31 protein-coding genes and 1 pseudogene (1 of these 32 only partly in view) are annotated in these 41,541 nt (G+C 48.7%); 26 read left to right on the top strand and 6 right to left on the bottom strand.

Annotation, left to right across the window (positions count from 1 at the left end):
- A pseudogene (locus tag ACJHWK_RS17560) lies at window positions 1–473 on the bottom strand (IS1 family transposase); the annotation flags it as partial.
- Between the two features lie 98 nt (window positions 474–571).
- On the opposite strand from ACJHWK_RS17560, the gene yghO reads away from it, so the two are divergent.
- Window positions 572–1,714: a protein YghO gene (gene yghO / locus ACJHWK_RS17555; RefSeq protein WP_000388786.1), complete on the top strand. Its 1,143-nt coding sequence runs from the start codon at window positions 572–574 to the stop codon at window positions 1,712–1,714.
- Between the two features lie 6 nt (window positions 1,715–1,720).
- On the opposite strand, the gene glcC is transcribed toward yghO, so the two are convergent.
- Entirely contained in the window at window positions 1,721–2,485 is a 765-nt protein-coding gene (gene glcC, locus ACJHWK_RS17550) for a transcriptional regulator GlcC (RefSeq protein WP_001297764.1), read from the bottom strand.
- Between the two features lie 250 nt (window positions 2,486–2,735).
- Between glcC and glcD the strand changes: the two genes are divergently transcribed.
- The 25 genes from glcD to ACJHWK_RS17425 all read left to right on the top strand — a co-directional run bounded on the left by glcD (window position 2,736) and on the right by ACJHWK_RS17425 (window position 36,313).
- Window positions 2,736–4,235 (top strand): glycolate oxidase subunit GlcD, encoded by a 1,500-nt coding sequence (gene glcD / locus ACJHWK_RS17545; protein WP_000026117.1) that lies wholly within the window; start codon window positions 2,736–2,738, stop codon window positions 4,233–4,235.
- Window positions 4,235–5,287 carry a glycolate oxidase subunit GlcE gene (gene glcE / locus ACJHWK_RS17540; RefSeq protein ID WP_000943100.1) on the top strand — a complete coding sequence of 351 codons (1,053 nt, stop codon included), beginning with the start codon at window positions 4,235–4,237 and terminating at the stop codon, window positions 5,285–5,287. Before glcD ends, glcE begins: the two co-directional genes overlap by 1 nt.
- Window positions 5,288–5,297: 10 nt before the next feature.
- On the top strand, window positions 5,298–6,521 hold the full coding sequence (glcF, locus tag ACJHWK_RS17535) for a glycolate oxidase subunit GlcF (protein WP_001194665.1): 1,224 nt from the start codon (window positions 5,298–5,300) through the stop codon (window positions 6,519–6,521).
- Window positions 6,522–6,525: 4 nt separating this feature from the next.
- Window positions 6,526–6,930, top strand: a complete 405-nt coding sequence (locus ACJHWK_RS17530) for a GlcG family protein (RefSeq protein WP_000853256.1) — start codon at window positions 6,526–6,528, stop codon at window positions 6,928–6,930.
- A gap of 21 nt (window positions 6,931–6,951) precedes the next feature.
- Window positions 6,952–9,123 carry a malate synthase G gene (glcB, locus tag ACJHWK_RS17525; RefSeq protein ID WP_000084110.1) on the top strand — a complete coding sequence of 724 codons (2,172 nt, stop codon included), beginning with the start codon at window positions 6,952–6,954 and terminating at the stop codon, window positions 9,121–9,123.
- Window positions 9,124–9,477: 354 nt separating this feature from the next.
- Window positions 9,478–11,160, top strand: coding sequence for a glycolate permease GlcA (gene glcA / locus ACJHWK_RS17520; protein ID WP_000259302.1), 1,683 nt, complete (start codon window positions 9,478–9,480; stop codon window positions 11,158–11,160).
- Between the two features lie 484 nt (window positions 11,161–11,644).
- Window positions 11,645–16,201, top strand: a complete 4,557-nt coding sequence (gene sslE, locus ACJHWK_RS17515) for a lipoprotein metalloprotease SslE (RefSeq protein ID WP_115738050.1) — start codon at window positions 11,645–11,647, stop codon at window positions 16,199–16,201.
- Window positions 16,202–16,398: 197 nt separating this feature from the next.
- Window positions 16,399–17,208, top strand: a complete 810-nt coding sequence (gene pppA / locus ACJHWK_RS17510) for a prepilin peptidase PppA (protein ID WP_001300405.1) — start codon at window positions 16,399–16,401, stop codon at window positions 17,206–17,208.
- A gap of 65 nt (window positions 17,209–17,273) precedes the next feature.
- Complete coding sequence (gene gspS2 / locus ACJHWK_RS17505) at window positions 17,274–17,684, top strand: type II secretion system pilot lipoprotein GspS-beta (protein ID WP_001300497.1); 411 nt, start codon at window positions 17,274–17,276, stop codon at window positions 17,682–17,684.
- A gap of 17 nt (window positions 17,685–17,701) precedes the next feature.
- The gene (gene gspC / locus ACJHWK_RS17500) at window positions 17,702–18,661 is read left to right on the top strand and encodes a type II secretion system protein GspC (protein WP_047663928.1); all 960 of its coding nucleotides are present in this window, start codon (window positions 17,702–17,704) and stop codon (window positions 18,659–18,661) included.
- 29 nt (window positions 18,662–18,690) lie between these two features.
- Complete coding sequence (gene gspD / locus ACJHWK_RS17495; protein ID WP_000498848.1) at window positions 18,691–20,751, top strand: type II secretion system secretin GspD; 2,061 nt, start codon at window positions 18,691–18,693, stop codon at window positions 20,749–20,751.
- On the top strand, window positions 20,751–22,244 hold the full coding sequence (gene gspE / locus ACJHWK_RS17490; protein ID WP_000249373.1) for a type II secretion system ATPase GspE: 1,494 nt from the start codon (window positions 20,751–20,753) through the stop codon (window positions 22,242–22,244). Before gspD ends, gspE begins: the two co-directional genes overlap by 1 nt.
- On the top strand, window positions 22,244–23,467 hold the full coding sequence (gene gspF / locus ACJHWK_RS17485; RefSeq protein WP_001173446.1) for a type II secretion system inner membrane protein GspF: 1,224 nt from the start codon (window positions 22,244–22,246) through the stop codon (window positions 23,465–23,467). The genes gspE and gspF overlap by 1 nt, the downstream gene beginning before the upstream one ends.
- Window positions 23,468–23,483: 16 nt before the next feature.
- On the top strand, window positions 23,484–23,939 hold the full coding sequence (gspG, locus tag ACJHWK_RS17480; RefSeq protein ID WP_001087296.1) for a type II secretion system major pseudopilin GspG: 456 nt from the start codon (window positions 23,484–23,486) through the stop codon (window positions 23,937–23,939).
- 3 nt (window positions 23,940–23,942) lie between these two features.
- Window positions 23,943–24,506, top strand: coding sequence for a type II secretion system minor pseudopilin GspH (gspH, locus tag ACJHWK_RS17475; RefSeq protein ID WP_001115117.1), 564 nt, complete (start codon window positions 23,943–23,945; stop codon window positions 24,504–24,506).
- Window positions 24,503–24,874, top strand: coding sequence for a type II secretion system minor pseudopilin GspI (gene gspI / locus ACJHWK_RS17470; RefSeq protein WP_000820090.1), 372 nt, complete (start codon window positions 24,503–24,505; stop codon window positions 24,872–24,874). Before gspH ends, gspI begins: the two co-directional genes overlap by 4 nt.
- The gene (gspJ, locus tag ACJHWK_RS17465; protein ID WP_410234879.1) at window positions 24,871–25,476 is read left to right on the top strand and encodes a type II secretion system minor pseudopilin GspJ; all 606 of its coding nucleotides are present in this window, start codon (window positions 24,871–24,873) and stop codon (window positions 25,474–25,476) included. The genes gspI and gspJ overlap by 4 nt, the downstream gene beginning before the upstream one ends.
- Window positions 25,473–26,450, top strand: a complete 978-nt coding sequence (gene gspK / locus ACJHWK_RS17460) for a type II secretion system minor pseudopilin GspK (protein WP_000633203.1) — start codon at window positions 25,473–25,475, stop codon at window positions 26,448–26,450. The genes gspJ and gspK overlap by 4 nt, the downstream gene beginning before the upstream one ends.
- Window positions 26,447–27,625 (top strand): type II secretion system protein GspL, encoded by a 1,179-nt coding sequence (gene gspL, locus ACJHWK_RS17455; RefSeq protein ID WP_000097215.1) that lies wholly within the window; start codon window positions 26,447–26,449, stop codon window positions 27,623–27,625. Before gspK ends, gspL begins: the two co-directional genes overlap by 4 nt.
- 1 nt (window position 27,626) lies before the next feature.
- The gene (yghD, locus tag ACJHWK_RS17450) at window positions 27,627–28,163 is read left to right on the top strand and encodes a GspM family type II secretion system protein YghD (RefSeq protein ID WP_000942817.1); all 537 of its coding nucleotides are present in this window, start codon (window positions 27,627–27,629) and stop codon (window positions 28,161–28,163) included.
- Window positions 28,164–29,219: 1,056 nt separating this feature from the next.
- Entirely contained in the window at window positions 29,220–29,996 is a 777-nt protein-coding gene (locus ACJHWK_RS17445; RefSeq protein ID WP_000124280.1) for an ABC transporter permease, read from the top strand.
- Window positions 29,993–30,649 carry an ABC transporter ATP-binding protein gene (locus ACJHWK_RS17440; RefSeq protein ID WP_000590228.1) on the top strand — a complete coding sequence of 219 codons (657 nt, stop codon included), beginning with the start codon at window positions 29,993–29,995 and terminating at the stop codon, window positions 30,647–30,649. Before ACJHWK_RS17445 ends, ACJHWK_RS17440 begins: the two co-directional genes overlap by 4 nt.
- Before the next feature lie 23 nt (window positions 30,650–30,672).
- Window positions 30,673–31,659, top strand: a complete 987-nt coding sequence (locus ACJHWK_RS17435) for a galactosyltransferase-related protein (RefSeq protein WP_410234878.1) — start codon at window positions 30,673–30,675, stop codon at window positions 31,657–31,659.
- A 21-nt stretch (window positions 31,660–31,680) separates the two neighbouring features.
- Window positions 31,681–35,430, top strand: coding sequence for a CDP-glycerol glycerophosphotransferase family protein (locus tag ACJHWK_RS17430; RefSeq protein ID WP_000694258.1), 3,750 nt, complete (start codon window positions 31,681–31,683; stop codon window positions 35,428–35,430).
- A 94-nt stretch (window positions 35,431–35,524) separates the two neighbouring features.
- On the top strand, window positions 35,525–36,313 hold the full coding sequence (locus tag ACJHWK_RS17425) for an acyltransferase (RefSeq protein WP_000150096.1): 789 nt from the start codon (window positions 35,525–35,527) through the stop codon (window positions 36,311–36,313).
- Window positions 36,314–36,358: 45 nt separating this feature from the next.
- Here ACJHWK_RS17425 and ACJHWK_RS17420 read toward each other — a convergent pair whose 3' ends face one another.
- The 4 genes in view from ACJHWK_RS17420 to ACJHWK_RS17405 are tightly spaced (at most 34 nt apart) and all read right to left on the bottom strand, a layout consistent with a single transcriptional unit that may run on beyond the window.
- Window positions 36,359–37,558 carry a capsule biosynthesis protein gene (locus tag ACJHWK_RS17420; protein WP_004018097.1) on the bottom strand — a complete coding sequence of 400 codons (1,200 nt, stop codon included), beginning with the start codon at window positions 37,556–37,558 and terminating at the stop codon, window positions 36,359–36,361.
- A 34-nt stretch (window positions 37,559–37,592) separates the two neighbouring features.
- Window positions 37,593–39,620, bottom strand: a complete 2,028-nt coding sequence (locus ACJHWK_RS17415) for a capsular polysaccharide biosynthesis protein (protein WP_004018096.1) — start codon at window positions 39,618–39,620, stop codon at window positions 37,593–37,595.
- Window positions 39,617–40,357, bottom strand: a complete 741-nt coding sequence (gene kdsB / locus ACJHWK_RS17410) for a 3-deoxy-manno-octulosonate cytidylyltransferase (RefSeq protein WP_000030755.1) — start codon at window positions 40,355–40,357, stop codon at window positions 39,617–39,619. The genes ACJHWK_RS17415 and kdsB overlap by 4 nt, the downstream gene beginning before the upstream one ends.
- A 9-nt stretch (window positions 40,358–40,366) precedes the next feature.
- Window positions 40,367–41,541, bottom strand: partial view of a polysaccharide biosynthesis/export family protein gene (locus ACJHWK_RS17405; protein WP_001332993.1) — the 3' portion only. Its footprint extends 502 nt past the window's final position; 1,175 of the gene's 1,677 nt are visible here — the last part of the coding sequence; the start codon falls outside the window, past its right edge — the gene reads right to left on this strand; the stop codon is at window positions 40,367–40,369.

The raw sequence follows: 41,541 nt of genomic DNA, 5'->3' as shown, positions 1-41,541 counted from the left end.
AAAGGGTGACAGCAGGCTCATAAGACGCCCCAGCGTCGCCATCGTGCGTTCACCGAATACGTGCGCAACAACCGTCTTCCGGAGCCTGTCATACGCGTAAAACAGCCAGCGCTGGCGCGATTTAGCCCCGACGTATCCCCACTGTTCGTCCATTTCCGCGCAGACGATGACGTCACTGCCCGGCTGTATGCGCGAGGTTACCGACTGCGGCCTGAGTTTTTTAAATGGCGGAAAATCGTGTTGAGGCCAACGCCCATAATGCGGGCGGTTGCCCGGCATCCAACGCCATTCATGGCCATATCAATGATTTTCTGGTGCGTACCGGGCTGAGAGGCGGTGTAAGTGAACTGTAGTTGCCATGTTTTACGGCAGTGAGAGCAGAGATAGCGCTGATGTCCGGCAGTGCTTTTGCCGTTACGCACCACGCCTTCAGTAGCGGAGCAGGAAGGACATCTGATGGAAATGGAAGCCACGCAAGCACCTTAAAATCACCATCATACACTAAATCAGTAAGTTGGCAGCATTACCCTGTTTGTCACCGTTAATTATTTGTTACCCACAGAACAGAACTATGGAATGCGATCTGCTGATGATTAAAATTGAAAAAGTAATTAATAAAAATGACCTTAAGGCATTTATCGCTTTTCCGTCATCACTTTATCCCGACGATCCAAACTGGATACCCCCTTTATTCATAGAACGCAACGAGCATTTGTCTGCGAAAAATCCGGGGACGGACCATATCATCTGGCAGGCGTGGGTGGCAAAAAAAGCGGGGCAGATAGTTGGGCGTATTACCGCGCAAATAGATACCTTGCACCGTGAGCGTTACGGTGAAGATACCGGTCATTTCGGCATGATTGACGCCATTGATGATCCGCAGGTTTTTGCCGCGTTGTTTGGCGCAGCGGAAGCGTGGTTGAAGTCACAAGGTGCAAGTAAGATCAGCGGGCCTTTCAGCCTGAATATCAATCAGGAAAGCGGATTACTGATTGAAGGTTTTGACACACCACCCTGTGCGATGATGCCACACGGCAAACCGTGGTATGCCGCGCATATTGAACAACTGGGTTATCACAAAGGCATTGATTTACTGGCGTGGTGGATGCAGCGAACCGATCTCACTTTCTCTCCGGCGCTAAAAAAACTGATGGATCAGGTGCGCAAAAAGGTGACCATTCGCTGCATCAATCGTCAGCGGTTTGCCGAAGAGATGCAGATCCTGCGTGAGATTTTCAACTCTGGCTGGCAGCACAACTGGGGATTTGTGCCGTTTACCGAACATGAATTCGCGACCATGGGCGATCAACTTAAATATCTGGTGCCGGACGATATGATCTATATCGCTGAGATTGATTCTGCACCCTGCGCGTTTATTGTCGGCTTGCCGAACATCAACGAGGCGATTGCCGATCTGAACGGATCGCTCTTTCCCTTCGGCTGGGCAAAATTGCTGTGGCGTTTGAAAGTCAGCGGTGTGCGAACTGCGCGAGTACCGCTGATGGGCGTGCGCGACGAGTATCAGTTCAGCCGCATCGGCCCGGTGATTGCGCTGTTATTGATTGAAGCCTTACGCGATCCGTTTGCCCGCCGGAAGATCGATGCGCTAGAGATGTCATGGATCCTCGAAACCAATACAGGCATGAATAACATGCTGGAACGCATTGGGGCGGAGCCGTACAAGCGTTACCGATTGTATGAAAAGCAGATTTAATACCAGCTAACTCAGGTTCATCTCCAGCGGCACCGCCGAGCGAATCAAATGGTGGCCTTCCAGCTCGATATCGTGGAGATTCTTTTTCACGGTCCGCACATGATCGCGTGCTGCGCGCTGGGCGACGTGCGGCAGCCGCTGCAACACCGCGTTGTAGATCCGCGCATGCTGGCGATCGATCTGCTTTTTTTGCTGTGGTCGATGGTAGAGATTATTTACGCTGGCAAACACTGAATTAAACATCAGATCGGTCAATGATTGCAGCGTAAACACCAGCACCTGATTGTGAGAAGCCTGACAAATGGCGAGATGGAAAGCGTGATCCAACTGCGCATGTTCGATCAGCGAAATCTCTTTGTTGTTCTCACTGGCGGCGAGCATTTTTTCATAACAGCGGGTTATCACAACAAAATCAGCCTGCGTTCCCAGCGTTGCCGCCAGCCTTGCCGATTCGCCCTCCAGTAATGCGCGAACGTCGAGCAGATCGTACAGCGTTCGCGGCTGCGTACTGAACAGATGGATCAGCGGGCTGGTGTCCTGCACCCGATTAAGCCGTGCGACACGAGAATCGCGACCCTGCGCCGTTTCAATAATCCCGCGCCCGCGCAGCACGGTCAGCCCTTCACGCAGTGCGGAGCGTGAGAAGCCGAGCTTTTCACACAGTCGACGTTCCGAGGGAAGCGGCTGACCGACCTTCAGTACGCCGTCGATAATTAACCGTTCGATACTCTCTGCAACCACTTCGCAAATAGGGCGACGTTCATCTTTCATTCCCGGACCTCGTGCACAGGTAGGACCAATTTTTCTGTTCTTAACTCGCAAAACACGCACATCACGTAAGTGATTATGTTACATCAATTTAACATTGAGTTAACCAAGACAAGGTCACAGAGCTGGAAAAAAAATGGTCTGACCGGTAGCTAAAGAGATAGACGAAAACGAAAAGCCCGCTTAATAACTGTTCACAGAAGCAGCGCGCAAAAATCAGCTGCCACACAACACAACAAAGCGAAGCCTACTCATGAGCATCTTGTACGAAGAGCGTCTTGATGGCGCTTTACCCGATGTCGACCGCACATCGGTACTGATGGCACTGCGTGAGCATGTCCCTGGACTTGAGATCCTGCATACCGATGAGGAGATCATTCCTTACGAGTGTGACGGGTTGAGCGCGTATCGCACGCGTCCATTACTGGTTGTTCTGCCTAAGCAAATGGAACAGGTGACAGCGATTCTGGCTGTCTGCCATCGCCTGCGTGTACCGGTGGTGACCCGTGGTGCAGGCACCGGGCTTTCTGGTGGCGCGCTGCCGCTGGAAAAAGGTGTGTTGTTGGTGATGGCGCGCTTTAAAGAGATCCTCGACATTAACCCCGTTGGTCGCCGCGCGCGCGTGCAGCCAGGCGTGCGTAACCTGGCGATCTCCCAGGCCGTTGCACCGCATAATCTCTACTACGCACCGGACCCTTCCTCACAAATCGCCTGTTCCATTGGCGGCAATGTGGCTGAAAATGCCGGCGGCGTCCACTGCCTGAAATATGGTCTGACCGTACATAACCTGCTGAAAATTGAAGTGCAAACGCTGGACGGCGAGGCACTGACGCTGGGATCGGACGCGCTGGATTCACCTGGTTTTGACCTGCTGGCGCTGTTCACCGGATCGGAAGGTATGCTCGGCGTGACCACCGAAGTGACGGTAAAACTGCTGCCGAAGCCGCCCGTGGCGCGGGTTCTGTTAGCCAGCTTTGACTCGGTAGAAAAAGCCGGACTTGCGGTTGGTGACATCATCGCCAATGGCATTATCCCCGGCGGGCTGGAGATGATGGATAACCTGTCGATCCGCGCGGCGGAAGATTTTATTCATGCCGGTTATCCCGTCGACGCCGAAGCGATTTTGTTATGCGAGCTGGACGGCGTGGAGTCTGACGTACAGGAAGACTGCGAGCGGGTTAACGACATCTTGTTGAAAGCGGGCGCGACTGACGTCCGTCTGGCACAGGACGAAGCAGAGCGCGTACGTTTCTGGGCCGGTCGCAAAAATGCGTTCCCGGCGGTAGGACGTATCTCCCCGGATTACTACTGCATGGATGGCACCATCCCGCGTCGCGCCCTGCCTGGCGTACTGGAAGGCATTGCCCGTTTATCGCAGCAATATGATTTACGTGTTGCCAACGTCTTTCATGCCGGAGATGGCAACATGCACCCGTTAATCCTTTTCGATGCCAACGAACCCGGTGAATTTGCCCGCGCGGAAGAGCTGGGCGGGAAGATCCTCGAACTCTGCGTTGAAGTTGGCGGCAGCATCAGTGGCGAACATGGCATCGGGCGAGAAAAAATCAATCAAATGTGCGCCCAGTTCAACAGCGATGAAATCACGACCTTCCATGCGGTCAAGGCGGCGTTTGACCCCGATGGTTTGCTGAACCCTGGGAAAAACATTCCCACGCTACACCGCTGTGCTGAATTTGGTGCCATGCATGTGCATCACGGTCATTTACCTTTCCCTGAACTGGAGCGTTTCTGATGCTACGCGAGTGTGATTACAGCCAGGCGCTGCTGGAGCAGGTGAATCAGGCGATTAGCGATAAAACGCCGCTGGTGATTCAGGGCAGCAATAGCAAAGCCTTTTTAGGTCGCCCTGTCACCGGGCAAACGCTGGATGTTCGTTGTCATCGCGGCATTGTTAATTACGACCCGACCGAGCTGGTGATAACCGCGCGTGTCGGAACGCCGCTGGTGACAATTGAAGCGGCGCTGGAAAGCGCGGGGCAAATGCTCCCCTGTGAACCGCCGCATTATGGTGAAGAAGCCACCTGGGGCGGGATGGTCGCCTGCGGGCTGGCGGGGCCGCGTCGCCCGTGGAGCGGTTCGGTCCGCGATTTTGTCCTCGGCACGCGCATCATTACCGGCGCTGGAAAACATCTGCGTTTTGGTGGCGAAGTGATGAAAAACGTTGCCGGATACGATCTCTCACGGTTAATGGTCGGAAGCTACGGTTGTCTTGGCGTGCTCACTGAAATCTCAATGAAAGTGTTACCGCGACCGCGCGCCTCCCTGAGCCTGCGTCGGGAAATCAGCCTGCAAGAAGCCATGAGTGAAATCGCCGAGTGGCAACTCCAGCCATTACCCATTAGTGGCTTATGTTACTTCGACAATGCGTTGTGGATCCGCCTTGAGGGCGGCGAAGGATCGGTAAAAGCAGCGCGTGAACTGCTGGGTGGCGAAGAGGTTGCCGGTCAGTTCTGGCAGCAATTGCGTGAACAACAACTGCCGTTCTTCTCGTTACCAGGTACCTTATGGCGCATTTCATTACCCAGTGATGCGCCGATGATGGATTTACCCGGCGAGCAACTGATCGACTGGGGCGGGGCGTTACGCTGGCTGAAATCGACAGCCGAGGACAATCAAATCCATCGCATCGCCCGCAACGCTGGCGGTCATGCGACCCGCTTTAGTGCCGGAGATGGTGGCTTTGCCCCGCTATCGGCTCCTTTATTCCGCTATCACCAGCAGCTTAAACAGCAGCTCGACCCTTGCGGCGTGTTTAACCCCGGTCGCATGTACGCGGAACTTTGAGGAGCAGGCTATGCAAACCCAATTAACTGAAGAGATGCGGCAGAACGCGCGCGCGCTGGAAGCCGACAGCATCCTGCGCGCCTGTGTTCACTGCGGATTTTGTACCGCAACCTGCCCAACCTATCAGCTTCTGGGCGATGAACTGGACGGGCCGCGCGGGCGCATCTATCTGATTAAACAGGTGCTGGAAGGCAACGAAGTCACGCTTAAAACACAGGAGCATCTCGATCGCTGCCTCACTTGCCGCAATTGTGAAACCACCTGTCCTTCTGGTGTGCGCTATCACAATTTGCTGGATATCGGGCGTGATATTGTCGAGCAGAAAGTGAAACGCCCACTGCCGGAGCGAATACTGCGCGAAGGATTGCGCCAGGTAGTGCCGCGTCCGGCGGTCTTCCGTGCGCTGACGCAGGTAGGGCTGGTGCTGCGACCGTTTTTACCGGAACAGGTCAGAGCAAAACTGCCTGCTGAAACGGTGAAAGCTAAACCGCGTCCGCCGCTGCGCCATAAGCGTCGGGTTTTAATGCTGGAAGGCTGCGCCCAGCCTACGCTTTCGCCCAACACCAACGCGGCAACTGCGCGAGTGCTGGATCGTCTGGGGATCAGCGTCATGTCAGCTAACGAAGCAGGCTGTTGTGGCGCGGTGGACTATCATCTTAATGCGCAGGAGAAAGGGCTGGCACGGGCGCGCAATAATATTGATGCCTGGTGGCCCGCGATTGAAGCAGGTGCCGAGGCAATTTTGCAAACCGCCAGCGGTTGCGGCGCGTTTGTCAAAGAGTACGGGCAGATGCTGAAAAACGATGCGTTATATGCCGATAAAGCGCGTCAAGTCAGTGAACTGGCGGTCGATTTAGTCGAGCTTCTGCGCGAGGAACCGCTGGAAAAACTGGCAATTCGCGGCGATAAAAAACTGGCCTTCCACTGCCCGTGTACCCTACAACATGCGCAAAAGCTGAACGGCGAAGTGGAAAAAGTGTTGCTTCGTCTTGGATTTACCTTAACGGACGTTCCCGACAGCCATCTGTGCTGCGGTTCAGCGGGAACATATGCGTTAACGCATCCCGATCTGGCACGCCAGCTGCGGGAAAACAAAATGAATGCGCTGGAAAGCGGCAAACCGGAAATGATCGTCACCGCCAACATTGGTTGCCAGACCCATCTGGCGAGCGCCGGTCGTACCTCTGTGCGTCACTGGATTGAAATTGTAGAACAAGCCCTTGAAAAGGAATAACAAAATGAAAACTAAAGTCATTCTTAGCCAGCAAATGGCGAGTGCAATTATTGCCGCAGGTCAGGAAGAGGCGCAGAAAAATAACTGGTCTGTTTCCATTGCTGTTGCCGATGACGGCGGTCATCTGCTGGCGTTAAGTCGCATGGACGATTGCGCGCCGATTGCGGCTTACATCTCCCAGGAGAAAGCGCGTACCGCCGCGCTGGGGCGTCGTGAAACTAAGGGCTATGAAGAGATGGTGAACAACGGACGTACCGCGTTCGTGACTGCGCCGTTACTGACGTCGCTGGAAGGTGGCGTACCGGTTGTTGTTGATGGGCAAATTATTGGTGCCGTGGGCGTTTCTGGTTTAACCGGAGCACAGGATGCGCAGGTCGCGAAAGCGGCAGCAGCGGTGTTGGCGAAATAAGCGAAAACGAGGAGAGAAACAATGAGTCAAACCATAACCCAGGGCCGTTTACGCATTGACGCCAATTTTAAACGTTTTGTGGATGAAGAAGTTTTGCCTGGCGTGGAACTGGATGCTGCCGCGTTCTGGCACAATGTTGATGAGATCGTTCACGATCTGGCGCCAGAGAATCGTCAGTTGCTGGCAGAGCGCGATCGCATTCAGGCGGTGCTTGATGAGTGGCATCGCAGCAATCCGGGGCCGGTAAAAGATAAAGCGGCCTATAAATCTTTCCTGCGTGAACTGGGCTACCTGGTGCCGCAACCGGAGCGCGTGACGGTGGAAACCACGGGTATTGACAGCGAAATCACCAGCCAGGCGGGGCCGCAGCTGGTGGTTCCGGCAATGAACGCCCGCTACGCGCTGAACGCGGCGAACGCTCGCTGGGGCTCACTATACGATGCGTTATACGGCAGCGACATCATCCCGCAGGAAGGGGCGATGGTCAGCGGCTACGATCCGCAACGCGGTGCGCAGGTTATCGCCTGGGTTCGGCGTTTCCTCGATGAATCTCTACCGCTGGAAAACGGCAGCTATCAGGATGTGGTGGCGTTTAAGGTGGTCGATAAACAATTACGCATCCAGTTGAAAAATGGTAAAGAAACCACGTTACGTACCCCGGCGCAGTTTGTCGGTTACCGTGGCGATGCCGCTGCGCCGACCTGCATTTTGCTGAAAAATAACGGCCTGCATATTGAACTGCAAATTGATGCCAACGGGCGGATTGGCAAAGACGATCCGGCGCACATCAACGATGTTATCGTCGAAGCGGCCATCAGTACCATTCTCGACTGCGAAGATTCGGTCGCGGCGGTTGATGCGGAAGATAAAATCCTGCTGTACCGCAACCTGCTGGGCCTGATGCAGGGGACTCTGCAAGAGAAAATGGAGAAAAACGGTCGGCAAATCGTGCGTAAACTGAATGACGATCGTCATTACACCGCCGCCGATGGCTCTGAAATTTCTCTGCACGGACGCTCGCTGCTGTTTATCCGCAACGTGGGTCATTTGATGACCATTCCTGTGATTTGGGACAGCGAAGGCAATGAAATCCCGGAAGGCATTCTTGATGGCGTCATGACTGGCGCGATTGCCCTCTATGATTTAAAAGTGCAGAAAAACTCGCGCACTGGCAGCGTCTATATTGTGAAACCGAAAATGCACGGTCCGCAGGAAGTGGCGTTCGCCAACAAACTGTTTACCCGCATTGAGACAATGCTCGGTATGGCACCGAATACCCTGAAAATGGGCATTATGGATGAAGAACGTCGGACCTCGCTGAACTTGCGTAGCTGTATCGCTCAGGCGCGCAACCGCGTGGCGTTCATCAATACCGGTTTCCTCGACCGTACCGGCGATGAAATGCATTCGGTGATGGAAGCTGGCCCGATGCTGCGTAAAAATCAGATGAAATCGACGCCTTGGATCAAAGCCTACGAGCGTAATAACGTGCTTTCCGGTCTGTTCTGTGGGCTGCGCGGTAAAGCGCAAATTGGTAAAGGCATGTGGGCAATGCCGGACCTGATGGCAGACATGTACAGCCAGAAGGGCGACCAACTGCGTGCCGGGGCAAACACAGCCTGGGTTCCGTCACCAACCGCTGCTACGCTCCATGCGCTGCACTACCACCAAACCAACGTACAGAGCGTACAAGCCAACATTGCCCAGACCGAGTTCAATGCTGAATTTGAACCGCTGCTGGACGATCTGCTGACTATTCCGGTTGCTGAAAACGCTAACTGGTCGGCACAAGAGATCCAACAAGAGCTGGATAACAACGTGCAGGGGATTCTGGGGTACGTGGTGCGCTGGGTGGAGCAGGGGATTGGTTGTTCAAAAGTGCCGGATATTCACAATGTGGCGCTGATGGAAGACCGCGCAACGCTGCGCATCTCCAGCCAGCATATCGCCAACTGGTTACGTCACGGTATTTTGACTAAAGAACAGGTGCAGGCGTCGCTGGAGAATATGGCGAAAGTGGTTGATCAGCAAAACGCTGGCGATCCGGCTTATCGTCCGATGGCGGGGAATTTCGCTAACTCGAGTGCTTTTAAAGCTGCCAGCGATTTAATCTTCCTCGGCGTGAAACAGCCAAACGGTTATACCGAACCGTTATTACACGCCTGGCGTTTACGCGAAAAAGAAAGTCATTAATAGCGTCAAAAAAGCCCCGGCAAGTTTTATTGTCGGGGCTATGATAGTAACTGCGGTAGTACATTTATCCCGGAAATAACCGGAGCGATTATCAGGGTTTAACAATATTAAATACCCGTAGCGCATTACTAGCGGGCCTAAAACAACAATATGGACATCTTAACGATACTCTGCGTCTGCGTGTGCGGAACAGAAACCCTTACCCGATATACTTGTTATGCCAGAGGTAGCAATTGCGTTAGCGGCGTACTGTTGCTGTAAAGTATAACGCCTATATTTTACAGTTCAGTCCTCTTTTGCTTATTACAACCTTAAGTATATCAAGCATATAAAGATAATAAGAGACTGAACAATATGGTTACCTGGACCCAAATGTATATGCCGATGGGAGGACTGGGGCTATCCGCTCTGGTCGCCCTGATCCCGATAATATTCTTCTTCGTTGCACTCGCGGTATTACGTCTGAAAGGACATGTCGCTGGAGCAATAACCCTTATATTATCTATCCTGATTGCAATATTCGCCTTTAAAATGCCGATTGATATGGCATTTGCTGCTGCGGGCTATGGCTTTATTTATGGATTATGGCCAATAGCGTGGATTATTGTCGCGGCGGTGTTCCTGTATAAATTAACCGTTGCCAGCGGGCAGTTCGATATTATCCGCAGCTCGGTTATCTCCATCACCGACGATCAGCGTTTGCAGGTGTTACTGATTGGTTTCTCCTTTGGTGCGTTGCTGGAAGGAGCGGCTGGCTTTGGTGCGCCGGTGGCGATTACCGGTGCGCTGCTGGTGGGCCTGGGCTTCAAACCGTTATACGCGGCGGGGCTGTGTCTGATTGCCAATACTGCGCCGGTGGCGTTTGGTGCGTTGGGCGTGCCGATTCTGGTCGCCGGTCAGGTAACGGGAATCGATCCGTTCCACATTGGCGCAATGGCGGGACGTCAGTTACCGTTCCTGTCGGTTCTTGTGCCGTTCTGGCTGGTAGCAATGATGGACGGCTGGAAAGGGGTGAAAGAGACGTGGCCAGCGGCGCTGGTTGCTGGGGGAAGCTTCGCTGTCACTCAGTTCTTTACCTCTAACTATATTGGTCCGGAACTGCCGGATATTACTTCGGCGCTGGTGAGTATCGTCTCACTCGCTTTATTCCTTAAAGTCTGGCGGCCGAAAAATACCGAAACGGCAATCAGCATGGGACAATCCGCAGGTGCGATGGTGGTAAATAAGCCATCTTCTGGCGGTCCCGTGCCTTCAGAATATAGTCTGGGGCAAATCATTCGAGCGTGGTCACCGTTTTTAATCTTAACGGTGCTGGTCACCATCTGGACCATGAAGCCGTTTAAAGCGTTATTTGCTCCGGGCGGCGCGTTTTATTCACTGGTGATTAATTTCCAGATCCCTCATTTGCATCAACAAGTGTTGAAAGCGGCACCCATTGTCGCCCAACCAACGCCAATGGATGCGGTGTTTAAATTCGACCCCCTCTCGGCTGGCGGCACCGCTATTTTTATTGCGGCGATTATCTCTATCTTCATCCTCGGTGTGGGGATCAAGAAAGGTATTGGCGTCTTTGCCGAAACGCTAATTAGCTTGAAGTGGCCGATACTGTCGATTGGCATGGTGCTGGCGTTCGCCTTCGTCACCAACTATTCTGGCATGTCCACCACGCTGGCGCTGGTACTGGCAGGTACAGGCGTGATGTTCCCGTTCTTCTCACCGTTTCTCGGCTGGCTGGGCGTATTCCTTACCGGCTCGGACACCTCCTCTAACGCCCTGTTTGGTTCACTGCAATCGACCACGGCGCAGCAAATCAACGTCTCTGACACCCTGCTGGTGGCAGCAAACACCAGCGGCGGCGTAACTGGCAAGATGATCTCCCCGCAATCTATCGCCGTGGCCTGCGCCGCGACGGGCATGGTGGGCCGAGAATCTGAACTGTTCCGCTACACCGTGAAGCACAGTCTGATTTTTGCCAGCGTTATCGGCATTATCACCCTGCTGCAGGCGTATGTGTTTACCGGGATGTTAGTCTCGTAAATCAATAAAGCCGGATGATCGTTAATATCATCCGGCTTCATTTACATTATTCTGTCTTATTAATTGAAAATCATTTCTCGCTTTATTATCTATGCAGCAATAATGTTTTGCGTTCAGATAACCTGCTAAATAATTAAGAGCGTGAGAACATCTATTTTTTTATCACGCAAAACAAGTCTGTATTAATTATGTTCGCTTGATGAGCAAACACCGTTCTATCTGTTGCTTTTGCAATCTTAATCGTTAAAACTACCAACAAATTTATATAGTTACGTTGTGAAATGTTGTTAATTTTTTGTTTGTTGAAATTTCGTAAAAATAGCCAGATAGACATCGTATAGGGGTTATTCTTATAAATTTCACCTGTTTTCTATCAATGATGTCGTTTTCTTAAGAATGGAGGAAGTTATTAGAGAAGATAAAGCATAAAACTATTTCTCCCAGTTACGAATTTTTTAACATTGTTTTGTCACTTGCGTTATTAATGAATAAGAAATTTAAATATAAGAAATCGCTTTTAGCGGCTATTTTGAGCGCAACCCTGTTAGCCGGTTGTGATGGCGGTGGTTCCGGATCTTCCTCCGATACGCCGCCTGTAGATTCTGGAACAGGGTCTTTGCCGGAAGTGAAACCTGATCCAACACCAAACCCGGAGCCGACGCCTGAGCCAACGCCGGACCCAGAGCCTACGCCAGAACCGATACCTGATCCTGAACCAACACCAGAACCGGAGCCAGAACCTGTTCCTACGAAAACGGGTTATCTGACCCTGGGCGGAAGCCAGCGGGTAACTGGTGCTACCTGTAATGGTGAATCCAGCGATGGCTTTACATTTAAACCTGGCGAGGACGTTACTTGCGTGGCGGGTAACACGACAATTGCCACCTTCAACACTCAGTCAGAAGCTGCGCGTAGCTTGCGTGCGGTTGAAAAAGTGTCGTTTAGCCTTGAGGACGCGCAAGAACTGGCGGGCTCCGATGACAAGAAAAGCAATGCGGTTTCGCTGGTAACGTCCAGTAACAGCTGTCCGGCGAATACAGAACAGGTTTGTCTGACGTTCTCCTCGGTGATCGAGAGTGAACGCTTCGACTCGCTGTATAAGCAAATCGATCTGGCACCGGAAGAGTTCAAAAAGCTGGTCAATGAAGAGGTGGAAAACAATGCTGCGACCGATAAAGCGCCATCCACTCATACTTCACCGGTCGTGCCCGTCACCACGCCGGGAACAAAACCGGATCTGAACGCTTCCTTCGTGTCGGCTAACGCGGAACAGTTTTATCAGTATCAACCCACTGAAATCATTCTCTCTGAAGGTCGACTGGTCGATAGCCAGGGATATGGTGTTGCTGGCGTCAACTACTACACCAATTCAGGCCGTGGCGTGACAGGGGAAAATGGTGAATTTTCCTTTAGCTGGGGCGAAACCATCTCCTTTGGTATCGATACCTTTGAACTGGGTTCAGTGCGCGGCAATAAGTCGACCATTGCGCTGACTGAACTGGGTGATGAAGTTCGCGGGGCGAATATTGATCAGCTTATTCATCGCTATTCGACGACCGGGCAAAATAATACCCGTGTTGTTCCGGACGATGTACGCAAGGTCTTTGCCGAATATCCCAACGTGATCAACGAGATTATCAATCTCTCGTTATCCAACGGTGCGACGCTGGGGGAAGGTGAGCAAGTCGTTAATCTGCCTAACGAATTTATTGAGCAGTTTAATACGGGTCAGGCCAAAGAGATCGATACCGCGATTTGTGCGAAAACCGATGGTTGTAACGAGGCTCGCTGGTTCTCGCTGACGACGCGCAATGTTAATGACGGCCAGATTCAGGGCGTTATCAACAAGCTGTGGGGCGTGGATACGAACTACAAATCTGTCAGCAAGTTCCATGTATTCCATGACTCCACCAACTTCTATGGCAGCACGGGTAATGCGCGCGGTCAGGCGGTGGTGAATATCTCCAACGCGGCCTTCCCGATTCTGATGGCGCGTAATGATAAAAACTACTGGCTGGCCTTCGGCGAGAAACGGGCCTGGGATAAAAATGAGCTGGCGTACATTACTGAAGCGCCTTCCATTGTGCGACCAGAGAACGTGACACGCGAAACAGCCACCTTCAACCTGCCGTTTATTTCGCTGGGGCAAGTGGGCGATGGCAAGCTGATGGTTATCGGTAACCCACACTACAACAGCATCCTGCGTTGCCCGAACGGTTACAGCTGGAACGGGGGCGTTAATAAAGATGGGCAGTGTACGCTCAACAGCGACCCGGATGACATGAAGAACTTCATGGAGAACGTGCTGCGCTATCTGTCAAATGATCGCTGGTTGCCGGATGCAAAATCCAATATGACCGTGGGTACTAACCTGGACACGGTGTATTTCAAAAAACACGGGCAGGTTACAGGAAATAGTGCTGCGTTCGGCTTTCATCCGGATTTTGCGGGTATCTCTGTTGAGCATTTAAGTAGCTATGGCGATCTCGACCCGCAGGAAATGCCGCTGCTGATCCTCAACGGCTTTGAGTATGTGACTCAGGTTGGTAACGATCCTTATGCAATCCCGCTGCGTGCAGATACCAGCAAACCGAAGCTGACCCAGCAGGATGTGACCGATTTGATCGCCTATATGAACAAAGGTGGATCGGTGCTGATCATGGAAAACGTGATGAGCAATCTTAAGGAAGAGAGCGCATCTGGCTTTGTACGTCTGCTTGATGCCGCAGGTTTGTCGATGGCGCTTAACAAGTCGGTAGTAAATAACGATCCGCAAGGCTACCCGGACCGCGTTCGTCAACGACGTTCAACGCCAATTTGGGTCTATGAGCGTTATCCGGCTGTCGATGGTAAACCACCGTATACCATTGATGACACCACGAAAGAAGTTATCTGGAAATATCAGCAAGAAAACAAACCTGATGACAAACCGAAGCTGGAAGTTGCCAGCTGGCAGGAAGAAGTTGAGGGTAAACAGGTAACTCAATTCGCCTTTATCGATGAAGCCGACCACAAAACGCCTGAGTCACTGGCTGCGGCGAAGAAGAGAATTCTGGACGCGTTCCCAGGGCTGGAAGAGTGTAAGGATTCTGACTACCACTATGAGGTCAACTGTCTGGAATATCGTCCTGGCACGGGGGTTCCGGTTACTGGTGGCATGTATGTTCCACAGTATACGCAACTAAGCCTTAACGCCGACACTGCGAAAGCGATGGTGCAGGCTGCGGATTTAGGCACCAACATTCAGCGTCTGTATCAGCATGAGCTTTACTTCCGTACCAATGGTCGCAAAGGTGAGCGTCTGAGCAGCGTCGATCTGGAACGTCTGTACCAGAACATGTCGGTCTGGCTGTGGAATAAAATTGAATATCGCTATGAAAACGACAAGGATGACGAGCTGGGCTTTAAAACGTTCACCGAGTTCCTGAACTGTTACGCCAACAATGCTTATGATGGTGGCACGCAGTGCTCCGCAGAGCTGAAACAATCGCTGATCGATAACAAGATGATCTACGGTGAAGGCAGCAAAGCGGGCATGATGAACCCGAACTATCCGCTTAACTATATGGAAAAACCGCTGACGCGCCTGATGCTGGGGCGTTCCTGGTGGGATCTGAACATCAAGGTTGATGTCGAGAAGTATCCGGGGGCGGTATCGGCTGAAGGTGAGGAGGTTACTGAAACCATCAACCTGTACTCGAATCCGACCAAATGGTTTGCGGGTAACATGCAGTCTACTGGCCTGTGGGCTCCGGCTCAGCAGGAAGTCAGCATTAAGTCCAATGCGAAAGTCCCTGTGACTGTTACCGTGGCGCTGGCTGACGACCTGACCGGGCGTGAGAAGCATGAGGTTGCGCTGAACCGTCCGCCAAGAGTGACTAAAACATACTCTCTGGATGCTAGCGGCACGGTGAAGTTCAAGGTTCCTTACGGTGGTCTGATTTATATCAAGAGCGACAGTAAAGAGGAGAAATCAGCCAACTTCACCTTTACTGGCGTGGTAAAAGCGCCGTTTTATAAAGACGGTAAATGGAAAAACGACCTGAAATCCCCTGCGCCGTTGGGTGAGCTGGAGTCTGCGTCGTTCGTCTATACCACGCCGAAGAAGAACCTTGAGGCCAGCAATTACAAGGGCGGTCTGAAACAATTCGCTGAGGATCTGGATACCTTTGCCAGCTCGATGAATGACTTCTACGGTCGTGATGGCGAAAGCGGTAAGCACCGGATGTTTACCTATGAAGCATTGACGGGGCACAAACATCGTTTCACCAACGATGTGCAGATCTCCATCGGTGATGCGCACTCTGGTTATCCGGTGATGAACAGCAGCTTCTCGCCGAACAGCACCACGCTGCCGACGACGCCGCTGAACGACTGGCTGATCTGGCACGAAGTAGGGCACAACGCTGCAGAAACGCCGCTGACTGTACCGGGCGCAACTGAAGTGGCGAACAACGTGCTGGCGCTGTACATGCAGGATCGTTATCTCGGCAAGATGAACCGTGTCGCTGACGATATTACCGTTGCGCCGGAATATCTGGAGGAGAGCAACGGTCAGGCATGGGCGCGTGGCGGTGCGGGTGACCGTCTGCTGATGTACGCGCAGCTGAAGGAATGGGCAGAGAAAAACTTTGATATCAAACAGTGGTATCCAGAAGGCTCTCTGCCAGCGTTCTACAGCGAGCGTGAAGGGATGAAAGGCTGGAACCTGTTCCAGTTGATGCACCGTAAAGCACGCGGCGATGATGTTGGCAATGACAAATTTGGCAACAGAAACTACTGTGCCGAATCCAACGGTAACGCTGCCGACACGCTGATGCTGTGTGCATCCTGGGTCGCTCAGACGGACCTTTCCGCATTCTTTAAGAAATGGAATCCGGGCGCGAATGCTTACCAGTTGCCGGGAGCGACAGAGATGAGCTTCGAGGGCGGTGTGAGCCAGTCGGCTTACAACACGCTCGCGTCACTCGATCTGCCGAAACCGGAACAGGGACCGGAAACCATTAATCAGGTTACCGAGCATAAGATGTCTGCCGAGTAAGCCCGTAGGCCGGATAAGGCGCTCGCGCCGCATCCGGCATGAAATAAGGCGCACCGGGTTAACACATTTGCCCGATGCGCCTGCTTATCGGGCCTACAGACGGGGAAAGCCGCGATTATTTGCGCTGGCAGACACCCGTAGGACGGATAAGGCGTTTTACGCCGCATCCAGCAAGTTACAACAAACAACCTTTAACCATGCTTTTTGATGTTTTTCAGCAATACCCCACGGCGATGCCCGTCCTGGCAACCGTCGGAGGATTGATCATCGGCAGTTTTTTGAATGTGGTGATTTGGCGTTACCCAATCATGCTGCGCCAACAAATGGCGGAGTTTCACGGTGAAATGTCGAGTGCGCAGTCAAAAATAAGCCTTGCGCTACCGCGTTCGCACTGCCCACATTGTCAGCAGACCATCCGGATACGTGACAATATTCCGCTGTTCTCCTGGCTGATGCTCAAAGGGCGCTGCCGCGACTGTCAGGCGAAAATCAGCAAGCGTTATCCGCTGGTGGAGTTATTGACGGCACTCGCTTTTTTGCTGGCGAGTCTGGTCTGGCCGGAAAGTGGATGGGCGCTGGCGGTGATGATATTATCCGCCTGGCTGATTGCCGCGAGCGTCATTGACCTCGATCACCAATGGCTGCCCGATGTTTTTACTCAGGGCGTATTGTGGACGGGACTGAGTGCGGCATGGGCGCAGCAGAGCCCGCTCACGCTACAAGATGCAGTTACCGGCGTCCTGGTGGGGTTTATCGCTTTTTACTCCCTGCGCTGGATAGCCGGAATAGTTCTGCGTAAAGAAGCATTAGGCATGGGCGATGTATTATTGTTCGCTGCGTTAGGTAGTTGGGTGGGGCCGTTGTCGCTACCCAATGTTGCTTTAATCGCATCATGCTGCGGCCTGATATATGCCGTTATTACAAAAAGAGGATCAACCACACTGCCTTTTGGACCGTGTTTAAGTCTGGGCGGTATAGCAACAATTTATCTACAGGCATTGTTTTAATGATAACAACGTCATTATCAAAGTGACATTTTAACTCTTATTAATAACCTTAGAGATTATTTACCATGTCGATAAAACAAATGCCAGGGAGGGTATTAATATCGCTATTGTTGAGCGTTACAGGATTATTAAGTGGCTGTGCCAGCCATAATGAAAATGCCAGTTTACTGGCGAAAAAACAGGCGCAAAATATCAGCCAAAACCTGCCGATTAAATCTGCGGGATATACCTTAGTGCTGGCACAAAGTAGCGGCACGACGGTAAAAATGACCATTATCAGCGAAGCGGGGACTCAGACCACGCAGACGCCTGACGCCTTTTTAACCAGCTATCAACGACAAATGTGCAATGACCCAACGGTGAAATTAATGCTCACTGAGGGAATTAATTACAGCATAACGATTAATGATACACGTACAGGTAACCAGTATCAGCGGAAACTGGATCGTACCACCTGTGGAATAGTCAAAGCATAACGTCGGGTAGATATAAATTGGCGCGGGTTGTTTTTCGTGACGCACGAATTTATCTCATTCAATGGCTGACAAAAATTCGTCACACTCTTAACCAGAGACAATCTCTTAATACAGACAAAGAGCATCTGCGCAAAATTGCACGCGGGATGTTCTGGCTGATGCTGCTTATTATTTCTGCAAAAGTGGCGCATTCACTCTGGCGCTATTTCTCTTTTTCTGCGGAATATATGGCTGTTTCCCCATCGGCGAATAAACCGCTCCGTGCGGATGCAAAAGCGTTCGATAAAAATGACGTGCAATTAATCAGCCAGCAAAACTGGTTTGGCAAATATCAGCCCGTCGCCACGCCGGTAAAACAACCCGAACCTGCACCTGTGGCCGAAACGCGTCTTAATGTGGTGTTGCGTGGGATCGCCTTTGGTGCCAGACCCGGCGCGGTTATTGAAGAAGGTGGTAAACAGCAGGTCTATTTGCAGGGTGAAACGCTTGGCTCGCACAACGCAGTGATTGAGGAAATCAACCGCGACCATGTGATGCTGCGCTATCAGGGAAAAATAGAGCGCCTGAGCCTGGCTGAAGAGGAGCGTTCCACCGTTGCCGTGACCAACAAAAAAGCTGTCAGTGACGAAGCAAAGCAAGCTGTTGCTGAACCTGCTGTCAGTGCGCCAGTGGAGATCCCGGCTGCCGTGCGTCAGGCACTGGCGAAAGATCCGCAGAAAATTTTTAACTATATCCAGCTTACGCCTGTGCGTAAGGAGGGGATTGTCGGTTATGCAGTGAAACCGGGGGCAGATCGTTCTCTGTTCGATGTCAGCGGTTTTAAGGAAGGCGATATCGCCATTGCGCTAAATCAGCAGGATTTCACTGATCCACGAGCAATGATTGCTCTGATGCGGCAGTTACCTTCAATGGATTCCATTCAACTTACGGTTTTACGCAAGGGTGCGCGCTACGACATTTCCATCGCGCTGCGCTAACCGCATTTAATCCAGGAGAATCATTCATCGTGTTTTGGCGTGATATGACGTTGTCGGTCTGGCGTAAGAAGACAACTGGCCTCAAAACAAAAAAGCGTTTACTGCCGCTGGTGCTGGCAGCGGCATTATGCAGTTCACCGGTCTGGGCGGAAGAAGCCACTTTCACCGCTAATTTTAAAGATACCGACCTGAAATCGTTCATCGAAACCGTCGGCGCTAACCTTAATAAAACCATCATTATGGGGCCGGGCGTTCAGGGGAAAGTGAGTATTCGCACCATGACCCCGCTCAATGAACGCCAGTATTACCAGCTATTCCTTAACCTGCTGGAAGCACAGGGGTATGCCGTCGTACCGATGGAAAACGACGTGCTGAAGGTGGTGAAATCCAGCGCTGCGAAAGTCGAGCCGCTGCCGCTGGTTGGTGAAGGCAGCGACAACTACGCGGGCGATGAAATGGTCACCAAAGTCGTGCCGGTACGTAATGTGTCGGTACGCGAGCTGGCACCGATTCTGCGCCAGATGATCGACAGCGCAGGCTCAGGCAACGTTGTTAATTACGATCCCTCCAACGTGATTATGCTTACCGGACGCGCCTCAGTTGTGGAGCGCCTGACGGAAGTGATCCAGCGCGTGGATCATGCGGGTAATCGCACCGAAGAGGTGATCCCGCTGGATAACGCCTCAGCCTCGGAAATTGCCCGCGTGCTGGAAAGCCTGACCAAAAACAGCGGCGAGAACCAGCCAGCAACGCTGAAATCTCAAATTGTCGCCGATGAACGCACCAACAGCGTGATTGTCAGTGGTGACCCCGCCACGCGAGACAAAATGCGCCGTCTGATCCGTCGGCTGGATTCAGAAATGGAGCGCAGCGGCAACAGCCAGGTGTTCTATCTCAAATACAGTAAAGCGGAAGACCTGGTCGATGTGCTGAAGCAGGTCAGCGGTACGCTCACGGCGGCTAAAGAAGAGGCGGAAGGCACGGTTGGTAGCGGGCGTGAGGTTGTCTCCATCGCCGCCAGCAAACACAGTAATGCCCTGATTGTTACTGCGCCGCAGGACATTATGCAGTCGCTGCAAAGCGTGATTGAACAACTGGATATTCGCCGTGCTCAGGTGCACGTCGAGGCGTTGATCGTGGAAGTTGCCGAAGGTAGCAATATCAATTTCGGCGTGCAGTGGGCGTCGAAAGATGCCGGATTAATGCAGTTTGCTAACGGTACGCAGATCCCTATTGGCACGCTGGGTGCAGCCATTTCTCAGGCGAAACCGCAGAAAGGCTCCACGGTGATCAGTGAAAACGGCGCTACCACCATTAACCCGGATACTAACGGCGATCTCTCCACGCTCGCTCAGCTTCTTTCTGGCTTTAGCGGTACGGCGGTTGGCGTGGTGAAAGGCGACTGGATGGCGCTGGTACAGGCGGTCAAAAACGACTCCAGCTCGAACGTGCTCTCCACGCCGAGTATCACCACGCTGGACAACCAGGAAGCCTTCTTCATGGTGGGTCAGGACGTTCCGGTATTAACCGGCTCTACCGTTGGCTCCAATAACAGCAATCCTTTCAATACAGTAGAAAGGAAAAAAGTCGGCATCATGCTGAAAGTCACGCCGCAGATTAACGAAGGAAACGCGGTACAGATGGTGATTGAGCAGGAAGTCTCGAAGGTGGAAGGACAGACCAGTCTCGACGTCGTGTTTGGCGAGCGCAAACTGAAAACCACCGTGCTGGCAAACGATGGTGAGCTGATCGTGCTTGGCGGTCTGATGGACGATCAGGCGGGAGAAAGCGTGGCGAAAGTGCCATTGCTGGGCGATATCCCGTTGATTGGTAACCTGTTTAAATCGACGGCGGATAAAAAAGAAAAACGTAACCTGATGGTATTTATCCGCCCGACCATTCTGCGTGACGGTATGGCGGCAGACGGCGTGTCGCAGCGCAAATATAACTATATGCGCGCCGAACAGATCTATCGCGATGAGCAAGGCTTAAGCCTGATGCCGCACACCGCGCAGCCGGTACTGCCAGCGCAAAATCAGGCTCTACCGCCAGAAGTTCGCGCGTTCCTTAATGCCGGGAGAACGCGTTAATGGTGCCTGTAGCACAGGAAACCACCGCTAACACCGTGCGTCTGCCCTACAGTTTCAGCCGTCGGTTTAGCCTGGTGGCATGGTGCGAAGCGTCGCTGGAGATCCTCCATGTTCATCCGTTGTCGCTCTCTGTTTTGCAGGAGCTGCAGCGGGGGCTGAACGCGTCTTTTACGCTGAGGCAAATCGACGAGGCCGAATTTGAACAGCGGCTGAATGCGGTCTGGCAGCGGGACTCTTCCGAGGCCCGCCAGTTGATGGAAGATCTCGGCTCCGCCGAGGACTTTTTTACCCTCGCTGAAGAACTGCCGGAAACGGAAGATCTGCTGGAAAGCGACGACGACGCGCCAATCATCAAACTGATCAACGCTATGCTGGCAGAGGCGATTAAAGAAGGTGCTTCGGATATCCACATCGAGACATTTGAAAAGAGTCTGGTGATCCGTTTTCGCGTTGACGGCACATTACATGAAATGCTGCGCCCGGGGCGCAAACTGGCCTCGCTGCTGGTATCGCGTATCAAGGTGATGGCGCGGCTGGATATTGCCGAAAAGCGCGTACCGCAGGATGGGCGTATTGCGCTGCTGCTGGGCGGTCGGGCGATTGACGTGCGTGTCTCCACCATGCCCTCCGCCTGGGGCGAGCGCGTGGTGCTGCGACTGCTGGACAAAAACCAGGCCCGCCTGACGCTGGAACGTCTGGGGTTGAGTCACGAACTGACCGCGCAGTTGCGCCAGCTGTTACACAAACCGCACGGCATTTTTCTGGTGACGGGGCCGACCGGTTCCGGCAAAAGCACCACGCTGTACGCTGGATTGCAGGAGCTGAACAACCACTCGCGTAACATTCTCACGGTTGAAGACCCTATCGAATACATGATTGAAGGGATCGGTCAGACGCAGGTTAACACCCGCGTCGGCATGACCTTCGCCCGTGGCCTGCGCGCGATTTTGCGTCAGGACCCGGATGTGGTGATGGTCGGTGAAATCCGCGATACCGAAACCGCAGAAATCGCTGTTCAGGCTTCACTGACCGGACACCTGGTACTTTCCACGCTGCATACCAACACGGCGGTGGGGGCGATCACGCGTTTGCAGGATATGGGCGTTGAGCCTTTCCTGCTCTCTTCCAGTCTGACGGGCGTGATGGCGCAGCGACTGGTTCGCACGCTGTGTCCCGATTGCCGCCAGTCCGCGCCTGCCACCGACGAAGAAAAACGCCTGCTGGGGATTACCGATGCGCGAACCGTCACGCTGTACCATCCGCAGGGCTGTCCCGCCTGTAATCACAAAGGTTTTCGCGGACGTACTGCCATCCATGAGCTGATCGTGGTGGACGCCACATTACGTGATTTGATCCACCGTCAGGCCGGGGAACTGGAGCTGGAACGTTATGTCCGGCAACACTCTGCGGGTATCCGCAGCAACGGCATTGAGAAAGTGCTCGCCGGAGAAACCTCTCTCGATGAAGTTCTGCGGGTAACCATGGAGGCGTAATGGCACTGTTTTACTATCAGGCGCTGGAGCGTAATGGTCGCAAAACCAAAGGTATGATTGAGGCGGATTCCGCGCGTCATGCCCGCCAGTTGTTGCGCGGTAAAGAGCTTATCCCCGTGCATATTGAAGCCCGGATGAATACTTCGTCAGGGGGGATGTTGCAGCGTCGGCGGCACGCACATCGTCGCGTGGCGGCGGCAGATTTGGCGCTGTTCACACGCCAACTGGCAACGCTGGTGCAGGCAGCAATGCCGCTGGAAACCTGCTTACAGGCGGTCAGTGAGCAAAGTGAAAAACTGCATGTAAAAAGCCTCGGAATGGCGCTGCGCAGCCGGATTCAGGAAGGTTATACCCTGTCGGACAGCCTGCGCGAACATCCCCGCGTCTTTGACTCCCTGTTTTGTTCGATGGTCGCTGCCGGAGAAAAATCCGGACATCTCGACGTGGTGCTCAATCGCCTGGCAGATTACACCGAACAGCGGCAGCGTCTGAAATCACGCCTGCTGCAGGCCATGCTCTACCCGCTGGTACTGCTGGTGGTGGCAACGGGCGTGGTCACTATTTTGCTGACGGCAGTAGTGCCGAAAATTATCGAACAGTTTGATCATCTCGGACACGCGCTGCCTGCCTCCACCCGAATGCTCATCGCCATGAGCGACACGTTACAGACCAGCGGCGTGTACTGGCTGGCGGGTTTGCTGGGGCTTCTGGTGCTGGGGCAACGGCTACTCAAAAATCCTGCGATGCGCCTGCGCTGGGATAAAACCTTGCTGCGTTTGCCCGTGACGGGGCGTGTTGCGCGCGGACTGAATACGGCGCGTTTTTCCCGCACATTAAGCATCCTCACCGCCAGTAGTGTTCCGCTGCTGGAAGGCATTCAGACCGCCGCCGCCGTGTCGGCAAATCGTTATGTCGAGCAACAACTGCTGCTGGCGGCAGATCGCGTCCGCGAAGGAAGCAGCCTGCGCGCCGCGCTGGCGGATCTGCGCCTGTTCCCGCCGATGATGTTGTACATGATCGCCTCCGGCGAACAGAGCGGCGAGCTGGAAACCATGCTTGAACAGGCCGCGGTCAACCAGGAACGGGAATTTGATACCCAGGTGGGGCTGGCGTTAGGGCTGTTTGAGCCGGCGCTGGTGGTGATGATGGCGGGCGTGGTGCTGTTTATCGTCATCGCCATCCTCGAACCGATGCTGCAACTGAACAATATGGTTGGAATGTAATTTACGGAGTTATCACATGAATTCGTTATCCCGCACACAAAAACCACGGGCAGGTTTTACCCTGCTGGAAGTGATGGTGGTGATTGTTATTCTTGGCGTCCTGGCAAGTCTGGTGGTGCCTAACCTGTTGGGCAACAAAGAGAAAGCGGATCGGCAAAAAGCCATCAGCGATATCGTGGCGCTGGAGAACGCGCTGGATATGTACCGACTGGATAACGGGCGTTATCCGACCACCGAACAGGGGCTGGAAGCGCTGATCCAGCAACCGGCCAATATGGCGGACTCCCGCAACTACCGTACCGGTGGATACATTAAACGACTGCCAAAGGATCCGTGGGGCAATGATTATCAGTATCTCAGCCCGGGTGAAAAAGGGCTGTTTGATGTTTATACCCTGGGAGCAGATGGTCAGGAAAACGGGGAGGGCGCTGGCGCAGATATCGGTAACTGGAATTTGCAGGAGTTTCAGTAATCAGTGCCTGAACGCGGATTCACACTTCTGGAAATCATGCTGGTGATTTTCCTTATCGGCCTTGCCAGTGCGGGCGTGGTACAGACGTTTGCGACCGCTTCAGAGCCGCCTGCGAAAAAAGCGGCGCAGGATTTTCTGACTCGCTTTGCGCAGTTTAAGGACAGGGCAGTGATCGAAGGGCAAACACTCGGTGTGCTAATCGACCCGCCAGGTTACCAGTTTATGCAGCGTCGTCACGGGCAATGGTTGCCCGTTTCTGCGACCCGGTTATCGGCACAGGTTACGGTGCCGAAACAGGTGCAGATGCTGTTACAACCCGGAAGTGATATCTGGCAGAAGGAATATGCGCTGGAGCTGCAGCGTCGTCGCCTGACGCTGCACGATATTGAACTGGAGCTGCAAAAAGAGGCGAAAAAGAAGACACCGCAGATCCGTTTTTCGCCTTTTGAACCCGCCACGCCGTTTACACTGCGTTTTTACGCGTCGGCACAAAACGCGTGTTGGGCGGTAAAGCTGGCGCACGATGGCGTGTTATCCCTCAATCAATGTGATGAGGGGATGCCATGAAGCGTGGATTTACCTTGCTGGAAGTAATGCTCGCGCTGGCGATTTTTGCGTTGGCCGCCATGGCGGTGTTACAGATCGCCAGCGGCGCGCTGAGTAATCAGCAAATCCTTGAGGAGAAAACGGTAGCGGGCTGGGTAGCTGAAAACCAGACTGCGCTGCTTTACCTGATGACCCGTGAACAACGAGCGGTCAGGCACCAGGGCGAGAGTGATATGGCAGGAAGCCGCTGGTACTGGCGAACCACACCGCTGAATACCGGTAACGCGCTACTTCAGGCGGTGGATATTGAAGTCAGCCGTCACGAAGACTTTTCGTCGGTGATTCAGTCACGACGCGCTTGGTTTAGCGCCGTGGGAGGCCAACAGTGAGAAGAGCTAGCGCTGGTTTCACGTTACTGGAAATGCTGGTGGCGATAGCCATTTTTGCCTCACTGGCACTGATGGCGCAGCAGGTGACAAACGGCGTTACACGCGTGAATAGCGCCGTCGCCGGACACGATCAAAAACTAAACCTCATGCAGCAAACGATGAGTTTTTTGAACCACGATCTGACACAAATGATGCCGCGTCCGGTAAGAGGCGATCAGGGCCAGCGTGAACCAGCGTTACTGGCGGGCGCTGGCGTGCTGGCGTCTGAGAGTGAAGGGATGCGTTTTGTACGTGGCGGCGTGGTTAATCCGTTGATGCGTCTGCCGCGCAGTAATCTGTTCACCGTCGGTTACCGCATTCATGGTGGTTATCTCGAACGGTTAGCCTGGCCACTGACCGATGCGGCAGGCAGCGTGAAGCCAACAACGCAAAAATTAATCCCGGCGGATTCGCTCCGTTTGCAGTTCTACGACGGCACGCGCTGGCAGGCGAGTTGGTCATCAGTGCAGGCGATTCCTGTGGCAGTACGCATAACCCTGCATTCGCCGCAATGGGGCGAAATTGAACGCATCTGGTTGTTACGCGGGCCGCAATTATCATGATCACCTCACCACCAAAACGCGGAATGGCACTGGTCGTGGTGCTGGTATTGCTGGCGGTTATGATGCTGGTGACCATCACGCTTTCCGGGCGGATGCAGCAACAACTTGGGCGAACGCGCAGCCAGCAGGAGTACCAGCAGGCGCTGTGGTACAGCGCCAGTGCAGAAAGCCTGGCGTTGAGCGCACTCAGTCTGAGCCTGAAAAATGAAAAGCGTGTGCATTTGGCACAACCGTGGGCTTCTGGCCCGCGTTTTTTCCCACTGCCGCAGGGGCAAATTGCCGTCACTCTGCGTGACGCACAGGCCTGCTTTAACCTGAATGCCCTCGCTCAGCCGACGACGGCGTCGCGTCCGCTCGCGGTACAACAACTGATTGCCCTGATCTCGCGCCTTGATGTACCTGCTTATCGGGCCGAACTGATAGCCGAAAGCCTGTGGGAGTTTATTGACGAAGACCGCAGCGTGCAGACGCGTCTGGGGCGTGAAGACAGCGAGTATCTCGCCCGCTCGGTGCCGTTCTACGCCGCTAATCAACCGCTGGCTGATATCAGCGAGATGCGCGTGGTGCAGGGAATGGACGCCGGGCTTTATCAAAAACTGAAACCGCTGGTCTGTGCGCTGCCGATGGCCCGCCAGCAAATCAACATCAATACATTAGATGTCACGCAAAGTGTGATTCTTGAGGCGCTGTTTGACCCGTGGTTAAGCCCTGTTCAGGCGCGGGCATTATTACAACAACGTCCGGCGAAGGGCTGGGAAGATGTCGATCAGTTTCTTGCTCAGCCGCTACTTGCAGACGTCGATGAGCGTACTAAAAAACAGCTAAAAACCGTCCTGAGCGTGGACAGCAATTACTTCTGGCTGCGTTCAGATATCACCGTGAATGAGATTGAACTGACGATGAATTCGTTAATTGTCCGCATGGGCCCACAACACTTTTCTGTTCTCTGGCATCAGACAGGAGAAAGTGAGTGAGTTCCATGCTTGAGATTTTTTTCCCGCTTTGCGCCGCTGATCCCATCCGTTGGCAGCGCCGTACACCCGACGTGGAGCACGGCATCTGGCCTGACGTCGCCGACGAATATCTCCAGCAATGGCTGCAAACAGACACAATTCGACTCTATATTCCCGGCGAATGGATCAGCGTCTGGCAGGTTGAACTGCCTGATGTGCCTCGCAAGCAGATACCGACGATTCTGCCCGCCTTGCTGGAAGAAGAGCTGAACCAGGATATCGATGAACTGCATTTCGCCCCGTTGAAAATCGACCAGCAACTGGCAACCGTAGCTGTGATTCACCAGCAGCATATGCGCAACATTGCGCAGTGGTTGCAGGCAAACGGCATCACCCGCGCTACCGTCGCGCCGGACTGGATGTCCATTCCTTGTGGGTTTATGGCTGGCGATGCGCAACGGGTTATCTGCCGCATCGATGAATGCCGGGGATGGAGCGCCGGGCGGGCGCTGGCTCCGGTCATGTTCCGCGCACAGCTCAATGAGCAGGATATACCGCTTTCACTAACCGTGGTCGGCATTGCACCGGAAGAACTGTCTGCATGGGCTGGTGCGGACGCCGAACGCCTGACCGTTACGGCTCTGCCAGCCATTATCACTTATGGCGAACCGGAAGGGAACCTGCTAACAGGGCCGTGGCAGCCTCGTGTCAGCTACCGAAAACAGTGGGCGCGCTGGCGGGTGATGATTCTGCCGATATTGCTGATTCTGGTTGCGCTGGTAGTGGAACGGGGCGTGACGTTATGGAGCGTCAGCGAACAGGTGGCGCAAAGCCGCACCCAGGCGGAGAAACAGTTCTTAACGCTATTCCCGGAGCAGAAGCGGATTGTGAATTTACGCTCGCAGGTGACGATGGCGCTGAAAAAATATCGCCCACAGGCTGATGATACCGATCTGCTTGCCGAGTTGTCTGCGATCGCCAGTACCCTGAAATCCGCATCACTTTCCGACATTGAGATGCGTGGTTTCACCTTTGATCAAAAACGCCAGACGCTTCACCTCCAACTGCGGGCTGCGAACTTTGCCAGCTTCGACAAACTGCGTAGCGCACTGGCGGCAGATTATGTTGTGCAACAGGACGCGTTACAGAAAGAGGGTGATGCGGTTTCCGGCGGCGTAACGTTGCGGAGGAAATAACATGTTACGCGATAAATTTATTCACTATTTTCAGCAATGGCGTGAACGCCAGTTAAGCCGTGGCGAACACTGGCTGACACAACACCTGGCGGGACGTTCTCCGCGTGAAAAAGGCATGTTACTGGCAGCGGTAGTGTTCCTGTTTAGCGCCGGATATTACGTTCTCATCTGGCAGCCGTTGAGCGAACGGATTGAGCAACAGGAGACGATGTTGCAGCAGCTGGTGGCGATGAACGCGCGACTGAAGAGCGCCGCGCCGGATATTATTGCGGCGCGAAAATCCGGCACGACAACGCCAGCACAGGTATCGCGGGTCATCAGCGACAGTGCTTCGGCGCATTCAGTGGTCATTAAGCGAATAGCCGAGCGCGGGGAGAATATCCAGGTCTGGATAGATCCTGTGGTATTTAATGATCTGCTGAACTGGTTAAACGCACTGGATGAAAAATATGCGCTGCGGGTGACACAAATTGATGTCAGCGCAGGTGAGAAGCCTGGGATGGTGAATGTGCAGCGACTGGAGTTTGGGCGGGGGTAGGTATTGCCATTTCCTTAACCCCACCTGATAACCCTTAGCCCAATGGTGAGTGCGGAACTGTCAAACCCGCTCACCGGGCTGAGTTTCGATGTAGCAAGAATTATCTCCCTCCAGACCACCACGGAATATTCGGTAACACTGAAGGAACCTGTTTTTCACCATGTAGCCTTCGTTAATCGACACCTTTCTAAGACTGTAAAGATGCTTAAGTGTTTTGACACATTATGATTATTAATAGTTGTAATAAATCATTGAGTAACAATTGATAGGTCAAAACATATAGGATAATTCTTATGTGATCTGTATTTTGTGTAGCCTGGAAATTAGTAAAATTACTGGAGATAATCAGAAAGGGAATTTCAAATAAGCATAATAATTTCCAGGGAAACTATTCGTCGATTTTAAGAAATGTCTGCTCAGGTATATCTACTGAGGGATAATGCTGGCTGTAACGCTGGTTAAAATAAATGCACAAAATAATCAAGATGTATATTTTAATTGACGAAAATAATTACTCACGGAATTATTAATGGGGCTTAAATAACACCGTTTAAATGTGATGTAAATCACAAATGTGACTGTAAAGAGGGTGCTGTAGATATAAATAAGAAGTACATGAGTGAATTTTAAATAGGGAAATAGTTTCTCGCTAAACAATTTATTGGTAATCAATCGCATGCGTTCTGGTTTGAAACAGATTGCAGGTATTGTTACGCATAAAATCCATAGGGGGTATTATAATCAAGTAGTTAACAGTAAGAACAAAAAATAATTTCCTGAGAAATTAACTCTACATTCTAAAACGGCCAGTTTTCTGAAATTACCAGAAGACCGAATACATTCATGCCTGAAGAATGGATTAGAAGAAACGAGACGGAAATAGATCTATTTATCCCTGCGGAAATAATTTCTGCTGAAATTTTTTGCGGCTATTAAAAAGGTCAAACCGTCTGAGTAAATTTTATCCAGTTACAAATAAGCATTACCTCCAGTGTATTGGTAGCTGTTAAGCCAAGGGCGGTAGCGTACCTGAAGAGATTAGGATCACATCATCAAATGGCAAGAAGTGGATTTGAAGTCCAGAAAGTCACCGTAGAGGCATTGTTTCTACGAGAAATACGAACACGCTTTGGTAAGTTCCGTCTGGGATATCTGTGGGCGATTCTCGAACCCTCTGCGCATTTGCTGATACTGTTGGGCATTTTTGGTTACATTATGCACCGCACGATGCCAGACATCTCATTCCCGGTGTTTTTACTTAATGGCCTGATTCCCTTTTTTATCTTTAGCAGTATCAGCAAACGTTCTATTGGTGCTATTGAAGCGAACCAGGGGTTGTTTAATTATCGACCAGTAAAACCCATCGATACGATCATTGCACGAGCACTGCTTGAGACACTGATTTACGTTGCTGTCTATATATTGCTTATGCTTATCGTCTGGATGGCAGGTGAATATTTCGAAATTACAAATCTTTTACAACTTGTGCTCACCTGGAGTTTGTTAATCATTCTTTCATGTGGCGTCGGCTTAATATTCATGGTCGTTGGTAAGACTTTCCCTGAAATGCAAAAGGTCCTGCCGATACTGCTTAAGCCGCTGTATTTCCTCTCCTGCATCATGTTCCCTTTACACTCGATTCCAAAGCAATACTGGTCATATCTACTCTGGAACCCATTAGTGCATGTCGTAGAGTTAAGCCGCGAGGCTGTTATGCCTGGCTATATCAGCGAAGGCGTGAGTCTGAACTACCTTGCAATGTTCACTCTGGTCACCCTGTTCATCGGTCTGGCTTTATACCGAACGCGTGAAGAGGCAATGCTGACATCATGATTAAGATTGAAAATTTGACGAAGTCATATCGCACGCCAGCGGGTCGACATTATGTCTTTAAGGATTTAAATATTGAAATCCCTTCAGGAAAAAGTGTTGCCTTTATTGGTCGCAACGGAGCGGGTAAATCAACGTTACTGAGAATGATTGGCGGCATTGACCGCCCCGACAGTGGAAAGATCATCACTAATAAAACAATATCATGGCCAGTCGGCCTTGCAGGTGGATTTCAGGGAAGTTTAACCGGACGCGAAAACGTAAAATTTGTTGCCCGATTATACGCGAAGCAAGAAGAACTAAAAGAGAAAATTGAGTTTGTCGAAGAATTTGCCGAACTCGGTAAGTACTTTGATATGCCGATTAAAACTTACTCATCCGGTATGCGATCGCGTTTAGGCTTTGGTTTAAGTATGGCATTTAAGTTTGATTATTATATCGTCGATGAAGTAACCGCAGTCGGTGATGCCAGGTTTAAAGAAAAATGCGCTCAATTGTTTAAAGAAAGGCATAAAGAGTCTAGTTTTTTAATGGTGTCGCATAGCTTGAATATTCTTCATGATTTCTGTGATGCTGCATTGTACTTAGGAAAAAATAATCAGATATGGTATTTTAATTCTATTAATGACGCAATTAAAAACTATATTAATGAGTGAAAAGGTTAGGGTTTGAAATTAAAATGCTTACAGCCATTATCCCTGTTGATTTAAAAAGAAGGCCAAATGACATAATTAAAAAATCAATATTTATGTCAAAAATGGCACAAGAGAGAAATATTAAAATAGTTTTCGGGCATAATAATAGATTTACAAAGTATGATTATAAAATAGTTAAGGAGTTACAAAAATATAATAATGTTAAGATAAACTCATTAACTAATCGTTCTGATTCAATTAATCCATCCTTATTACGTAATTTTGCTTTCGATTTTGTTGATACTGAATATATTATATTACTTGATGTCGATATTTATCCAGACTTTGAATTGTTTGAAAAATATAAAAATAAAATAAAAAAAAATATAAACCCATTTTATGTCATCCCTTGTTTATATTTGACTAAGTACGGCTCGGAGTCTTTAAAAAAAAATCGCTCTATTGATTCAATTAAAAATAAATATTTTGGGTTTTCCAGGAAGGAGTTTTTACATTTGGCTAACCCATCTTCTATAACAATTCTACAATCAAACGCCTTTAAAAAAATTAATGGTTTTGATGAGTCTTTCAATGGTCATGGATATGAAGATTTTGATTTTCTTGTGAGGCTATACCTACATTATTTTATGTTAGAAAAACCCATTGATTTTTTATTAGATGTACCTTCACGATCACCTTTATTTGTAACAGGTTTTAGAAAATACTTGGGAAGACATTGTTTAGATATCTTATTAGATAAAGATATTGCTTTTCATTTATATCATGAGAAGGATAACAACGACGCATATTATACTAAAAGAAAGGATAACTATAATATTTTTGTAAAAAAACACAAGTATAATATTTCTACAAAAAAATATATTGATGAAACTTTAATAACATTATTTATTTCACGGTGTTATGAAAGGGGACTTAAAATACAAGACTATAGTGTATATTTTGAAAATAAACCTGGGCATATTGATAGATTTGACACATTAAAAAAACGAATAAGGTTTTTGTTACACTAATAGTACAACCAAGGATATTTTATGAAAATCAAAAAAATAAAAAAACTTTTAAGAGATCCTAAAGCTTTCATTAGAGACTCAAAATATATTAAGATAATGCATAAAAAAAATAAAAACGATATCGGTTTTATTGTAATTTCTGAAAATCATGAGCTTGCTATAAAGTCAATTAATAGTATATCTGCGGCAAATAAGTTTGCGTCAACATCATCACCGTATGTTTCTATAATTACACATGATATACAGTTAATTGCAAAATCAATTAAAAAAGCAGTGTCTAATATTGGTTCTACATATGTAAAATTATTGGTAGATGGCGATGAAATAAAAAAAGACTTTATTTTTAATTTTATTAATTACGATGCTGGATTATCTACACATGAGATTATACAACATTCTTATACAAATGCATCAGGTGCTAATACAATAGATAATTTAATATTAAATATAAAAGGTTCTTCAAGTGCTAATGGGGTTGATAACAAAGAATATCTTCTTCCTTTACTTTCTTGCCTGATTTTCAAGTCGGATTTATTGTTGAGGACAAAAGTGTTGTCTTTATATGATAGTCAATCAAGTGAGATAACAAATGTATTGAAAATATTTAATGAGTGTGATGGTCTTGAACGGGCATTATTCATTGATAATATTTTCTGTTACAACTCATCTTTAATAAAGCTTGAAGAAAAATTTGTAAAAATAACAAAGGATAGCAATGCCTTTATATGTTTTCTTTCACAAATAGAAAGTATGAAAATAAATGAAAAATCGGCATTTTTAAAAAAAACGATTATTTATGCGATGCATAATTTATTTTTAATCATTCTTAGAAATAAAAAAACAGATGAACTATTATCCGAAAAAGAAAAAATAATAATAAAAGAAAAGCTTATTAATATTTTGACGTCAATAGGAGATGAATCTTTAAGGGCTTTTTCTGCAAAAAATTATAATCATGTACATAAAATAGGATATCTAAAATTAATTGGAATAGTAGCGGAAAAAGAACTTTGCTATATAGAGGATGTTAATAGTTCAAAAAATAGTATAAAATTAAAAATTGCATCACAGTTCGATACATTACCCAAGTTAACTTTAAATAAGAAAATTGTAATACCTTTCACAGCCAAGATAAAAGAGCTTACAATTTTTGATATAAACTTTGCATATGAAATATATTTGTGGTTTGGATTTAAATCCCAACACCAAGAATTATCTATAAAAAATAATATTAAAACTGAAATAATAGCATTGGGAAAACGCTTTGATAAGCTAAAACTAGAGACTGCAATTAATAGTTTTGAACGAAAAAATAAAATAACAAACATGCTACCGATCAAAACAAAGCTGTTAAGATATGTGTCCACATTACCATTTGTTGCAAAAAAATTTGAAAAAGCATGGCTATTTATTGATAACGAAATAAGAGCAGATGATAATGCGGAGCATTTTTATCGTTATGTTTCAAAGGTTCATCCTAAGGGAAAAATATATTTTCTTTTAAATAAAAAATCTGCCGATTGGAAACGGCTTAAAAATGATGGCTTTAAATTAATTAAGTTCGGAGGTTTCTTTCATAGAGTTTTATTAATAAACTCTCAATATCTTCTTTCATCTCATGCTAATCCAGCTATCGTAAATTATCTTCCGCGAAATCATTATTCCGATATAATGAAATACAAATTTGTATTTCTCCAGCATGGTATTACTAAAGATGATCAATCAGAATGGTTGAATAGCCGTAAAATAGATTATCTTGTTACCGCATCGACGTATGAATATGAAGATATATCAAGAAGAGGTCGATACCGATATACAACGCAAGAAACAGTACTAACAGGGTTCCCTAGATATGATAATTTAGTTAAAAATACTATATCTAAAAAACAAATCTTAATTATGCCTACCTGGAGGAAAGATCTTGCTGGAGAGCTTCAGAAAAAAAGTAGTAAACGTGTAAAAAATCCACAATTTAGTAATTCCATTTTTTGTGAGATGTGGGGTGGTTTTTTAAGATCTGACAATCTAAAGAAAGCATGTTTCGATAAAGGATATACTGTAATTTTTTATCCCCACCCTAATCTTGTTGATTATATTGAGGATTTGAATATACCTGATTATATAAAAATAGGTGATTTATCTACAGGAAGCATTCAAACTGCTTTTAAAGATGCTGATTTGCTTATAACAGATTATTCATCTGTAGCATTTGATATCGCTTATATGAAAAAGCCTATTATATACTTTCAATTTGATAGTGATACTTTTTTTGCCAGTCATTCTTATTCAAAAGGGTATTTCGATTATTATAAACTTGGTTTTGGACCAGTAGTTAAAGACATTGAGATGTTAAATACACAATTATTGTCCATATTAGATAGTAATTGTGTTATATCTCCATATTATGAAGAGCGGATAGACAATTTTTTCCCTTATAATGATCGTGACAATTCCTCTCGCCTATATGAAATATTGAGTCACGCAATAACACAATCTTATGATGTTAATACGCTGTTGGATTATCTACATTTATTTACGCATCAACTTGACATAAATAGTATTATATTTATATTTAACACATTTAGTGTGGAGTTGAACAGTATACCTACCAATTATCATGAGCGTTTACTTGGTATATTTGAAGGATTGGATTTTATTAATATTGAGATTGAGTGCTCTGAGTTTACTAAGGAAATAACGTCACTTTCAAATTCATTGTCTATAAGAATTGCACCAAAAGAAAACCTCAAGAAATTTAATGTTGGTGATGATTTATCCTGCTATTCTAATTGGATAGGTAGAAAACAAGAAAAACTGATGCGTGCTTTTCAGTCTCCAGAAAACAGCCGATTAATAAATTATATAAATAGTATTAAAATATTCTTATCAAATTATACCAAACATGCTTATTCACAGGCGGTTTTGATTTATGAGAAAGAGTTACTTAGTTACAAAATACCATTAAGCTCGCGAATTACAAAAATTTACATTATATCATTAGTTCGAAGTGATAAAATTAATGCGGCTATTAATATTATAAAAAAAACACAGTTAGATAACATAGATAAGCATAAAATTCTTATGGAGCTTTATGATTATCATGCTCCCATTCATAAATCTGCTTTGGATATAGAATGTTTAATGCCTACAGATAATGGAAAAAAAGAAGCTTTGGAAGCCTTCTTAACATTGAGTAAAACAATTCCAAATGATTTTTATTTGAACTTTAATAATGTAAATGAAATGCCATATATGGTGTTGGAGTATTATCTCAATAATCTATACTATAAAAAACAATATGCGGATTTTTATTCTGCGCTCAACAGAACGACAAATAAAGAGCACTATCTGGATTCAATAGAAAATACTTATAGATATTTAACTACTGTTTTCAAATTATTAGGAATTGATGTTTTCATAAAAGAGTTATTCCATAAGTATGGAAAAGAAAATCTTGTGAAATCTTTAGATGAATTATTCATAAAAAATAATAATTCCGATGTGGATGTTTTTTATAAAATAATAGAGGGTTTAATTTCTGAAGAGCTATTTTCATTTTCATGTGCTGAATTATATGGTTACATTTTATTTTTCTCACAAAAAAAACGTCGTGGATTGGCAAAAAAATTAACAATTTTGGCATTTGCTAAAAGTCATCAAGATTATTATATTGAAGATATGCATTGGAATGGTAAAAATGATTATAAAACTTTACTCAGAGCTGTCTCAGAATTTAATGAGATAATGCTTGATTTAGAACGCATGAATTGAGTTTCAAACATTTCCTAATGCTTTTCCTGAACCACCTCTCAGGAGGTGGTTTTTGCTCATCAACTAAAATAATATAGTAATTTGGAGAATAAATGTGACTCATGTAAGTTTTCAAAATATCAACGGCTATATAGATGACATTCGTTATTGTGTCGCTAATTTTGATATTGAGCTGGGTAATTATAATATGTTTACACCAAGTCAACTTAAAATGAAGGGGGATAATACTAATAAAATTTATCTTAAGGGTAATAAAGTTCCAGATGGAATAGATCTGATTTTTACAGAAAAGGCCAAAAACTGTAATGTTTTTATTGATGATGGTGTTACAGCCAAATCAAGCAAAATATCATTAAAAAATGATAATAACTTTCTTTATTTAGGTAAAAATACGGCACTTAATAAAGTTAACGCAGTTTTGTTAGGTCGTGGCGATTTTATTATTGTTGGTGAAGGTATATCCATAACATCAAACAATATTTGGAGTACTGGTTATAATTCAGGAAAACCTAATAATGGCCTAATTATCGGCGATCATTGTCTTATAGCATCGGAAGTGATCATTCGGCCAGCTGATGGGCATTTAGTCATTGATATAGAAACTGAACAGCAATTGAATATATCTCATAGACCAATTATTATTGAACCTTATTGTTGGATTTCACAACGAGTATCTATTCTAAAAAATGTTCGCGTAGGTGCCTGTTCTATTATTTCTTTAGGTTCAGTTGTGACAAAATCTTGTGAAAAATTTAGCTCGCTTTATGGCGTCCCAGCAAAACCTATTCCATTAGATGGGAAAATGTGGCTACGAGGTCCTGGAAAGGAAGCAAAATTAATTCAACAGTATTATAAAGAAAGGTTTTATAATAAAAACAACTAATTGTACTATTACATGTATATTTATATATTGTTTGTATATATGTTATTAATAAATTTTAAACAAATGTATGAGTGTGCAATAATAAACCGCATTAACCTGGGTCTTCATCAATAAATACCCCCGAAACTTCTTAAACAGTTTCATATCCGGTTTAAAATCGGCCTGCCAGAACTGGTGCAAATGCCCTTGATACGTCAAGCCTTTGATGTCGTACAGGGCATTGCCCATCACTTTGAGTGGTTTGTTATGAATCAGTGCAGAGATCCCCGCCGTACTGTTAATCGTCACCACCGCTTTTGCGTGGCGTAATAATTCCGGCATCGGGAGATCGTGCACATAAATGACTCGCTCACCTAAGCCATATTCCTTACTTAGCCGCTTAATTAATGGTCGATAGAGTCTGTGACCACGATCCATCGGATGATGTTTGATCACCAAATAGCTTTCTTTCGGCGCTTTACGCGAAAATGAGTACATGACTTCATTAATATAGTCACGCACATCGTTATAATTGCTGTGGTTACGAATCTGACTATCGTTATATACCTGCAAAACGGCAAGATAATAACGCTGGTCCAACTCGTTCATTAACCTCGGCAATACCTTACGCTGTGTTACCTTGTAAAGTTGCTTGCGCCAGTATGCACGAACCCAGCAACGAGCCTCATACCAGGGGGAAAACGATTTATGGTGGCGGTAGCGAGGGAACTCATGGCGGTAATGCCAGCCCATCAGGTAATACCACATCGCATGACCTATACGTTTCATCGTTGAAGGTTTTAAGTTCTCAACGTGCGGCGTAGGCATATCTGGTAACTTACGATAAAAATCCGGATCGCGCGGTAGCGATGAATATGCGTTTACTCCGCCTTCTTCAACGGTAATAAATTGCGGGCGTAAATATCCTTCCTCAAATGCCAGAAAGCGGATCCCTTTCGACTTTGCCCACCGTTTTGCTTCTTTGTGCAATGGGCGGCAGTCACCAAAGCAGAGGATGGTATCAAAGTCATATTGCCGGTGGAGATCCCGTAACCATCCGGGGAACTCTTTCGGCGTTTGGTAGTAAGCCAGGTATTGTCGATGGCGGCAGTAAAAACGATCCCCACCGTTGAATACAACGTTCACAGCGTTACGGCCTAATGACTCTAACCATTCGGCGACGTTATTGAAAAAAGGTCCCATCGGCCCCTGCAATAGCAGATATTTTTTACCGGATAATAAAACGGTTAGTGCATTACCTTGCATAAATAATTTGCGTAATAGTCAACTATGAAATTGTTTAGCCAAATCTGACCTTGCAGAACATAATTAATTTGCGGTAATAGCGTATTACCCGCCCCGCTTTTTTTCGGGTAATAAACATCGGCTTGCGCGGCGTCTTGATTAAATATTCCGCAGCTTCTTCTACCGTAATAGGTTGTAGCCGTGTTGGGTGGATATAGGTTGGATAAACAATCAACGCCTGATAGATCAAATCTGCTAACGTTAATTTTTGCTCGCGGCGCGGGCAGTGATGTTCATCGACGGTTAAACCCCAACCGGCATAGAAGGGCAGGCCGTAACAATGTACGCGCTTGCCATGTAATAATGCTTCAAACCCCGACAGCGACGTTATGGTATGCACTTCATCTGCGCGCTGAATGCATTGAATAATATCTGCGTCCAGTGCCTGATAATCAGCAAGTTCAGCAATCTGTTCTGCCGGAATATCGCCCTTGCGATTCCCCACTAATACATCCGGGTGCGGTTTATAAATAATGTAGGCGTGCGGATTGCGCTCGCGTACTGTGCGTAATAACTCAAGGTTGCTCTTAATCGAGACAGTGCCTGTTTTAATAGAGGCATCGTCCTCTACCTGACCTGGCACCAGGATAACTTTTTTATCTTTGGCTTCGGCTGGTAGAGAGAAATCGGCTCCCAGGTTGTACTTACTCAGTTTGCTTTCAACCAGTCGCTGGCGTAATTTTTCAGCTCGCATCTTCTGCGCCAGCGTTAGCTGGCTATGATTCAGCAGCACTTCCAGATCGCTGGGGCGCGTGGCGTCATAGTAAATACCGCGTTTATCCAGCACCAGCGATAGCGGCGGCAGCAGGTCAGAGCCAAGTCCGGATGAACGCAGAAAACCATCTTCCATTCGCCATAACGGCAGTGATTTTCGCTGCGCTTCGGCTCGCCATTGCTGTTCTCCCTTTACACCCCATACCACGCAGGCGCTCGCCGCAGTACAGCGACGTGAAAAACTCAGCCGGTTTGTTGCCGTTTGCAAGAAAGGTTTCAGGATCGCTGACTTCCACAGCGTTAAGCCTGGCGCCCATAAATAACCATTACGCTGCTGCTGATGGTTGCGCTGTAATTGCAGCCATTGCAGCACGGTAAATAGATCGCTTACTTCTCCCGTTTGCGGATCGATATAGCGACAGTAACGCAGGTATGCAGCGGCAAAAAGTTCCTCCAGCGTGGCAGAACCGCGTCGGGCAGATAACAAAGCGGACTGCGGATGACGATCGTCGGTTAAGCCCCAACCTGCATACCAGGGCTGGCCGAAACATGTTACTGGTTTTCCTGCCAGCAAGGCTTCAAAGCCGTACTGGGAGGTCACGACGTAAACCCGGGAAACGTGTCGCAACAGCGACTGCGGGCTGACATTCTCGGCAATTAAACGTACTCGTTGCGTGGCGCGCAGATCGGCGAAATAACCTGTTTTCTTTCCTTCCAGTACATCTGGGTGCACCTTCACCCAAATTTCGGCTTGAGGATTTTCCGCCATCGCGGCTTCCAGCATGGCAGCAAACTCATGCGGGCCAGCATTGCCATACGTCACTGACATATCATTAAATGTCTGATCGACAACCAGAACGATGTTTGTACGTTCTGACTCATCAGCCACAAACGCAGGCGCCAGATTATATTTCGACATATCCCCGGTCACGATGGTGTGCATCGCTTCTCTGGCCTGGCTTATCAGAGCTGTATTTCCGGCTTTATCCTGTACCAGTTTCTCCAGCGCCGAAGGCTTGCTGGCATCGTAGTAAATGCCACAATCATCCACCACCAGAGAAAGCGGCGGCTCGCCATTGACGCCAAGATCCAGCGAACGCACAAATCCATCTTCCAGACGAATGACGGGTTTTCCCGCTGCTTTGGCGATGGCGACTGGTTTCGCCGCGCTGGGACGATGTCCCCACACGGCGATAGCATTAACTTCTTGCGGAACAGGGCGCAGCAGAGAAAGTTTCTGGCACGGTTGCGCCAGAAATTTCTCCAGATGCGGAATACGCCAGATGCCAGGCGAGTAAATGCCAATCATGCGTTTTCAGCCAGTTCCTGTGCCATCAGGGCGCGCACTTTTTCCAGGCATGCTGGGGTGTCGACGCCCGGACCGGTTGCGGCAACCTCAAATGTGCGGATGTTGATCCCTGCGCTCATCAACCGCAGCTGCTCCAGTGATTCTGCCTGCTCTGGCATGGACTCCGGTAACTGGCTGTAGTTTTGCAGCACATCGCGACGATAAGCGTAAATACCGACGTGTTTCAGGTAGCGCGCTTTTTCAGCATTTCGCGGATACGGAATAGGCGAACGGCTGAAATAAAGCGCATCCTGGTGGGTATTTACCACCACTTTTACCGTGCTTGGCTCGGTCGCTTCTTCGGCAGAAATCGCGTGGCATAGCGTTGCCACTGGCAACGCGGGGTCATCACGCATTCCTTGTAACAGCGTATCTACATCCCGCGGGCGAATCATTGGTTCGTCGCCCTGCAGGTTAATGTAGATATCTGCCTCGACTTTATGCATCACCTCGACCAGCCGATCGGTGCCGGATTCATGATCGTTGCGCGTCATGATGGCTTTCCCGCCAAATGCCTGCACGGCCTTTTCAACACGCTGATCGTCTGTTGCCACCCAAACTTCCGCAACGCCCGCCACCTGTAACGCACGCTCGTAAACATGCTGGATCATCGGTTTACCAACAATATCGAGCAGTGGCTTACCCGGCAGGCGCGATGAGCCATAACGAGCCGGAATGACAATAACTGCTTTGCTCATTTCAACTCCTTACAAAGACAGAATCACTTTTGCACCCACCGCCAGCTGATAGAGGATGGTGGAAATACCACGGGTAACTTCAATGTTTTTCGATTCATATTTCGGCAGAACCATAATCTCATCGCCCGGTTTGAGTGAATCCACATCTTCTGCGTTGACGGCAGCACCGTTCTGACGAATGACGATAATTCTGGCGTTACCCGATTTCTGCGTCAGGCCACCACATTTCTCGATGTAATCCTCGGTGGTCATACCCTTCTGCCAGCTCACCGCGTTCGGGAACAGCACTTCGCCATGAACCATAACCAGCGATGTTTTCTCCGGAATATTGATGACGTCGCCATCTTCAAGCAGAACAGAATCAATATTGGATTCGTTGAGGATCACTTCACCTTTCGGAACTACGGTGCGTGCTTTCGCCACAAAGCGGCTGATCAGTTGCGCTTCCTGCATTCGCAGGCTGGCTTCTTCTTTGGTGGAGGACTGGGCAGAAAGTGATGCTTCCTCCAGTTTTTGCAGCGAGAGATTCAGCATCTCTTTCTGACGCTGAGCTACTGATGGGCGATAAAGCTGAACCGCGTTCATCTGCGACATGCTGTTCGGGCGGACTTTTTCCAGAACCGCACGCATAGTGGAACCATAAGGCAGTACCATGGCATGTTCACCGGAGTGTGCGCCTTCAACCCGCACCTGAATGGTGCCGGCATAGCGGTCAGTGCTCACGATTAAGGTATCGCCATTTTGCAACATACGGCCTGGCGCAGAACTGATCGGATAGTATTCGCTGCGTTTTTGCAGCCCCTGTTTACGCATAATCGTAATGTGAGTCGCGCCAGGCTTAGGGCGCGCCCAGCTCAACGCTTCCGTTACGGGAATGCTGCTTTCGCGGAACTCAAAGTCGTAGCTGTTAAAGACATCGCCCTGAACGCTGAAAGTATGCTGACGCGGCCCGACGATGATGGTGTCACCATCGGCGAACTGCGAAAGCCCCAGTTTGCCGTTCAGCAGGAAGTCGTACAGGTTGACGTTGGAGCGCACGCGGTTACCGCGCTTGACCACAATATCAACGTAACTTCCGCGCTCTGGATCAACGCCGCCAGCCTTGATCAGATAATTGAGTAACGAATCAGACGTCACACCGCCATACAGACCAGGATTACGCACAAATCCGGTCACGTACACTT

Origin of the sequence: Escherichia sp. WS547 (assembly GCF_046486065.1) — a bacterium.
GTDB lineage: Bacteria > Pseudomonadota > Gammaproteobacteria > Enterobacterales > Enterobacteriaceae > Escherichia > Escherichia coli.
Note: the sequence above shows the minus strand (reverse complement) of the source record. Positions and strands in the feature narration are given on the sequence as shown.

Coding starts and splice junctions, on each gene's coding strand:
- yghO (WP_000388786.1), top strand. CDS start 572: ATGGAATGCGATCTGCTGATGATTAAAATTGAAAAAGTAATTAATAAA.
- glcC (WP_001297764.1), bottom strand. CDS start 2,485: ATGAAAGATGAACGTCGCCCTATTTGCGAAGTGGTTGCAGAGAGTATC.
- glcD (WP_000026117.1), top strand. CDS start 2,736: ATGAGCATCTTGTACGAAGAGCGTCTTGATGGCGCTTTACCCGATGTC.
- glcE (WP_000943100.1), top strand. CDS start 4,235: ATGCTACGCGAGTGTGATTACAGCCAGGCGCTGCTGGAGCAGGTGAAT.
- glcF (WP_001194665.1), top strand. CDS start 5,298: ATGCAAACCCAATTAACTGAAGAGATGCGGCAGAACGCGCGCGCGCTG.
- ACJHWK_RS17530 (WP_000853256.1), top strand. CDS start 6,526: ATGAAAACTAAAGTCATTCTTAGCCAGCAAATGGCGAGTGCAATTATT.
- glcB (WP_000084110.1), top strand. CDS start 6,952: ATGAGTCAAACCATAACCCAGGGCCGTTTACGCATTGACGCCAATTTT.
- glcA (WP_000259302.1), top strand. CDS start 9,478: ATGGTTACCTGGACCCAAATGTATATGCCGATGGGAGGACTGGGGCTA.
- sslE (WP_115738050.1), top strand. CDS start 11,645: ATGAATAAGAAATTTAAATATAAGAAATCGCTTTTAGCGGCTATTTTG.
- pppA (WP_001300405.1), top strand. CDS start 16,399: ATGCTTTTTGATGTTTTTCAGCAATACCCCACGGCGATGCCCGTCCTG.
- gspS2 (WP_001300497.1), top strand. CDS start 17,274: ATGTCGATAAAACAAATGCCAGGGAGGGTATTAATATCGCTATTGTTG.
- gspE (WP_000249373.1), top strand. CDS start 20,751: ATGGTGCCTGTAGCACAGGAAACCACCGCTAACACCGTGCGTCTGCCC.
- gspF (WP_001173446.1), top strand. CDS start 22,244: ATGGCACTGTTTTACTATCAGGCGCTGGAGCGTAATGGTCGCAAAACC.
- gspG (WP_001087296.1), top strand. CDS start 23,484: ATGAATTCGTTATCCCGCACACAAAAACCACGGGCAGGTTTTACCCTG.
- gspI (WP_000820090.1), top strand. CDS start 24,503: ATGAAGCGTGGATTTACCTTGCTGGAAGTAATGCTCGCGCTGGCGATT.
- gspK (WP_000633203.1), top strand. CDS start 25,473: ATGATCACCTCACCACCAAAACGCGGAATGGCACTGGTCGTGGTGCTG.
- yghD (WP_000942817.1), top strand. CDS start 27,627: ATGTTACGCGATAAATTTATTCACTATTTTCAGCAATGGCGTGAACGC.
- ACJHWK_RS17445 (WP_000124280.1), top strand. CDS start 29,220: ATGGCAAGAAGTGGATTTGAAGTCCAGAAAGTCACCGTAGAGGCATTG.
- ACJHWK_RS17440 (WP_000590228.1), top strand. CDS start 29,993: ATGATTAAGATTGAAAATTTGACGAAGTCATATCGCACGCCAGCGGGT.
- ACJHWK_RS17435 (WP_410234878.1), top strand. CDS start 30,673: ATGCTTACAGCCATTATCCCTGTTGATTTAAAAAGAAGGCCAAATGAC.
- ACJHWK_RS17430 (WP_000694258.1), top strand. CDS start 31,681: ATGAAAATCAAAAAAATAAAAAAACTTTTAAGAGATCCTAAAGCTTTC.
- ACJHWK_RS17420 (WP_004018097.1), bottom strand. CDS start 37,558: ATGCAAGGTAATGCACTAACCGTTTTATTATCCGGTAAAAAATATCTG.
- ACJHWK_RS17415 (WP_004018096.1), bottom strand. CDS start 39,620: ATGATTGGCATTTACTCGCCTGGCATCTGGCGTATTCCGCATCTGGAG.
- kdsB (WP_000030755.1), bottom strand. CDS start 40,357: ATGAGCAAAGCAGTTATTGTCATTCCGGCTCGTTATGGCTCATCGCGC.